The organism is Klebsiella sp. SWET4, from assembly GCF_024296565.1.
In the GTDB taxonomy this organism is placed as follows: Bacteria; Pseudomonadota; Gammaproteobacteria; order Enterobacterales; family Enterobacteriaceae; genus Klebsiella; species Klebsiella variicola.
Window position 1 is genome coordinate 955,319 of the sequence record NZ_JANCOB010000001.1, and the last position, 56,695, is coordinate 1,012,013.

General features: G+C 59.6%; 54 protein-coding genes and 1 pseudogene (1 of these 55 only partly in view). 21 read left to right on the forward strand and 34 right to left on the reverse strand.

The window, feature by feature from the left end; all coding sequences use genetic code 11:
• The 3 genes in view from NKJ21_RS04925 to NKJ21_RS04935 are tightly spaced (at most 9 nt apart) and all read left to right on the forward strand, a layout consistent with a single transcriptional unit that may run on beyond the window.
• A protein-coding gene (locus NKJ21_RS04925) for an ABC transporter ATP-binding protein (RefSeq protein ID WP_032730463.1) crosses the window boundary here: on the forward strand, positions 1-714 show its end. 903 nt of this gene lie to the left of the window's left edge; only the last 714 of its 1,617 coding nucleotides appear in the window; its start codon lies beyond the left edge, outside the window; it ends in the stop codon at positions 712-714.
• A complete protein-coding gene (locus NKJ21_RS04930; RefSeq protein WP_004891666.1) occupies positions 714-1,700 on the forward strand; it encodes a putative FMN-dependent luciferase-like monooxygenase in 987 nt (328 codons plus the stop codon). The genes NKJ21_RS04925 and NKJ21_RS04930 overlap by 1 nt, the downstream gene beginning before the upstream one ends.
• Before the next feature lie 9 nt (positions 1,701-1,709).
• Positions 1,710-2,801, forward strand: coding sequence for an alkylhydroperoxidase domain protein (locus tag NKJ21_RS04935; RefSeq protein ID WP_008804742.1), 1,092 nt, complete (start codon positions 1,710-1,712; stop codon positions 2,799-2,801).
• Positions 2,802-2,807: 6 nt separating this feature from the next.
• On the opposite strand, the gene araJ is transcribed toward NKJ21_RS04935, so the two are convergent.
• Entirely contained in the window at positions 2,808-3,962 is a 1,155-nt protein-coding gene (gene araJ / locus NKJ21_RS04940; protein WP_032733103.1) for an MFS transporter AraJ, read from the reverse strand.
• A gap of 277 nt (positions 3,963-4,239) precedes the next feature.
• Between araJ and NKJ21_RS04945 the strand changes: the two genes are divergently transcribed.
• From NKJ21_RS04945 to NKJ21_RS04960, 4 genes are all read left to right on the forward strand, one after another.
• Complete coding sequence (locus NKJ21_RS04945; RefSeq protein WP_032754489.1) at positions 4,240-4,677, forward strand: VOC family protein; 438 nt, start codon at positions 4,240-4,242, stop codon at positions 4,675-4,677.
• Between the two features lie 86 nt (positions 4,678-4,763).
• Positions 4,764-5,582: a polyphosphate kinase 2 gene (gene ppk2, locus NKJ21_RS04950; RefSeq protein ID WP_012541603.1), complete on the forward strand. Its 819-nt coding sequence runs from the start codon at positions 4,764-4,766 to the stop codon at positions 5,580-5,582.
• A gap of 178 nt (positions 5,583-5,760) precedes the next feature.
• Complete coding sequence (locus NKJ21_RS04955) at positions 5,761-5,946, forward strand: hypothetical protein (protein WP_025711567.1); 186 nt, start codon at positions 5,761-5,763, stop codon at positions 5,944-5,946.
• A complete protein-coding gene (locus tag NKJ21_RS04960; RefSeq protein ID WP_022065943.1) occupies positions 5,943-6,269 on the forward strand; it encodes a CcdB family protein in 327 nt (108 codons plus the stop codon). The genes NKJ21_RS04955 and NKJ21_RS04960 overlap by 4 nt, the downstream gene beginning before the upstream one ends.
• Positions 6,270-6,321: 52 nt before the next feature.
• On the opposite strand, the gene fdnI is transcribed toward NKJ21_RS04960, so the two are convergent.
• Genes fdnI through fdnG form a run of 3 tightly spaced genes read right to left on the reverse strand, consistent with a single transcriptional unit; the run spans position 6,322 to position 10,914 of the window.
• Positions 6,322-6,978, reverse strand: coding sequence for a formate dehydrogenase-N subunit gamma (gene fdnI / locus NKJ21_RS04965; RefSeq protein ID WP_022065942.1), 657 nt, complete (start codon positions 6,976-6,978; stop codon positions 6,322-6,324).
• Complete coding sequence (gene fdxH, locus NKJ21_RS04970) at positions 6,971-7,855, reverse strand: formate dehydrogenase subunit beta (RefSeq protein ID WP_023297691.1); 885 nt, start codon at positions 7,853-7,855, stop codon at positions 6,971-6,973. Before fdxH ends, fdnI begins: the two co-directional genes overlap by 8 nt.
• An 11-nt stretch (positions 7,856-7,866) precedes the next feature.
• Entirely contained in the window at positions 7,867-10,914 is a 3,048-nt protein-coding gene (gene fdnG, locus NKJ21_RS04975) for a formate dehydrogenase-N subunit alpha (RefSeq protein ID WP_089503837.1), read from the reverse strand.
• 225 nt (positions 10,915-11,139) lie between these two features.
• Between fdnG and yddG the strand changes: the two genes are divergently transcribed.
• Complete coding sequence (gene yddG / locus NKJ21_RS04980) at positions 11,140-12,018, forward strand: aromatic amino acid DMT transporter YddG (RefSeq protein WP_023322697.1); 879 nt, start codon at positions 11,140-11,142, stop codon at positions 12,016-12,018.
• Here the strand turns inward: yddG and NKJ21_RS04985 are convergent.
• The 7 genes from NKJ21_RS04985 to NKJ21_RS05015 all read right to left on the reverse strand — a co-directional run bounded on the left by NKJ21_RS04985 (position 12,015) and on the right by NKJ21_RS05015 (position 18,263).
• Entirely contained in the window at positions 12,015-12,788 is a 774-nt protein-coding gene (locus NKJ21_RS04985) for a 1,6-dihydroxycyclohexa-2,4-diene-1-carboxylate dehydrogenase (protein ID WP_023322698.1), read from the reverse strand. The genes yddG and NKJ21_RS04985 overlap by 4 nt on opposite strands.
• A gap of 9 nt (positions 12,789-12,797) precedes the next feature.
• On the reverse strand, positions 12,798-13,814 hold the full coding sequence (benC, locus tag NKJ21_RS04990) for a benzoate 1,2-dioxygenase electron transfer component BenC (protein WP_032733109.1): 1,017 nt from the start codon (positions 13,812-13,814) through the stop codon (positions 12,798-12,800).
• Between the two features lie 9 nt (positions 13,815-13,823).
• Positions 13,824-14,309 (reverse strand): benzoate 1,2-dioxygenase small subunit, encoded by a 486-nt coding sequence (benB, locus tag NKJ21_RS04995; protein WP_008804731.1) that lies wholly within the window; start codon positions 14,307-14,309, stop codon positions 13,824-13,826.
• Positions 14,309-15,691, reverse strand: coding sequence for a Rieske 2Fe-2S domain-containing protein (locus NKJ21_RS05000; protein ID WP_012968102.1), 1,383 nt, complete (start codon positions 15,689-15,691; stop codon positions 14,309-14,311). The genes benB and NKJ21_RS05000 overlap by 1 nt, the downstream gene beginning before the upstream one ends.
• Before the next feature lie 109 nt (positions 15,692-15,800).
• Positions 15,801-16,727 (reverse strand): catechol 1,2-dioxygenase, encoded by a 927-nt coding sequence (gene catA / locus NKJ21_RS05005; RefSeq protein ID WP_012541594.1) that lies wholly within the window; start codon positions 16,725-16,727, stop codon positions 15,801-15,803.
• Between the two features lie 69 nt (positions 16,728-16,796).
• Positions 16,797-17,087 (reverse strand): muconolactone Delta-isomerase, encoded by a 291-nt coding sequence (gene catC / locus NKJ21_RS05010; protein WP_012968100.1) that lies wholly within the window; start codon positions 17,085-17,087, stop codon positions 16,797-16,799.
• Between the two features lie 12 nt (positions 17,088-17,099).
• Entirely contained in the window at positions 17,100-18,263 is a 1,164-nt protein-coding gene (locus NKJ21_RS05015) for a muconate cycloisomerase family protein (RefSeq protein WP_162708822.1), read from the reverse strand.
• A gap of 171 nt (positions 18,264-18,434) precedes the next feature.
• Here NKJ21_RS05015 and NKJ21_RS05020 point away from each other — a divergent pair, with 171 nt between their 5' ends.
• Positions 18,435-19,271, forward strand: coding sequence for an IclR family transcriptional regulator C-terminal domain-containing protein (locus NKJ21_RS05020; RefSeq protein WP_162708821.1), 837 nt, complete (start codon positions 18,435-18,437; stop codon positions 19,269-19,271).
• Here the strand turns inward: NKJ21_RS05020 and kmrA are convergent.
• Positions 19,266-20,765 carry an efflux MFS transporter KmrA gene (gene kmrA / locus NKJ21_RS05025; RefSeq protein ID WP_012968097.1) on the reverse strand — a complete coding sequence of 500 codons (1,500 nt, stop codon included), beginning with the start codon at positions 20,763-20,765 and terminating at the stop codon, positions 19,266-19,268. The two genes, NKJ21_RS05020 and kmrA, sit on opposite strands and share 6 nt — an antisense overlap.
• 119 nt (positions 20,766-20,884) lie before the next feature.
• Between kmrA and NKJ21_RS05030 the strand changes: the two genes are divergently transcribed.
• Positions 20,885-21,460 carry a TetR family transcriptional regulator gene (locus NKJ21_RS05030; protein ID WP_032738859.1) on the forward strand — a complete coding sequence of 192 codons (576 nt, stop codon included), beginning with the start codon at positions 20,885-20,887 and terminating at the stop codon, positions 21,458-21,460.
• A gap of 188 nt (positions 21,461-21,648) precedes the next feature.
• Here NKJ21_RS05030 and nhoA read toward each other — a convergent pair whose 3' ends face one another.
• From nhoA to NKJ21_RS05050, 4 genes are all read right to left on the reverse strand, one after another.
• Positions 21,649-22,494: an N-hydroxyarylamine O-acetyltransferase gene (nhoA, locus tag NKJ21_RS05035; protein WP_016161153.1), complete on the reverse strand. Its 846-nt coding sequence runs from the start codon at positions 22,492-22,494 to the stop codon at positions 21,649-21,651.
• Positions 22,495-22,570: 76 nt separating this feature from the next.
• Entirely contained in the window at positions 22,571-24,226 is a 1,656-nt protein-coding gene (locus NKJ21_RS05040; RefSeq protein WP_032754498.1) for an iron ABC transporter permease, read from the reverse strand.
• A gap of 58 nt (positions 24,227-24,284) precedes the next feature.
• Entirely contained in the window at positions 24,285-25,253 is a 969-nt protein-coding gene (locus tag NKJ21_RS05045) for an ABC transporter substrate-binding protein (protein ID WP_008804721.1), read from the reverse strand.
• Complete coding sequence (locus NKJ21_RS05050) at positions 25,250-25,954, reverse strand: ABC transporter ATP-binding protein (protein ID WP_012541582.1); 705 nt, start codon at positions 25,952-25,954, stop codon at positions 25,250-25,252. Before NKJ21_RS05050 ends, NKJ21_RS05045 begins: the two co-directional genes overlap by 4 nt.
• A gap of 211 nt (positions 25,955-26,165) precedes the next feature.
• On the opposite strand from NKJ21_RS05050, the gene NKJ21_RS05055 reads away from it, so the two are divergent.
• Complete coding sequence (locus NKJ21_RS05055) at positions 26,166-26,747, forward strand: flavin reductase family protein (protein WP_004151228.1); 582 nt, start codon at positions 26,166-26,168, stop codon at positions 26,745-26,747.
• Between the two features lie 55 nt (positions 26,748-26,802).
• Here the strand turns inward: NKJ21_RS05055 and NKJ21_RS05060 are convergent, their stop codons facing one another.
• Positions 26,803-27,627 carry a helix-turn-helix domain-containing protein gene (locus tag NKJ21_RS05060; RefSeq protein ID WP_004202721.1) on the reverse strand — a complete coding sequence of 275 codons (825 nt, stop codon included), beginning with the start codon at positions 27,625-27,627 and terminating at the stop codon, positions 26,803-26,805.
• A 204-nt stretch (positions 27,628-27,831) separates the two neighbouring features.
• On the opposite strand from NKJ21_RS05060, the gene NKJ21_RS05065 reads away from it, so the two are divergent.
• The 3 genes from NKJ21_RS05065 to NKJ21_RS05075 are packed head-to-tail and all read left to right on the forward strand — an operon-like array spanning position 27,832 to position 32,459.
• Positions 27,832-29,400, forward strand: coding sequence for a sugar hydrolase (locus NKJ21_RS05065; RefSeq protein ID WP_208777871.1), 1,569 nt, complete (start codon positions 27,832-27,834; stop codon positions 29,398-29,400).
• A gap of 23 nt (positions 29,401-29,423) precedes the next feature.
• A complete protein-coding gene (locus NKJ21_RS05070; protein ID WP_044612884.1) occupies positions 29,424-30,806 on the forward strand; it encodes an MFS transporter in 1,383 nt (460 codons plus the stop codon).
• 42 nt (positions 30,807-30,848) lie between these two features.
• Positions 30,849-32,459 (forward strand): carbohydrate porin, encoded by a 1,611-nt coding sequence (locus NKJ21_RS05075; RefSeq protein ID WP_012968090.1) that lies wholly within the window; start codon positions 30,849-30,851, stop codon positions 32,457-32,459.
• A gap of 39 nt (positions 32,460-32,498) precedes the next feature.
• Here NKJ21_RS05075 and pptA read toward each other — a convergent pair whose 3' ends face one another.
• The 3 genes from pptA to NKJ21_RS05090 form a co-directional block, all read right to left on the reverse strand.
• Positions 32,499-32,726, reverse strand: a complete 228-nt coding sequence (gene pptA, locus NKJ21_RS05080) for a tautomerase PptA (RefSeq protein ID WP_002906690.1) — start codon at positions 32,724-32,726, stop codon at positions 32,499-32,501.
• A gap of 70 nt (positions 32,727-32,796) precedes the next feature.
• On the reverse strand, positions 32,797-33,414 hold the full coding sequence (locus tag NKJ21_RS05085) for a glutathione S-transferase family protein (RefSeq protein WP_239270411.1): 618 nt from the start codon (positions 33,412-33,414) through the stop codon (positions 32,797-32,799).
• Positions 33,415-33,497: 83 nt separating this feature from the next.
• A complete protein-coding gene (locus tag NKJ21_RS05090; protein WP_016161162.1) occupies positions 33,498-34,502 on the reverse strand; it encodes a LacI family DNA-binding transcriptional regulator in 1,005 nt (334 codons plus the stop codon).
• A gap of 304 nt (positions 34,503-34,806) precedes the next feature.
• On the opposite strand from NKJ21_RS05090, the gene NKJ21_RS05095 reads away from it, so the two are divergent.
• A complete protein-coding gene (locus tag NKJ21_RS05095) occupies positions 34,807-36,003 on the forward strand; it encodes an L-talarate/galactarate dehydratase (protein WP_131008153.1) in 1,197 nt (398 codons plus the stop codon).
• Between the two features lie 204 nt (positions 36,004-36,207).
• Positions 36,208-37,518: an MFS transporter gene (locus tag NKJ21_RS05100; protein WP_239270412.1), complete on the forward strand. Its 1,311-nt coding sequence runs from the start codon at positions 36,208-36,210 to the stop codon at positions 37,516-37,518.
• A 65-nt stretch (positions 37,519-37,583) separates the two neighbouring features.
• Here the strand turns inward: NKJ21_RS05100 and NKJ21_RS05105 are convergent, their stop codons facing one another.
• From NKJ21_RS05105 to NKJ21_RS05140, 8 genes and pseudogenes are all read right to left on the reverse strand, one after another.
• Positions 37,584-38,435 (reverse strand): transporter substrate-binding domain-containing protein, encoded by an 852-nt coding sequence (locus NKJ21_RS05105; RefSeq protein WP_162494483.1) that lies wholly within the window; start codon positions 38,433-38,435, stop codon positions 37,584-37,586.
• A gap of 38 nt (positions 38,436-38,473) precedes the next feature.
• Positions 38,474-39,253 (reverse strand): amino acid ABC transporter ATP-binding protein, encoded by a 780-nt coding sequence (locus tag NKJ21_RS05110; protein WP_254732747.1) that lies wholly within the window; start codon positions 39,251-39,253, stop codon positions 38,474-38,476.
• Complete coding sequence (locus tag NKJ21_RS05115; RefSeq protein WP_008804709.1) at positions 39,237-40,163, reverse strand: amino acid ABC transporter permease; 927 nt, start codon at positions 40,161-40,163, stop codon at positions 39,237-39,239. The genes NKJ21_RS05110 and NKJ21_RS05115 overlap by 17 nt, the downstream gene beginning before the upstream one ends.
• Positions 40,164-40,172: 9 nt before the next feature.
• Positions 40,173-40,682, reverse strand: a complete 510-nt coding sequence (locus tag NKJ21_RS05120; RefSeq protein WP_008804708.1) for a GNAT family N-acetyltransferase — start codon at positions 40,680-40,682, stop codon at positions 40,173-40,175.
• 11 nt (positions 40,683-40,693) lie between these two features.
• Positions 40,694-42,957, reverse strand: a pseudogene (locus tag NKJ21_RS05125) (NtaA/DmoA family FMN-dependent monooxygenase).
• A 24-nt stretch (positions 42,958-42,981) separates the two neighbouring features.
• Complete coding sequence (locus NKJ21_RS05130; RefSeq protein WP_254732749.1) at positions 42,982-44,103, reverse strand: M20 peptidase aminoacylase family protein; 1,122 nt, start codon at positions 44,101-44,103, stop codon at positions 42,982-42,984.
• Complete coding sequence (locus NKJ21_RS05135; protein ID WP_012541571.1) at positions 44,093-45,100, reverse strand: MsnO8 family LLM class oxidoreductase; 1,008 nt, start codon at positions 45,098-45,100, stop codon at positions 44,093-44,095. Before NKJ21_RS05135 ends, NKJ21_RS05130 begins: the two co-directional genes overlap by 11 nt.
• A 91-nt stretch (positions 45,101-45,191) precedes the next feature.
• Positions 45,192-45,743, reverse strand: coding sequence for a shikimate kinase (locus NKJ21_RS05140; protein ID WP_022065415.1), 552 nt, complete (start codon positions 45,741-45,743; stop codon positions 45,192-45,194).
• A 95-nt stretch (positions 45,744-45,838) separates the two neighbouring features.
• On the opposite strand from NKJ21_RS05140, the gene NKJ21_RS05145 reads away from it, so the two are divergent.
• Positions 45,839-46,534, forward strand: coding sequence for a class I SAM-dependent methyltransferase (locus tag NKJ21_RS05145; protein ID WP_012968081.1), 696 nt, complete (start codon positions 45,839-45,841; stop codon positions 46,532-46,534).
• Positions 46,535-46,557: 23 nt separating this feature from the next.
• On the opposite strand, the gene dapF is transcribed toward NKJ21_RS05145, so the two are convergent.
• Complete coding sequence (gene dapF, locus NKJ21_RS05150) at positions 46,558-47,424, reverse strand: diaminopimelate epimerase (RefSeq protein ID WP_023340238.1); 867 nt, start codon at positions 47,422-47,424, stop codon at positions 46,558-46,560.
• A 194-nt stretch (positions 47,425-47,618) separates the two neighbouring features.
• Between dapF and NKJ21_RS05155 the strand changes: the two genes are divergently transcribed.
• On the forward strand, positions 47,619-48,506 hold the full coding sequence (locus NKJ21_RS05155) for a LysR family transcriptional regulator (RefSeq protein WP_008804700.1): 888 nt from the start codon (positions 47,619-47,621) through the stop codon (positions 48,504-48,506).
• A gap of 189 nt (positions 48,507-48,695) precedes the next feature.
• On the forward strand, positions 48,696-50,150 hold the full coding sequence (gene ansP, locus NKJ21_RS05160) for an L-asparagine permease (protein WP_008804699.1): 1,455 nt from the start codon (positions 48,696-48,698) through the stop codon (positions 50,148-50,150).
• 50 nt (positions 50,151-50,200) lie between these two features.
• Here ansP and NKJ21_RS05165 read toward each other — a convergent pair whose 3' ends face one another.
• Positions 50,201-50,422 (reverse strand): YgdI/YgdR family lipoprotein, encoded by a 222-nt coding sequence (locus tag NKJ21_RS05165; protein WP_002906779.1) that lies wholly within the window; start codon positions 50,420-50,422, stop codon positions 50,201-50,203.
• A gap of 156 nt (positions 50,423-50,578) precedes the next feature.
• On the reverse strand, positions 50,579-51,640 hold the full coding sequence (locus tag NKJ21_RS05170; RefSeq protein ID WP_008804698.1) for a YncE family protein: 1,062 nt from the start codon (positions 51,638-51,640) through the stop codon (positions 50,579-50,581).
• Positions 51,641-51,899: 259 nt separating this feature from the next.
• Here NKJ21_RS05170 and pqqU point away from each other — a divergent pair, with 259 nt between their 5' ends.
• The gene (gene pqqU / locus NKJ21_RS05175; RefSeq protein ID WP_008804697.1) at positions 51,900-54,005 is read left to right on the forward strand and encodes a TonB-dependent receptor PqqU; all 2,106 of its coding nucleotides are present in this window, start codon (positions 51,900-51,902) and stop codon (positions 54,003-54,005) included.
• A gap of 72 nt (positions 54,006-54,077) precedes the next feature.
• On the opposite strand, the gene NKJ21_RS05180 is transcribed toward pqqU, so the two are convergent.
• Complete coding sequence (locus tag NKJ21_RS05180) at positions 54,078-54,377, reverse strand: DUF406 domain-containing protein (RefSeq protein WP_016161172.1); 300 nt, start codon at positions 54,375-54,377, stop codon at positions 54,078-54,080.
• An 89-nt stretch (positions 54,378-54,466) separates the two neighbouring features.
• The gene (locus NKJ21_RS05185; protein ID WP_046620343.1) at positions 54,467-54,697 is read right to left on the reverse strand and encodes a hypothetical protein; all 231 of its coding nucleotides are present in this window, start codon (positions 54,695-54,697) and stop codon (positions 54,467-54,469) included.
• Here NKJ21_RS05185 and rihA point away from each other — a divergent pair.
• Positions 54,659-55,594: a pyrimidine-specific ribonucleoside hydrolase RihA gene (gene rihA, locus NKJ21_RS05190; RefSeq protein WP_032730503.1), complete on the forward strand. Its 936-nt coding sequence runs from the start codon at positions 54,659-54,661 to the stop codon at positions 55,592-55,594. The two genes, NKJ21_RS05185 and rihA, sit on opposite strands and share 39 nt — an antisense overlap.
• A gap of 62 nt (positions 55,595-55,656) precedes the next feature.
• On the opposite strand, the gene NKJ21_RS05195 is transcribed toward rihA, so the two are convergent.
• Positions 55,657-56,694, reverse strand: coding sequence for an NADP-dependent oxidoreductase (locus NKJ21_RS05195; protein ID WP_044612806.1), 1,038 nt, complete (start codon positions 56,692-56,694; stop codon positions 55,657-55,659).
• Position 56,695 lies beyond the last annotated feature (1 nt).

Consider the following 56,695-nt stretch of genomic DNA (forward strand, 5'->3'; position numbering starts at 1 on the left):
GAGGTCAGACGCGGCACCACCCATGCGCTGGTGGGCGAATCCGGCTCCGGGAAAACTACCCTGGCGCGGATCCTGCTGGGCTTTGAGCGCGCCGATGCCGGACAGGTGACCATCGACGGTATCGACGCCGGGCATCTCAGCCGCGAGGCGCAGCGTCAGCTGCGGCGGAAAATCCAGTTTGTCTACCAGAACCCCTTCGCCTCGCTCGACCCGCGCCAGACGCTGTTTGCGATTATCGAAGAGCCGTTAAAGAACTTTGAGCGCCTCAGCGCGTCGGCGCGTCGCCTGCGCGTGGAGACCGTCGCCGCGCGGGTGGCGCTGGCCCCGGAGCTGCTGTCGCGTACGCCGCGGGAGCTCTCCGGCGGCCAGCGGCAGCGGGTGGCGATTGCCCGGGCGCTGATCCTCGAGCCGGCGATACTGGTCCTTGACGAAGCGACCTCGGCGCTCGACGTCACCGTTCAGGCGCAGATCCTCGCCCTGCTGCAGCAGTTACAGCAGCAGCTGGGTCTGAGCTACCTGTTCATTACCCACGATCTGGCGACGGTCAGGCGGATTGCCGACAGCGTCACGGTACTGCGCGCCGGCCAGGTGGTGGAGCATGGCGACGTTGACCGCCTGTTCGCCACTCCGCAGCAGGCCTACACTCGCGAACTGATCGCCGCCATTCCCCAGGTTTCACCCCGCTTAGCACAGGCCCACACGGAGAACGCATAATGCCTAAACGCCTCGGCTTTTTTACCCGTCTGCTCGATCAGGGCTCCGCGCAAACGCGCTACCGGCTGGCGGCCGAACAGATCCGCCACGCGGAGCGTTTGGGCTTCGACAGCGCATGGATTGCCCAGCACCATTTTCATGAACAGGAAGGCGGCCTGCCATCGCCGCTGGTGTTTCTCGCCCACGTGGCGGCACAGACCGACCGGATCCGTCTCGGCACGGCGATTATCACTCTGCCGATGGAAAATCCGCTGCGCGTCGCCGAAGACGCGGCGGTACTGGATTTACTCACCGACGGGCGTCTGGAGGTGGGGTTTGGTTCCGGCGGCACGCCAACGTCGTTTCTGCCCTTCGGCCTGACCAGCGAGCAGCGCGGGGCGGTGTTTGCCGACCATCTGCACCTGATCCATAGCGCCTGGCGCGGCGACACGCTGAGCCACCCGGACAACCGTCTCTATCCGCCCGCACCGCAGTTGGCGGAGCGTATCTGGATCGCCACCTTCTCGGCGGAGGGCGCCATCCGCGCCGGTCAGGCGGGACACGGGCTGATGCTGTCGCGCACCCAGCCACGGCCACCCGGCGAGCCACGTCTGCCGCTGGACGCCATTCAGAACCCGATCATCGACGCCTACCTGGCGGCGCTGCCGGACGGCGTTGCACCGCGGATCCTCGCCTCGCGCACCGCCTTCGTCGCCGACAGTCACGCCCACGCCCTGCAGGTCGCCGAGCCCGGTCTGCGCAAGCAGGCGACACAGCACCGGGCGGCGGGTCATACGATAGAAGGTGACAGCGTCACCGATTATCTACAACAGCTGGATGCCCACGTTGGCGATCCTGAGCATGTTATTGCCTCCCTGGCGCAGGACAGCGTGCTGGCCCGCGCCACCGATATTTCGTTTCAGGTGCACTCGGTGGAGCCTTCGCACCGGGATACGCTGCGTTCCATTGAGCTGATCGCTCAGCATATTGCCCCCCACATCAGATAAGGAGTCACCATGACGCTGAGTCAGGATATTCTGGCCGAACTGGCGGAGATTGCCCCCGGTTCCCCGCTCGACCAGGCGCGCGCCGTACGCGACGCCAGCACCCGTCACGCCCAGGGAAGTTATGAAGTGCTGTTCAGCCAGCAGGACGCTGACTTTCCTCTTGATGAACGCTTCGCGGTGGCCGCGAAGGTGGCGAAACTGCACCAGGCGGACGCGCTGGCGGCGCACTATGCCGGTTTCGGGCTCGCCGATCCAACCACCGATCGTCTGGTCCCGGCGCTGGCCTTTGCCCGCCTGCTCACCTTCACCCCCGTCGAAGCCACCCCCGGCGCGCTGCACACCTTAACCGGCGCGGGCTGGAGCCTGCGGGGCATCGTCACTCTGGCGCAACTGGTGGCCTTTGTCAGCTTCCAGAGCCGACTGCTGCTGGGCCTGCGGGCGCTCAACCATAAACCGATCGTCAGCGCCGATACGCCGCAGGTTGCCGGATACTGGCATACCACACCGCATACCCAGAGCGGCAAAGCGGCCCCGGTTCGCTTCACCCGCGATGAGCTGCACTGGGAACCCTGGCTGGCCGATAAACCGCTGGCGGAATTCAACGCTGAAGAACAGGCGATTCTGGCCAAATATGGCCATAGCGACTCCCCCTACTTTCGCCTGCTGGCGCGCAATCAGCCGGTGCTGGAGCAGCGGACCCTGACCGATAAAGGCATTTTCTATACCCCCGGGGGATTGCCGCGCGCCGAACGCGAGCTGGCCGCCACGGTGACCAGCAAAATCAACGGCTGTATCTACTGCGCCTCGGTGCATGCCCGTAAAGCGGCGCAGCTGGCGAAGGACGAGACCGCTGTCGACACGCTGCTGGCGGTGACGCCGGGGGAGAATTTGAGTGACGGCCAGTCGCCGCGCTGGCAGGCGGAAATCGACGCCGCCGCTGCGCTGTCGGTGACGCCGCCGGGGCTGAATGCCCGCCATCTGGCGGCGCTTGATGAGCAGGGTTTAGATACCCTGGCCCAGCTGGATCTGCTGCAGTCGGCGGCCTTTTTCGCCTGGGCCAACCGGCTGATGCTGACCCTTGGCGAACCCTGGCGTGAGTAAGCGTCGTTAGCAAGCTTGTCGGCGCTGATGGCAGCCATAGATGAGCAAGGCGCTCATCGCCAGAAACGACAGCGTGGCGGCAGGAAGCGCCACGCTGTTCCAGCCAAAGCCCTGGGCAATCATCATCCCGCCGCAGAAGGCGCCGATGGCGCTGCCGAGGTTGAAGGCAATCTGCCCTCCTGCCGCCCCCAGCATCTCGCCGCCTTTGGCGTTCTGCAGCAGCAGGATCTGCAGCGGCGCCGACAGGGCGAATAGTCCCGCGCAGCAGATAAACGCCAGAGTCAGCGAAGCGACTTTATGCTCACCGAAGGCAAAGATCAGCAGCAGCGTCACGGCAATGACCCCGTCGGTTATGGCCGCAATACGCAGCGGGCTGAAGCGTCCGGAAATTTTGCCGCTGAACAGATTACCGACCACCATTCCCAGCCCCGCCAGCATCATAATCAGCATCATCCTGCTTTCGGCAAAGCCGGAGACATTGAGCATAAAGGGCTTAATATAGCTGAACCAGGCAAACACACCGGCGTTGCCAAACATGGTGGCGGCAAAAATCAGCCACGGCGCCGGGGAGGCCAGAAAACGGAACTGCTCGCGCAGCCGGGTGCTGGTGCGATCATAGAGGGTGGGTACCCAGCAGAAAATAGTCATCAATACGGCGACGTTAAACACCGCGATTAGGGCAAAGGTATAGCGCCAGCTGAAGTGATGCCCAAGCCAGGTGCCGCCGGGGACGCCCACCAGATTAGCCACCGTCATCCCGCCAATCATCCCCGCCACCGCGGCGGTCACCTTCCCCGGCGGCGCGATTTTCGACAGGATAATCGCGCCGACGCCAAAGAACGCCCCGTGAGGAAAACCGGAAACCAGGCGGCCAAGCGCCAGCATGGCGTAGCTACTGGAGAGGGTAAACAGGGTATTGCCGAGAATACACAGGGCAGCGAGAAACAGCATCACCGATTTCAACGAAAACCGGCTGGAGAGCAGCGCCATGATCGGCGCACCGATCACCACACCGAAGGCATACCAGGCAATCATATTGCCGGCGGCGGGGATCGACATCCCGACATCGTGCGCCATATCCGGCAGCACGCCCATAATGCCAAATTCCGCCATGCCGAGTCCGAAGGTGCCCAGCGCCAGTGAAAAAATCGTTTTTTTCATACATCTTATAGGGGTATTGAGAGACGGCCGGCATTATTGACCATCCCGCCCCGACACACCAGCTAAAAACGCCCGACGGCAGTTTCCTCCATACAACGGCCTGATTCGTTCATGCTCGCCGCCGCGCGGCCGGCCATCATCGAGCCGGCGACGGCGTGGCTTAGCAATGACCCTCCCCTATTAAAATCAGTGGGCTCAAAGCGATAAACGCCCAATTGATCTCAACTTAACTTGAGGTTGTAAAGTCCTCCCATCATTCACCTCTGGAGAATCATCGATGCAAACTGTTGATGTCGGTTTTACCCATGTCGCCTTTACCGTCCGCTGTCTGGCCAGCAGCATTGATTTTTATACCCGCTATACCGCGATGACCGTCATTCACCAGCGCGAGCCCGGCTTGCCCTCAGCGCGTAAGGTGGCGTGGCTCAGCGATCGCACCCGGCCCTTCGCTCTGGTGCTGGTGCAGAGTGACGATCCGGCCGACACACCGCTGGGCCCGTTCGGCCATCTCGGCGTCGCCTGCGCCACCCAGGCGGAGATCGATGAGAAGGTCGCTCAGGCGCGGCGGGAAGGCGTTTTGCGGCGGGAACCGGAACAGCTGGGCGATCCGGTGGGATACTTCACCTTCTTTGCCGACCCGGACGGTAACACCCTGGAGCTGTCATGGGGGCAGCGGGTGGGGCTGGAAGTCATTGCGGCGGGGAACGCCAGCTAGCCCGTCCCCTCCGCGAATATTTTCCACCGCCTCGCCGGCGAAGGATTACACTTCAAAGGGATACCTCGGCAACACGGAGCATGGCGATGGGTAATAAGAAAAACGGTAATCCGGTCGACGCGGCGGTGAAGACCGCCCCGCTCGACAATAAAGCGTATGAGAAAGCGTTACGCAAACTCCATGTTGAGCTGGTGAAACTGCAGCGCTGGGTGGTGCATAAAGGGCTGAAGGTGTGCATCGTCTTTGAAGGCCGGGACGGCGCCGGCAAAGGCGGCACCATTAAGGCGATCACCGAGCGCGTCAGCCCGCGTATCTTCCGGGTCGTCGCCTTGCCCTCACCCACCGAGCGTGAGAAAAGCCAGCTCTATTTTCAGCGCTATATCAAGCACCTTCCGGCGGCTGGCGAGATTGTGATTTTCGATCGCAGCTGGTACAACCGCGCCGGCGTCGAACGGGTGATGGGCTTTTGCACCCCGGAGGAGGTGCAGAAGTTTCTCGACGGCGCGCCGATGGTGGAGCGCGGCATGGTCGAATCGGGCATTATTCTGCTCAAGTACTGGCTGGAGGTCTCTCCGCAGGAGCAGGAGCGCCGCCTGCGGGATCGCATCGACGATGGTCGTAAAATCTGGAAGCTCTCGCCGATGGACATAAAGTCTTTCAACCGCTGGGATGAATATACCGCCGCCCGCGACGCCATGTTCGCCGCCACCGATACCGCCTGGGCGCCGTGGTTCGTCGCCCGCTCGGAGGATAAAAAGCGCGTACGCCTGAATATCATCACCCATCTGCTGTCGCAGATCCCCTATGAAGCTTTACCGGTGGAGCATGTGACGCTGCCGAAGCGCAAAATTGGCAAAATGAAACAGACCAATTTCCCCTTCCGCTTTATTCCCGAGAAGTTCTGATTATTCTTCGCCGCGCTGGTTAATACCAGCGCCAGGTTTATTACCACAACCATGAATATTTCAGGCTATTACTTTCCTCTGGAAGCGGCCTCGCAAAATAAACATTAAAGTTGCTGCTGGGATTTATTTTTTAGTGAGTAAAGTGAATAATCACAGAACCAACCGCAAGGAGCCGATGATGAAAAGTAATACGCTACGTAAAAGACCCACTGACGTACCCGTCCAGAAGGCGTCAGCACAGCCAGGTAAGGATTTACGAGAAGCAGATAAACAGCGACAGCACAAGGAATTCATTGCCGCAATGAATGAATTTATTGCAAAAGGAGGCACTCTTACTGATGATGAATTTTTCAGGGTACTATGATGCTTGAACAATTCAATGTTTATCGAAATTGTTCTGCTCAGACAAATAAAACCCTGCCGTATTATATGAACGTGCAGAATGATTATTATGCAGACCTGGCCACGAGAGTCATTATTCCTTTAATGCGAACACAACAGTTACCACGCTGGCATCAGCATGTCGTACCAAGGATAAATATAGAATTTGACAGCTTTTTACTTTGTACGCCAATGATCAGTAACTTAAATAATAAACGGATCCAGCCACAGGATTTCGTCTGCAATCTGAGTCATGCGCGCCAGGGCGTTATCGATTCAATCGATACACTTATCACGAACTGCTGACTGCCGGGAACCCGCTCCGACATCTCCGGAGCGGGTTTTGCGCCGTGAAGGCTTACTTCATCCCTTCGCGACTCTCTTTGATCGCCTCCAGGCGTTCGACATCGCGATACCAGCGCGGGTGATGTTTCTTCGCCCAGCGGCGACTGACCTTACCCTCAATCATCCCATTAATCGACCCTTTGACCCAAAATGCCATATACATATGGATGAGGATCGCGTGGATCAGGATAATTGCCGAAGTGGCGTGTATCAGCAGGCTGTAACGGATAACCGGAATCGGGAAATATTCTGCAAAGTACGGGCGCCAGATAATCACCCCGGTCACCAGCAGCACAAAAATCATGCTCATAATGGTCCAGAACATCATCTTCTGCCCGGCGTTATATTTCCCGACGCGCGCGACCTTATGTTCGTTGCCTTTCAGCACCTCCACGATACCTTTCAGCCAGGGGATATCCTGTTTATCAGGGATATTGTGGTGGACAAAACGCACAAACATAAACATCAGCGCGACAAAAATCAGCACCCCAAAGAACGGGTGCAGGATACGCCCCATCTGCGGCGTGCCGAAGGTTTCCGTTAGCCACTGCAGCGTCGGGAAGAAAAACGATATTCCCGACAGTGCCACGAGGAAGAAACAGATAACCACCGTCCAGTGACAGGCACGATCGATAAACGTCGTGCGCATAATCATCTTCGATTTACTCATCATGCTCCTCCTCGTCGTCATCAACTTCCTTGTTCGGCCCGATACCGATGTAGTGGTAGATAAGCCCGGCGAAGGTGGCGATAAAGCCCGCCGCCGCCAGCGGTTTCAGCGCCCCCTTCCACAGACTGATACTGGTATCGATCTGCGGTTCCTTCGGCAGCTTGTGATACAGCTCCGGCTGGTCGGCATGATGCAGGACGTACATCACGTGGGTGCCGCCTACGCCCTGCGGGTTGTAGATCCCGGCGTTGGCATAACCGCGTTTTTTAAGCTTATCCACCCGCTCCTGCGCCACTTCCAGCATCTCTTTTTTCGTGCCGAAGTGGATCGCGCCGGTAGGACAGGTTTTCACGCAGGCCGGTTCCTGACCGACGCTGACCCTATCCACACACAGCGTGCATTTATAAACCCGGTTATCCTCTTTATTGAGGCGCGGAATATTAAACGGACACCCGGCAATGCAGTAGCCGCAACCAATGCAGTTTTCCTGCTGGAAATCGACGATGCCGTTGGCGTACTGAATAATCGCCCCGGCGGAGGGGCAGGCTTTCAGGCAACCCGGCTCCTCGCAGTGCATACAGCCATCCTTGCGGATAAGCCATTCCAGCTTGCCGTTCTGTTCGGTCTCGCTAAAGCGCATTACCGTCCAGGATTTAGCGCTAAGATCCGCCGGATTGTCGTACACGCCGACGCAGTGCCCCACTTCATCGCGAATGTCATTCCACTCGGAACAGGCCACCTGGCAGGCTTTACAGCCTACGCAGGAGGAGACATCGATAAGCTTGGCGACTTCGGCCTTATAGTCCCGCGCGCGTGGCGCGGGAGTTATCGGGTTGGTCGCGGAGCGTTTAATAATGTCTTGTGTTTCCATCGCCATTGAATCGCTCCTTACGCTTTCTCGATGTTGACCAGAAACGCCTTATACTCCGGCGTTTGCGAGTTGGAATCGCCGACGTTAGGCGTCAGGGTGTTGGCGATATAGCCTTTACGGGCCACGCCTTCAAAGCCCCAGTGCAGCGGGATCCCGACGGTTTCGACCTGCTGGCCGTTGACGTTCAACGTGCGCAGTCGGCGGGTCACCACGGCAACCGCGCGAATAAAGCCGCGTTTGCTGCTGACTTTCACCCAGTCGCCGTTGGCGATACCTTTGCTTTTCGCCAGCCCTTCGCTGATTTCGACAAACTGTTCCGGCTGCGCGATGGAATTGAGCAGCGCATGCTTGGTCCAGGTGTGGAAATGCTCGGTCAGACGATAGGTGGTGCCGACATACGGGAACTTATCCTTCTTACCCAGGCGGATGGCGTCCTCTTCATACAGACGCACCACCGGGCTGGAGACCACCTTCGGGTGCAGCGGGTTGGTGCCAAGCGGGGTTTCCATCGGCTCGTAGTGCTCCGGGAACGGCCCTTCCGCCAGTTTATCGAGCGCAAACAGGCGGCCAAGTCCCTCCTGCTGCATGATAAACGGCCCGGTGTTGCTCCCCGGCGGCGCAGTATTGAAGTCCGGAATATCATTTCCGACCCACTTGCTGCCGTTCCACTGGATCAGCATCCGCTTCGCATCCCACGGCTTGCCGTTAATATCAGCCGAAGCGCGGTTATACAGCACCCGACGATTGAGCGGCCACGCCCATGCCCATCCCAGCGTATTGCCCAGGCCCGAAGGATCGGCGTTATCACGATTCGCCATCTGGTTACCCTGCTCGGTCCAGCTGCCGGTATAGATCCAGCACGACGACGCGGTGCTGCCGTCATCGCGCAGCAGCGCGAAGCTATTGAGCAGTTGGCCTTTTTTCGCCAGCAGAGCGCCATTTTGATCGTAGAGATCCGCCAGCGCGTAGCCGTTGTTCTCTTTTGCCACTTCTGCCGATTCCGGATGGTCCGGCTGCTTGTAGCGCCAGCTCATCTTCAGCAGGGGTTCCGCGCCCTTCCCGCCTTCGGTGCGGTACAGTTCGCGCAGGCGATGGTAAATCCCGGCAAGGATTTCGCCATCGTTGCGCGCTTCACCTGGGGCATCCTGACCTTTCCAGTGCCATTGCAGCCAGCGACCGGAGTTGGCGATCGAGCCATCTTCTTCGGCAAAGCAGGTCGACGGCAGGCGGAAGACTTCGGTCTGAATCGCCGACGGGTCGACATCATTAGACTCGCCGTGGTTCTGCCAGAAGGTCGAGGTTTCGGTCACCAGCGGATCGATAACCACCAGATACCTCAGCTTGCTGAGGCTACGCACCACTTTGTTTTTGTCCGGGAAGGACGCTACCGGGTTGAAGCCCTGACAGATATAGCCAGTGACGTTGCCGTTATCCATCATATTGAAGTACTTGATAACGTCGTAAGCCTGATCCCATTTCGGCAACCAGTTGAAGCCCCAGTCATTCTCTTTCTGCGCCGCCTCGCCGTATAACGATTTCATCAGGCTGACGAAGAATTTCGGGTAGTTGCTCCAGTAGTTCACCTGCCCGGGGAGCGTCGCTTTCGGCGTGTTGGCGCTAAGATAACTTTGCAGATCGGTCTGTTTATCGGATGGCAGCGTCAAATAACCCGGCAGACTGGTCGACAACAGGCCCAAATCGGTCAGCCCCTGAATATTGGAGTGGCCGCGCAGCGCGTTGACGCCGCCGCCGGCCATGCCCATATTGCCGAGCAGCAACTGGATCATCGCCATGGTGCGGATGTTCTGCGCGCCGACGGTGTGCTGCGTCCAGCCCAGGGCATACAGGAAGGTGGTGGTGCGGTCCGCGGCGCTGGTTGACGCCAGCACGTCACACACTTTAAGGAAGTCCGCTTTCGGCGTACCGCAGATATTCTCCACCACTTCCGGCGTGTAGCGGGAAACGTGCTGCCTGAGCAGATTCCACACGCAGCGCGGATGGCTGAGCGTTTCATCGCGTTTGGCGTAGCCGTTTTCATCGAACTGGTAGTTCCAGGACGATTTATCGTACTGACGTTTTTCGGCATCGTAGCCGCTGAACAGGCCCTCTTCGAAGGCAAAATCATCCCGTACCAGCAGGCTGGCATTGGTGTAATGCTTCACGTACTCGGCATTGATCTTATTATTTTCGATCAGGTACAGCAGCACGCCCGACAGGAAGGTAATGTCGGTACCGGAACGAATCGGCGCATAGATATCGGCCACCGACGCGGTACGCGTAAAGCGCGGGTCGACGACGATAAGCGTGGCATCGTTATTGTTTTTCGCTTCCATCGCCCAGCGGAATCCCACCGGATGCGCTTCGGCGGCGTTGCCGCCCATCACCACCACGACGTTAGCGTTTTTGATATCAACCCAGTGGTTGGTCATCGCACCGCGACCAAATGTTGGAGCAAGACTTGCTACCGTTGGTCCGTGTCAGACGCGCGCCTGGTTGTCTACCGCCAGCATGCCGAGCGAACGCACAAATTTTTGCGTCAGCATGCCAGTCTCATTGCTTGCCGCCGAGGCGCACAGCATGCCGGTGGAAAGCCAGCGGTTAACCGTCACGCCCTGCTCGTTCTTTTCAATAAAGTTGGCGTCGCGGTCGGCTTTCATCAGTCTGGCGATGCGGTTAAAAGCGTCATCCCAGGAGATGCGCTGCCATTTATCCGAGCCCGGGGCGCGGTATTGCGGATAACGCAGGCGGTTTTCACTGTGGACATAGTCCAGCAGGCCTGCGCCTTTCGGGCACAGCGCGCCGCGGCTCACCGGATGGTCCGGGTCCCCTTCAATATGGTAAATCGCTTCTTTGGCGTTTTTCGCGCCGTCGCCGAGGCTATACATTAATAGCCCACAGCCCACGGAGCAGTAAGTGCAGGTGTTGCGGATCTCTTTCGCACGCAGCAATTTGAAATTGCGTGCCTGAGCCAGCGCCATTTTAGGGGCAAAGCCCAGGGCGGCGGCTGTGGTTCCGGCCATACCGCCTGCGCAGATCTTAAAGAACTTTCTGCGGCTGACGTCCATTGCATTCCTCCATGCAGGATGTTGATTCATCGCGCGGAGGAAACTAACAGCAATACCTTTGTTTTATTTGCGTCAAATCAAGGTCGAAAACGCTCGCCCCCTTAATAGTCAGCGGCGACGAGTTTGACTAATACCAAAGAGTTAACGCCGGCGGGAAATATCGACCATCGACCGGCAAAAGATGTTATAAATTCCGGCTGCGTTTGCGTCACTATCAGGTTAAATATGCAAAAAAAGAGAGCGACATCAATCGGCTTCGCCGCCATTATCTTATGGAGCACGATGGTCGGATTGATTCGCGGCGTCAGCGAAGGGTTAGGCCCGGTTGGCGGCGCGGCGATGATTTATAGCCTCAGCGGCCTGCTGCTCATTTTTACCGTTGGCTTTCCCAACCTGCACCAGATCCCGCGCCGCTATCTGCTGGCTGGCAGCGTGCTGTTTGTCAGCTATGAAATCTGCCTCGCCCTGTCGCTGGGGTTCGCCGCCACTCGCCAGCAGGCCATTGAAGTGGGGATGGTCAATTACCTGTGGCCCAGCCTGACGATTTTGTTCGCCATTCTCTTTAATGGCCAGAAAAGCAGCTGGCTGGTGATCCCCGGCTTATTGCTGGCGCTGTTCGGCGTGAGCTGGGTACTTGGCGGCGAGCACGGGCTCAACCCCGAGGAAATCATCAATAACGTGGTGTCCAGCCCGCTGAGCTACATTCTGGCATTTGTCGGGGCGTTTATCTGGGCGGCGTACTGCACGGTGACCGCGAAGTACGCCAAAGGTAAAAATGGCATTACCCTCTTTGTCCTGTTAACCGCCCTGACGCTATGGCTGAAATTTCTCGCCAGCGACCAGCCGCCGATGCTGTTTAGCTGGCCGGTAGTCATTAAGCTGATGACGGTCTCTGTGGCGCTGGGGCTGGCCTACGCGGCGTGGAACGTCGGGATCCTGCACGGCAACGTCAGCCTGCTGGCGGCGGCCTCGTACTTCACGCCGGTACTCTCTTCCGCGCTGGCGGCTGTCCTGCTTAGCGCTACACTGTCGTGGTCTTTCTGGCAGGGGGCCGGGATGGTGTGTCTCGGCTCCCTGCTCTGCTGGTACGCCACCCGCCGCTAGCCGAGATCGCCGCCCGCTACCGGTAGCGTCACGCCGGTGATATAGCTGGCCTCATCGCTGGCGAGAAACAGGATCGCATTCGCCTGTTCCGCCAGCGTGCCGTACCGGTGCAGCAGACTGCTCGCTACCGTCTGATCGACCACCTGCTGATACCACGCCGTTTCCTGCTCGCTCGGCTGCTCATCGTTGCGCGGCGTCAGACGTGGCGGCGCCTCCGTCCCGCCAGGCGCGACGGCGTTAATCCGAATACCGCTGCCGCTGTACTCCATGGCAATCGACCGGGTCAGCGCGTTAACGCCGCCTTTCGCCGCCGAATAAGGCACCCGGTTCACCCCCGCCGTCGCCACCGACGAGATATTGACGATGCTGCCTTTCCCCTGCTTCAGCATCCCGGGGAGCGCCGCGCGGCAGCCCCACAAGGTGGGGAACAGCGAGCGGCGGATCTCTTTCTCAATTTGTTCTGGCTGATACTCGGCAAAGGGTCGCGCCCAGATAGTCCCCCCGACGTTATTGATTAACACATCGAGGCGGCCAAAATGCGCGATCCCAGCGGCAAACGCCTGCTCGGTACTCTGCCACTGCTCAAGGTCAGCCTCCAGCGCCAGTACCTGACTTCCGGCCAGGGCTAGTACGGCAGCCAGTTCGTGTACGTAAGGCGAGCGGTCAATCAGCAACAGAGCAGCGCCTTCGGCTGCCGCCTGCTCCGCGGTCTGGCGGCCAATCCCCTGCGCCGCGCCGGTGATAGCGACGACTTTATCGGTAAAACGCATACTGCCTCCTTATGCCGCCGCGCTCTGGCTGGCGATAAATTTCTCATACCAGAAGCCTGCCGGGGAAATTCCTCTGTCGCGCAGCGTCGTGGCGACCGCGTTGACCATCGGCGGCGGCCCGCAAAGATAGATGTCAACGTCGCCGTTATTCAGCATCGCGTCATCGAGATGGTCGGTGACAAAACCGCGCTGCGGGCAGGTACTGTTTTCATCCGCCACCACCGGCAGCCAGCGATATCCCGTCAGTTGTTGGTTAAACGCATCCAGCGCGTCGGTTTTCACCAGATCGCAATCGCGGGTCACGCCGTACAGTAGCGTTACCGGGCGCTGACTGCCCTGTGTTTGCAGGGTGTGTAACATGGAGAGCAGCGGCGCCAGCCCGGTGCCGCCCGCCAGCATGAGCAGCGGGCGTTCGCCGCTGCGCAAATAGAAGCTGCCCATGGGGCCGCTGAGGGTCAGACGATCGTCGGGCCGCGCCTGCTGGGTTAACCACTGGCTCATCATGCCGCCAGGCACGTTACGAATAAGAAAGCGCCCTTCAAGAGAACCCGGCAGCGAGCTAAATGAGTAGGCGCGCACATGAGGCGTGCCCGGTACCTGAATGTTAATGTACTGTCCCGGCAGAAAAGCCAGCGGCTCATCCAGGGCGACCACCAGTTCGATGGCGGTATCGGACAGACAATTCACCTGCCGCACCTGCGCCCCGGTGTTGGTCAGCGCGGTTTTGCACTGGGCGGCGGCCACCGGCACGTCGATCACACAGTCGCTGGTCGGGACCATCTGGCAGGTCAGCACCTGGCGATTCTGCGCTTCGTCGTCGCTTAACGCCTCGTCGAGATAATCCTCCCCCAGATCGTATTCACCGCTAGCGCAGTGACATTTGCAGGTACCGCAAACGCCGTCCGAACAGTCCATCGGCAGATTCACCTTCTGGCGATAGGCGGCATCCAGCACCTTCTCCCCGGCATGGCATTGAATAAAGCGGGTAATGCCGTCCTCAAAATTAAGAGCAATATTGAAGGTCATAAGCGCCTCTTAAATGTGGTAAACGTCAATCACCTGACGGATATAATCGTTATTCAGGCGCACGGTTTTGCGCACGATCTGCGGTCTGCCGTCCTGCTCAATTAGCGTGCAACAGGTAGAGCCGAAATAGGCATCCGTGTGTTGATAGCGGTGGCTCCAGGTGACCCAGTTGTAGCGCACCTCCAGCCCCTCGTCGCTTTCGCCCATCAGTTCAACATTGCTGATGATGTGGGTGGTGCGCGGCTCCGGCGTACTGGCGCCGGAACGTTCGGTTTTAATGCGATAGACGCGATCTTCCAGGCCTTCACGGTTGGGATAATAGATAAGGGAAATCTCTTTTTGCGGGTCGCGCGTCAGCTGGTCATCGTCGCCCCACGCCGGCATCCAGTAGACCACCTGCGGGCTGTAACAGCTCAGCCATTCGTCCCACTGACGATCATCCAACAGGCGGGCTTCGTAATAGAGAAACTGGCGAACGTGTTCGAGATTCAACATCAGGCCACCTCCACGCGCTGGGTAATCGACTGGTCGTAACGCTGCTGTTCCTGTTCCAGCGCCGCCAGCATGACCGTTTGCCAGTGATGGTGATGGGCGATGTACAGCGCTTCATCTTCCGATTTCACCCCGCTGAGTCGTGGCGTGAAACCGGCATGTTTGGCGTGCTCATCCGGGCCGTCGACCCAGCGCAGCGCGCCGCGGCTCAGATCGCTCCATGGCAGATTTTCGCCGAGATAGCCGCGCTGACAGGCGCTGAACTCTTCCAGATCGTCCGGCGTCCCCATCCCGCTAACGTTAAAGAAATCTTCATACTGGCGGATGCGTAGCGCCCGCGCCTGGTCTGATTCACCTTTTGGCGCAAAACACCAAATGGTGACTTCGGTTTTATCGACCGCAATCGGGCGGATCACGCGGATCTGGGTAGAAAACTGATCCATCAGGTAGACGTTGGGGTACAGGCACAGGTTGCGGGTTTCGTTGACCATCTGGTCGGCGCGTCGTTCGCCAAATTCCGCCTGTAGACGCTCGCGGTGGGCATACACCGGGCGCACTTCCGGGTTCAGCGCCCGGGTCCACAGCAACATGTGGCCGTTGTCAAAACCGTAGCCGCCGCCGACGCTCTTTGACCAGCCGTTGGCGTCAACCGCATGCGTCCCTTCCGCTTCATAGTTGCGGCGTGACATGGTTGAGGCGTAGTTCCAGTGGACCACGCTGACGTGATAGCCATCGGCGCCGTTCTCCGCGCCCAGCTTCCAGTTGCCTTCGTATACATAGCTCGACGAGCCCTTCAGCACTTCCAGTCCTTCCGGCGCCTGATCGACGATCAGATCGATGATTTTGCGGGTTTCGCCGAGATAGGCCTCCAGCGACTGCACGTCCGCATTGAGGCTACCGAATAAGAAACCGCGGTAAGACTGAAAACGCGGCAGTTTTTGCAGATCGTGAGATCCTTCCTGTTTGAAGGTGTCAGGATAGGCGCCGGTGCTCTCATCTTTGGCTTTTAATAATTTGCCGTTATTGCTGAAGGTCCAGCCGTGGAACGGACAGGTAAACGAATTTTTATTCCCGGTTTTGCGTCGACATAACATGGCGCCGCGGTGGGCACAGCTATTAATTAATGCATGCAATTCATTCTTTTTATCGCGAGTAATAATAACCGGCTGCCGTCCCAGCGTCAGAGTATAATAATCTCCCGGCTCGGCAATCTGGCTTTCATGGGCGAGAAAAACCCAATTTCCTTCGAAGATATGTTTCATTTCAAAATCAAATAACTGCTGGTCGGTAAATATAGAGCGGTGGCAACGGTAAATATGATTTTCACGGTCGACAATTAACGCGTTGTTAATTTTGTCTTTAAGCGCTGAGAGCGTTTTTTGCATGAGTTAACTCCTCCTGCAGGATTCAGGATGAAAGAAACAGGGTGAATTTGTCGTTTTCGGGTGCAATGTCTGGCCCGGGCAGCGGCGTGCCCGGGGCCGATAATGCCGGTTACTCTTTGGCGCGCAGGCGGGTGCCGCGGTGCTCTTCGTCGGCGTTCAGGGCTTTACACAGGGTGAAATCAAAACAGACCTCGGTGTGCTCTCCCTCAAGATCGCGCTGCGCGATGGTCTCGCGGTCGGTCACTTTTACCGGGTCGGCAATCAGACCGTCGCGGGTAGCAAAGGCAAAATCATCCCACAGATATTTATCGCCGCTGAGGTTAATCTGGCTGGTCAGATGCTTATGGCCCGGGGCGGAGACGAAGAAGTGAATGTGCGCCGGACGGTTGCCGTGGCGGCCTAACTGATCCAGCAACTTCTGCGTCGGACCATCCGGCGGGCAGCCGTAGCCGGAAGGCATGATGCTGCGCACGCTGTAGCGGCCATCGGCGCCAGTGCGGATCCGGCGACGGAGGTTGTAGTCGCTCTGACTTTGATCGAAAAACGAGTAATTACCGAGGGTATTGGCGTGCCAGATATCAACAATGGCGTTAGCGATCGGCTGGCCCTGATTATCTTTAACCTGACCATGCAGCCACATTACTTCCCCGGCATCAGTGCCATCATCCATCCGGGCGTGGCTGTCGGCCAGCGGCGCATTGGCCACATACAGCGGCCCTTCGATGGTGCGCGGGGTACCGGTTTCCCGCCGCGCCGCCGCATCAATGGCGTCCTGACGCAGGTCGAGGAAATGCTCCAGTCCCAGCCCGGCCGCCAGCAGCGCCGCTTCCTGACGCCCACCCAGCTCGTGCAGATAGTTCACCGCGTGCCAGAACTCTTCTTCTGTGACGTTATAGTCATCGATCAGCGTGCAGATATTCTCCAGCAAACGGTGGACGATGGCTTTAAAACGTTCATTACCGCCAGGGACATTTAACCCCGCGCCTTCACGTAATAATTTCTGCACGGCTTCTTGTTGTACGAAAGCATTACTCATAATTATTCTCTCTTATCGTTGTAGGATATTTGCCGGGTGTTCCCGGCATGAGGTCAGATGTTATTATTATTAGCTATCGTCTTCACGAACAGACGAGGGATGACGGCACAGCGCCTCGACGCGAATATCCATAAAGGGATACAGCGGCAATCCCATTAAAATTTGATGTAACTCTTCGGCATCTCGAACATCGAAAATGCTGACATTGGCGTAAAGACCGGCGACGCGCCAGATATGTCGCCATTTGCCTTCACGTTGTAATTGCTGCGAATAGGCTTTCTCGCGTTGTTTAATTTCATCCGCTTCGGCGGCAGGAAAACCGAGCGGAATATTAACGGTCATCTCCACTTTAAATAGCATTATTTACTCCTGTTATGCTTTACGGGAATAGAAGCGCAGCTTGTCTTCATCCAGCTCCACGCCGAGCCCTGGCGTCTGCGGGAGCGCTACCTGACCATCGGCAAAGGTGAGTGGCACGCTGACAATATCGTCTTTGAGGAGCAGCGGGCCGAACATCTCAGTGCCCCACTGCAGCGGCAGCGTCGACCAGGCGTGCAGCGACGCGACGGTACCGACGGTCCCTTCCAGCATGGTGCCGCCATACAGGCCAACCCCCGCCGCCTGGGCGACGCGGGCCAGCGCCAGCACGCTGTTCGGTCCCCCGGCTTTGGCGATTTTCAGGGCATAAGCGCCGGTAAATCCCTGTTGCGCCAGTTGGTAACCATCGTAAGCGGTCGCGACCGCTTCATCCGCGAGGATCGCAGTTTCAATATGCTGGCTCAGGCGCACCAGTGCAGCATTGTCGTGGGCGCTGACCGGCTGTTCGATAAGATCGACCCCCATCGCCGCCAGCTCTCGACAGCCTTTCGCGCCGGTCGCGGCATCCCAAGCCTGGTTAACGTCGACGCGGATGCTGGCGCGATCGCCTAACGCTTCCACAATGGCCCGGGTATGACGCAGGTCGGTGGCTAATTCCCGCGCGCCAATTTTCAGCTTGAACGCCTGATGACGGCGCTCGGCTAACAGCTTTTCCCCTTCGGCGATATCTTTCGCGGTATCGCCGCTGGCTAACGTCCACAGCACCGGCAACGCCGTTTGCAGCGCGCCGCCGAGCAGCGCCGATACCGGTAGCCCTAAAGCTTTGCCCTGGGCATCAAGGAGTGCGGTTTCAATGGCAGACTTTGCGAAAGTATTGCCTCTAATGGCGCTGTTCATACGCGCCGTCAGCGCATTCAGGTTATCGGCCGGCAGCCCTTTCAACAGCGGCGTCAGATAATGGGTTATCGCCGACGAGATAGCCTCCGGGCTCTCGACGCCATAGCTCAAACCACCAATGGTGGTGGCTTCGCCGATGCCGCAGATGCCGTCGGAGCGGGTAAGCCGCACGATCACCAGCGTCTGGCAGCCCATGGTGGTCATCGATAACTTGTGTGGCCGGATGGTCGGGACATCCACTATCCAGCTCTCAATACGTTCTACGGTGGCGGTCATTTTCGGTTCCTGATGAGATGTATAACTTTTTGTACCCACATCCATAACGGGGAGGTGTGTGCCATTGACAATAGGGTTCAGCCTGGCGGCTGGTCAACGGCGATAATCGAAATGTTGTGCGATTATCGGCACGTTTGTTAAAAGGCAGTTAATAATGTGATCGCGGTGGTAAAACCGGCACAATTCAGGACGGTGCAGTTTGCGCACGGTATAGTGATGCCCCGTGAGCTTTGCATTGCAACGGAGAGGGAATCAATGCGTGACCATACCCCCACCACCTTGAGCGCCAGGCAGGCCGAGCACGACCCCAATTTTATGCTGTCTCTGGCCCGCGGGCTGGAGGTGCTCAATGCTTTTACTCCCCAGCGCCAGCGGCTGACCATTTCTCAGTTGAGCCAGAAAACCCAAATCTCCCGCGCGGCGGTACGCCGTTGCCTGTATACCCTCGCCGCGCTGGGCATGGTGCACAGTCCGGATGGCCGCAGCTATGAACTGCTGCCCCGGGTGCTGGCCGTCGGCCACGCCTATCTGGCCGGCACGCCGCTGGCGAAAGTCGCGCAGACGGCGCTGGATAGCCTTGGCAAAGCGCTCGGCGAATCCTGCTCAGCGGCGACGCTGGACGGCGACAACGTGCTCTATATCGCCCGCGCGGCGGTCAATAATTTACTGAGCATCGACCTGGGGCGCGGCAGTCGCCTGCCAGCATGGGCGACCTCTATGGGACGGGTATTGCTGAGCGCACTGCCGGAGGAACAGCTTGAAGTGACACTGTCACGAGCAGCGTTAATCCGCTACACCCCGCATACCCTGTGCGATATGGCCGGGCTACGCGCGGAGATCGCCCGGGTGCGCATGCAGGGCTATGCCCTCGCCGACCGGCAGATTGAGGTGGGGTTGTGTTCGCTGGCGGTGCCCGTGCTGTCACGCAATGGCCAGGTGGTGGCCGCCCTGAATGTCGGGGTTCCCGCCGCGACGACCAGCGCCGCGGCGTTAAAAGAGAAGGCCCTCGCCCCGCTACGACGCGCGGCGATGGACCTGTCGCTACAGCTATAGCGCTGACTGCGGTTTCGCCACGCTCGCCAGGCTGCGCCAGATGCCGGCCGCCAGCAGCAGAAGCAGTACGCCCGCCGTCGCCAGCACCAGGCTGTGAGCCTGGGTAAAGGCCGCCTTCGCCGCCGCCATCAGCGCCTCAGCCATCCCGGCGGGCAGCGCCTCGGTCAGACTGACCGCCTCGCCGATTGACGACGACGCCTGCTGCGCCATGGACTCACTCAGCCCGGACGGTAGCACAATGGTGGCGCTGTAGCTGCGGGTCAGGATCAGGCCAAACAGCGCAATACCGAGACCGGCGCCCAGCTCATAGGCCATGGTTTCGATGGCCCCGGCCGCCGCCGCTTTCTCCTTCGGCGCCGCCGCCATAATCGCGGAGCTGGAGGCCAGCAGCGCGCTGGCGACGCTGAAGCCCAGCAGCGTCATCAGCCCCCACGCCTGCCACGGCTGACTGCTGAAATCGGTCAGCGCGAGGCCCAAAAAGCTGAAGGCGCTGAGCAACATCCCGCCGGTCGCCACCTCGCGCAGCCCAAGCCGCGACACCAGCAGGCCGGCAATCGGGCCGCTGAAGCCGCTGGCGACCATCACCGGCAGCATAAACATCCCCGCCTCGAACGGCGTTTTCTGATGCACAAACTGCAGCTCCTGCGCCATCAGCAGCTCAAAACCGACCAAGGTAATCAGGGCCGTCATCGCCATCATCACCCCGCTTAAAATAATACGATGGGTGAACAGCCGCATATCCACCATCGGGCGGGTCGCCGACAGCTGCTTGCGGATAAACCAGGTGAGCATCGCCGCTCCGCCGATCGCCACCAGTGCGGTGAGCCACAGCGCCAGCTGGCCCTTCAGCGCCGATTTCGCGCTAAACACCAGCATCAGGATCGAGGCAATTAAAATGAGCGCCTGCAGCAGATTGAGCGGTTGTTCGCGGCGCGCAGGCTGGCGCGGCACCACCTTCGCATTAATGGCGATAACCACCAGCACGATCGGTACGTTGATCAGGAATACCGACCCCCAGTAGAAATGCTCCAGCAGCATGCCGCCCACCAGCGGGCCAAAAGCCGCGCCGCCGGAGCCCACCGCCGCCCACAGACCCAGCGCCATATTGCGCTGGCTGGCCTCGGCAAAGGTGCTGCGGATCCCGGCCAGCGTCGCCGGGACGATCATCGCCGCCCCCACCGCCAGCAAAGCGCGTGAGGCAATCAGCGTCAGGGCCGTCGGCGACAGCGCGGCGCACAGCGAGGCGACGCCAAAAATGGCGCTGCCGAGCAGCAGCAGGCGCTTGAAGCCGATTTTATCGCCGAGGGCGCCCATCGGCAGCACCATACCGGCCATGACTAAGGAGTAGATATCAATAATCCACAGCAGCTCATTGCCGCTGCTACCCAGCGCGACGCTGAGCGTCGGCGCGGCCACATGCAATACCGTGGCGTCAATCGCCACCGGAATATAAACCAGCAAAATCGCCATCAGCGTCATCCATTGCCGTGACATAGCTTGTACCTCAATGTTGGAAATTGGACACACGTCCAGGATGGCGATCCTGCCGGATTGTTGAACGCATGTCCAATTTTTTGTTACACTCGGCCAAAGCCAGATGACAGCGGGGTTCTATGCACTATTTACAGCGGGATGCACGACGGGAAGGGATTATGCAGGCCGCCATGCGGCTGGCGCTGCGCGGCGGCTTTGCCGCCATGACCGTGCGGCAGATCGCCCGCGAAGCCGAGGTGGCCGCCGGGCAGTTGCACCACCACTTCTCCTCCATCGGCGAGCTGAAATCACAGGTTTTCATCCGTCTGATCCGCGAGATGCTCGATATGCCGCTGGTGGCCGAAGACGCCAGCTGGCGCGAGCGGTTATTCTCGATGATCGGCAGCGAAGATGGCCGGCTGGAGCCCTATATCCGCCTGTGGCGCGAAGGCCAGGTGCTGGCCGACAGCGACCCGGACATCAAAGCGGCCTACCTGCTGACCATGAACATGTGGCATGAAGAGACCGTCGCCATCATCGAGCAGGGCCTCGCCTGCGGCGAATTTCATTCGTCTGAACCACCGGCAGATATCGCCTGGCGTTTTATCGCCCTGGTGTGCGGCCTCGACGGGATTTACGCCCTTGGCACCCAGGCCCTGGACGATGCAGCGTTTAGCCGTTATTTGAATAAGATGATTACCATGGAATTGTTTTAGCGGACGCTGCCAGAGCGTGGCAGGGATCCATCGCGGGCACTGACTGCTGGCGGAGGCCATTGACCCCGTTGCGCCGTTAGTTTGCCGGATGGCGGCTACGCCTTATCCGGCCTGCAAAACGCTTCTATCTTCATTCGATAGCTTTCCCTCAGGCCCGGTCAGCGCAGCGCCACCGGGTATCAGGAAATTTACTTCCCGGCTTCCGGATGGGTATCGAACGCCGCCATTACCGCCGCCAGCGCCGCTTCACTAAAGCCATGTTTAGGATCGTCCACGCCCAGCCCGAAGCGGGTCTGCAGCGCTTCATACAGCGCGGAGACATCGGCAAAATCGATCTTCTCCACCACGTGGTTATTCTCCCAGTGGGTAAAGTGGAAATTGGTGAGGGTCATTTTGCCGCCGTCCGGCAGATGACGGCACATCAGCAGATGGTGACGGAAGTGAGACTGTGGCCAGTGCGCCGACCAGAAGTTGCCCATCACATAATCAGACGCATACTGGCGGCCTAAATCGAAATGGTACATCGACTGCCAGTGCTCGTGATGGTTGAACTGCAGCGTCCACTCATCCCCTTCATGCACCAGACGATAGCTGCCATGCGGCGTTTGCTGGGGGATATCGGCCAGCAGTTTGATCGGCGCGGTCAGCGTCTGGCCGCCGAAGCCGACGTCGGCGATCCAGCGCTCGCCCGCCACTTCCACCAGCAATAAACGGTGAGTACGCGGCGGCATCTGCGGCGGATTGGCCAGCACCACGCGGCCAAGCAGGCTGCGGACGTTAAAGCCTATCTCGCGCAGCACGCGCTCAAGGAGACCATTTTGCTCAAAACAATACCCCCCGCGGCGGGCGGCGATCAGCTTCTCTTCCAGCGCCCGATCGTCAAGGTGGATCTCACGCGGCAGCAGGACGTCGAGGTTTTCAAAGGGGATGGCGCTGTTATGCTGCAGATGCAATTCCCGCAGGGTATCAATGGATACATCAGGCTCACCCGTCCAGCCCAGACGGGAAAAATAGGCGCGTAAAAAGGGACTCATCAAGGCCTCCAGCTGTAGGTGTCCGACATTTATAGCCTATTTTTCCGCGCCGACCGTCTTTTTTGTGCGCTTGTCGTTAACCGCGCGTGCTGCGCTGCATCAGCGCCAGCGCCGTCAGCATCAGGACCAGACCGGTCAACAGCGTCAGGCTGGCCATCGCCATGCCCTGACCGACGGAGCCCTGTTCGAACTGACGCCAGATAAACACCGCCACGGTTTGCGTACCGGCCGGAGAGAGCAGCAGCGAGGTCACCAGCTCCCGGGAGGCCACCGCGAACACCATCAGCATCGCCGCCAGCAGCGCCGGAAAGACCAGCGGCAGAACAATCAACCGCAGCGCCTGCAGTGGCGACGCCCCGTGCACCCGGGCGGCGGGCTCAAGATTGTGGCCCAGCTGGCGCAGCGCGCTGCCGACATAGCGCACCGGCCAGGGCAACAGCAGGCAGCAATAGGAGAGCAGCAACATCCACAGCGTGTTATAGGGCGAGCGCGGCCAGAAGGGCTGATTCCACAGCAGGATCAAACCGACGCCTACCACCACGCCCGGCAGCGCCGCCGGCATCAGTGACAGCGCGTCCACCATCCCGCGCCCTTTAATCTTCTGCACCATCACCAGCCAGGCGGCCAGCAGGCCCAGCGCGCCGACAATCAGCGCCGAGCCCAGGGCCAGCGACAGGCTGGTGCCGAGGGCCGACAGGGCATCCCCCTGCTGGTCAAACAGCGCCGCGAAGTGACGTAGCGTGACATTCTCAACACTCACGCCCCCTGAGAGCGTGCCCATCACGCTGGTGAGCATCATCGAGGCGGCGGGGACGCCGACCGCCAGGCCGCCGACGGCCGCCATTATCAGCACGGCGGGCAGCGTCATCACGCTCAGCGATGCCCCGCGGTTTTCTCCCGGCTTGCCGGTGACGCTGGTGACCTCTTTCTCCCCCACCAGCCGTATTTGCAGCCACCAGGCGAACAACGCCACCGCCATCAGCAGCAGCGACAGCAGCGCGGCGCCGGTAAGGTCCACCGGCCAGTCGGCCAGCTTTTTCTCAATACCGACCGTCAGCATCACCACTCCCGCCCGGCTGCCCAGCGCCGCCGGTACGCCAAACTCCTCGATGGCGAGGGTAAACGCCAGCAGCGTGCCCGCCGCCAGCGCCGGGGAGAGCATCGGCAGTGTCACGTGCCAGAAGGCGCGCCAGGCGCTGGCGCCATGGACGCGGGCGACCACCGCCAGCCGGGTCCCGCTCGCCAGCAGGCTGCGGGAGACGGCAAAGTACACCACCGGGAAAATATTAAAGGTCATCACCAGCACGATACCGCTGCGGCTGAACAGCAGATCGTTCAGTTGCCAGCCGGTCAGCTGCTGCAGATAGCCCTGGCTTTGCAGGGCCAGCATCCAGGAGAGCGCCGAGATATAGGGCGGCGTCAGAAAGGGGATCAAAAACAGGAGATCCCACAGTCGGGGCAGCGGCAGCGAAAACATACCGCGCAGGATGCCGAGCGGCAGGCCAATCATTACGCTGACCAGCGCCACGCCGGCGGCGATCCACAGCGTACCGCCGAGCATCGCCGGTAACTGGGGATCGGCCAGCAGCGCCGAGACGCCGCCAAAGGCGTCCCCGAGCGAACCGGCGCTAAAATGGGGAAAAATCGCCTGCAGCAGAATAAACACTAACGGCAACGCGACCAGCATCACCAGGGCAGCGAGGGTCGCGCCGGAAAGGAATGTTTGTTTCACAACCGGTTCCTGAAGCTGAGGGGTCCCCCGGCGGCCAGCGCCGGAGGAACCGAGTCAATTACTGCGCGTACAGCTGACTGAAGCGGGCGAGCACGGCGCCCCGCTCGCTGCTGCCTTCGCTGGTGGTGGGCAGCACCTTCAGCGCGTCCAGTAGCGGACGTTTGGCCGCCACGTCGCGGCGGGCGGGCATCAGCCAGGCATCGGCAACCCTCGCCTGACCTTCCGGCGACAGCACATAATCGATAAAGGCTTTGGCATCGTCGGCATGCTGGCTGGTTTTGAGGATCATCATCGGGCGCGGGGCAATCACTGTTCCGCTGGCCGGGAAGATCACCTTCAGCGACTCGCCCTGCTGAATATTGCCGTAGGAGACATAATCCACCGCGCCAAATACCGCCGCTTTCGCCCCCTGCATCACCGGCGTCACCGCCTGGGCGTTGGGTCCGCTGACCACCATGCCGTTCTTTTTCAGATCGTCAAACAGTTGCCAGGCCTGGTCGCCCATGCTGTTTTGCAGCCCGATCAGCAAATCCAGCGACGCACCGGAGAGCGCCGGGTCGGGGGTTGTCACCTTGTCTTTAAACGCCGGCTGGGTGAGATCCCGCCACTCTTTCGGTTCCGGGGTACCGCTTTTACTGTTCCAGACAATGCCCAGGGCGGAGACGCCCTGGGCGATATAGTCCGCCGATTTCAGGTTCGCCGGTACCTGGTCGGCATTGGCGCTCGCAAAAGGCAGCAACCAGCCCCGCTGGTGCAGATCTTCGGCGGTATCCCACGAGGCGGAGATCAGCACATCCGCCTGCGGGTTGGCCTGCTCGGCCTCCAGTCGGGCCATTACTTTGCCGGTGGTGGCCTGGAAAACCGTCACCTTCACCCCGGTCTGTTGTTCAAAACCGCTGGCCAGGCTTTTCGCCAGCGAGCCGGGTCCGGCGGTGTAAACGGTCAGCGCATGGGCGCTGGAGAGCATCATGGCGGAAAGAGCCATCGCGAGTACCACTCCTTTCTTAACGGTCATAACGGTGTTCATGCAACTTCCCCTGAGGTTGGCGTAACGGCGCGGACAGCGGCCACGCGGCCCGCGGATAAATAGACAATCTGGTCAGCTAACAGCTCGGCTTCACGTCGATCATGGGTGACATACACGGCGGTGATGCCGAGCTGTCGCAACAGGCGGCTCATTTCGCCGCACAGCGATTCGCGCAGTTCGCTATCCAGGTTGGAGAGCGGTTCATCAAACAGCAGCACCCGCGGCGCGGCGACGATCGCCCGCGCCAGCGCCACCCGCTGCTGCTGACCGCCAGAAAGACCAGAGGGTTTACGTTCGGCGAAACCGTTGAGGCCTACCCGCGCCAGCGCCTCGCTAACCCGGCGCTCGCGTTCGCTACGGGAGACGCCGCGCATGCGCAGCGGAAAGGCGACGTTCTGCGCCACGCTCATATGCGGCCAGAGGGCGTAATCCTGAAAAACCATGCCGATATCGCGCTGCTCCGGGGGCAATCCCCATCCTGCGCGGGCGACCAGCCTGTCGCCAAAGCGGATTTCGCCGCTGGCCGGCACGCTCAGCCCGGCCAGCAGACGCAGCAAAGTGCTTTTGCCGCAGCCGGACGGACCCAGTAGCGCCACGATGCGGCCGGGTTCGATATGCAACGAGAAACGGTCAAGAACGGGAGTCTCTGCGAAGGCAAAAGAGACCTCCTGCAGGGTGATAGGGGTCAGCGTGCGCATCATCGCCCTCCCTTTCGGGACAGCGAGACCTGCCCGGCGGCCGACATCCGACGGGGCACGCTCACCTGGGATAACATCAGGGGAGCCAACATATTGTGATCCTCTTTGGGACTTAGTGCTGGCGACTATAGTCAGACGAGATGACGTATTGATTACATTTTCATTGCGGCTTAACGTGTTACCTGCCAACCGACCCATTATTCAAGGAACGCCTATGAGCCGCTTTCGCCACGTTGAACTGCAGTACGCCAGCCGCCTGCTCAACCACGGCCCGACCATTTTGATCACCAGCTACGATGCCCCGTCTGACCGGCGCAACGTCATGGCCGCCGCCTGGTCAATGCCGGTGGAATTCGCCCCGCCGCGGGTGGCTATCGTGGTGGATAAAAGTACCTGGACGCGGGAGATCATCGAGCGCAACGGCACCTTCGGCATTGTGGTCCCCGGCGTCGCCGCCGCCAGCTGGACCTACGCCGTCGGCAGCGTCAGCGGCCGCGATGAGGACAAATTCAATGCCTGGGGGATCCCGGTAGTGACCGGCCCGGAGCTGGGGTTGCCGCTGATCGAGGAGAAGTGTCTGGCATGGATGGAGTGCCGACTGCTGCCGGCGACGGCGGCCCAGACCCAGTACGACACCCTGTTCGGGGAGGTGGTGTCTGCCGCCGCCGATGAACGCGCGTTCGTCACCGGACGCTGGCAGTTCGACGACGATAAGCTCAATACCCTGCATCATCTTGGCACCGGCAATTTTGTCGCCAGCGGTCGTCATGTGCGGGCAAACTCCCTCGACGAGTAAGCGTGACTTGCCGCAGGCGGCAGGTTTTTCCCCTGCCCAGCCTGCGGCCCCCCTTTTAACCCGGTGGGCGGCGGCGATCGGCGCTGGGGGTCAGGCCAAATACTTTTTTATACAGGGTGGTAAAGTGGTTGCTGTTGGCAAAGCCGCACAGATAAGCCACTTCGGTAATGGTCATCTCCGTTTCACGTAATTTGACCCGCGCGGAGACCAGTCGCAGACGTTTCAGATAATTATCCGGCGTTAAGCCCGTGGCCTCTTTAATATGGCGAAACGCGGTGCGGGTGGTGAGATGAAATTGCTCCGCCAGTTGCTGCCAGTTATGTTCTTCGAAACAGTGCTCCTGCAGCCAGGTGAGTAATTTATGCAGTTTATAGCGGGTGCTGCTATATTCGGCTTCCGACTCGGCTGTGAGAATGGTGGTCACCAGCTGGAAAAAGAGAGACTCCCGTTGCGGGGTATTATCCGCCGCCCTCAGCGCCGGGGAAAATATCTTTTCCACCAGTTCCCGACAATAGCTGCGGGTCTCCGGCGCCAGCCAGCCATAGCAGGCGGCACGCTGCGCCGATAATTGCTGCAGCAATCCCTCCATCTGCTGTAAATAGCGAAAGGCCACCGCCGGATTAATTAAGACATTAATCAACTTCAGCGTCCCCAGCTCATCATAATAGTGGACATCGCCCGGCTGGACGTAAAATACATCGCCCTGCTGGATATACAGCGGGCGGCCATTAATAACGTGTAATCCATGCCCCTCCTCGACGATCACCAGCTCGGCAAACTCGTGGCCATGCTCCTGGCTATTATCTTCCGGGTCGCTGGCGTACATACCGAGCTTATCCTGGGGATGGGTGAAATAATACTCAACGGTCAGTGTCATCATTACAGCAAATCCTGAACAGCCTGGTGCGCAGGGGCACGATAATCTATTCCGGCCTTCGCCACGCGCCCGATGTGCGGATTTGTGATCGCCAGCGCCCCCACCTCATTATTCCTGCCATTTTCACTGACGGTTTGGCATTGCCAGAGTGGTGGCGCCGCCAGACGACGGCCTATGCTGCGCCTAACCTAATGGAGAGGACGCAGTATGTCACAGGCAATTCAATACAATTCCAGTGTGGCGATGACCCGCCATCCGCATTTATTACAGCATGCGGCCGCCCTGACGCCCGCGCTACATCGTCAGCGCCAGGCGCCGCAGGCCATCGTCGAGGCCGTCGCCGATCCGGCGGCGCTGAACGGCTGGCGGGGACACACCGTCTGCACGCCTGAGCAGTTTTATCAGCAGCCGCTTCGCGTCGGCGACAGCATCATCATTGATTTTGGCAGCCATTTTGTTGGCTACCTGCAGTTCAGCTGCCGCAGCGTCGGCAGCCCGCCGGATGCCCCGGCCCATCTGCACTTCACCTTCGGCGAAACGCTGAGCGAAGTCTGCGAGCCGTTCAGCGAGTACCAGGGGTGGCTGAGCAGTAGCTGGTTGCAGCAACAGGATCTGTGGCTCGACGTCCTGCCCGCCCGGGTTGACCTGCCGCGTCGCTACTGCCTGCGCTACCTGAAGGTGGAGGTCAAAGCGCTGTCGCGCAAATTTCGTCTGCAGTTCGATGAGATAGCCCTGGAAACCGTTACCTCAGCCGGCAGCCCGCAGCCGGCGGTCATCGCCGATCCGCAGTTGAAAGCCATTGATAGCGTCGCGGTTCGCACCCTGCAAAACTGCATGCAGGAGGTATTTGAGGATGGGCCGAAACGTGACCGTCGGCTGTGGCTCGGCGACCTGCGCCTGCAGGCGTTGGTCAATGACGTGACCTTCGGCCACCACGATCTGGTCCGCCGCTGCCTGTACCTGTTTGCCGGCCATACCCGGGAAGACGGCATGGTCTCCGCCAATGTCTTTGTCCAGCCTGATGTGCGCGCCGATGACACCTTTCTCTTTGATTATTCATTATTTTTTATCGACGTACTTTATAACTATCTGCAAAGCACCGGCGACACGGAAACCGTCGGTGAGCTGTGGCCCACGGCGCGGCGGCAAATCGAGCTGGCGCTGACCCGCTGCGATCCCCACGGTCTGGTGCGCGACAGCGATGACTGGTGGGCATTTATCGACTGGCAGGCAGAGCTGAATAAACAGTCGTCGGCGCAGGGGGTGCTTATCTACTGCCTGCAGCGTGCCCTCTGGCTGGCGCAGCGTGTTGAACCGCAGCGGGTAGCCGACTACACCGCTACGCTCGCGCAGCTGAAAGAGGCCGCCCTCCGCCACCTGTGGGACAGCGAGCGGCAGGTGTTTATCAGCGGCGCCGCGCGCCAGGTCTCATGGGCGTCGCAGATCTGGCTGGTACTGGCGGAGGTTGGCACCGCCGGGCAGCGGCAAGCGCTGATGCGCCGCCTGCAGCAACAGCCGCCCACCATTGCCATGAATACCCCGTACTTGCGCCATCATCATATTGTCGCCCTGCTGCAGTGCGGCCTGCGCGAGGAGGCGGTGGCGGAGATCAAAGCCTACTGGGGGGCGATGGTTGACTACGGCGCCGACACCTTCTGGGAAATTTTCGACCCGCAGCATCCTGACTTTTCCCCGTATGGCAGTAAGCTCATTAACAGTTACTGCCATGCGTGGAGCTGTACCCCGGCCTGGTTTATTCGCCAGTACGGACTTTAACAACAACGATAAGCGAGTGATTTATGGCAGAAACAACGTTTACCCTGTGGCGGCAGCGCCTTGGCTATGGCATTGCCGATCTCTCCTGCAACCTTGTGTGGCAGATGATCTCTCTGTATCTGATGTTCTTTTACACCGACGTGATGGGTCTCCCGGCCTATTACGTCGGGCTGATGTTCCTGGTTACCCGGCTGGTGGACGGCGTGGCCGACGTGCTGATGGGGCTGGTAATCGACAATACTGCCACCCGCTGGGGGCGCTGCCGTCCCTGGCTGCTGATTGGTGCCCTGCCTTTTGGTCTGCTGTGTATTCTGGCCTTCTATGTGCCGGATTTCGGCACCACCGGCAAACTGCTGTACGCCTTTATCACCTATCTGTGTCTGTCGTTCCTCTACACCCTGGTGAACATTCCGTTCTGCGCCATGCTGCCGTTTTTAACCAGTGATTCCGCAGAGCGCACCACGCTGTCGGCGGTACGTATTCTGCTGGGATCCCTCGGGGCCACCATCGTCGCCGTGGCCACCCTGCCGCTGGTCGGCATGCTGGGCAAAGGCGACCAGCAGCAGGGGTTCCTCTATACCGCGGTGATTTTTGGCGTACTGGCGGCCTTTTTCCTGCTGGTGAGCTTTCGCAACGTCGAAGAAAAGATTACCCTCACCGGGGAGCGCATGACCCTGAAACGCGCCTGGATTAGCCTGCGCGCCAATCGTCCGTGGTGGATCTTCGCCAGCAATATATTTCTGATGTGGGGGGCATTCTTCTTTCAGACCGGAGCGCTGGTGTACTTCTTCCACTATTACGTCGGGAATAGCGAGCTGACGGCGGTTATCGCCGGGATCTCCACCTTCGTTCCCCTGCTCGGCACCCTCACCGTCCCGCTGCTGGCCCGACGCATGAAAAAACGTCATGTCTATCTGGTGGCCAGCGCGGTCAATCTGCTCGGGATGGGGATGATGATGCTGTCTGGCACCTACGCGCTGGGGCTGATCGTCGGGGCGGTGATCCTCTCCCTTGGCGCCGGTCAGCGCACGGCTATCTATTTCTCGATGCAGGCCGACCCGGTGGATTACGGCGTGTGGAAAACCGGCATTAATACCGCGGGTATCCTGACCTCGATAAACGGCTTTCTCGGCAAGGTGGCGATGGCCGGCGCCGGGGCGATCACCGGGGCACTGCTCTCCTCCGGCGGCTATATCGCCAACCAGGCGCAAAGCGACAGCGCCCTGTTGGCCATCAAGGCCTGCTATCTGTACATTCCGGCGCTGTTGATCCTCGCCTCGATGCTGTGGATGGGCCGCTTCTACCGCCTCGACGATCACTATGAGCAGATCCGTGCCGACCTCGATGCCGGACGCGGCGCCTCGCCAGCCCCGGCCCCGACCACCGGAGAATCCCCCGCCATGTAAGGCGCCCCGCTGCTTTAACCTCTGGATAAATTAAGGACTTTTATGCGTATCTCTGTGATTAGCGCAGCGGTTTGCTGCGCCCTTTTTCCACTCACCAGCGCCGCCGGGTTGAGCGTCGAACAACGGCTGGCGCAACTTGAAGCGCGCCTCAATCTCGCCGAACAGCAGGCCAGCGAAGCCAGCCGCCGCGCGCAGCGGGCAGAACAGCAAACCGCCGCCGCCGAACAGCGCGCGGCGGCAGCGGAGCAGCAGGTGCAGGCGCTCAGCCAACAGACCACGGCTCGCGAACAAAAACAGCAGGCCACCAATCAGCAACTGAGCGAACAGCTGGCGAAGCGCGCCCCGGACGATGGCTTTACCTTTAACGCCTACGCCCGTTCCGGAATGTTAGTCAACAGCCACGGCAAAGGCGCCCGCGGCGGGCCAGGCATCTCCCCGGCCAGTTCGCTCAACGGCGATGCCCACGTCGGTCGTCTCGGCAACGAAAAAGATAATTACGCTGAGCTGAGCTTTGGCAAAAAGCTCACCTTCAACGATGGCTCATGGGCGCGCTTCAAGACCATGCTCGCCGACGGGGCCACCAACCCGGATCCGTGGGTTCAGGACAACGACAGCCACCATCTGAACATTCGTCAGCTGTACGTCGAGATGGGCGACTTCGCCGAGTTCACCGGGCCGTTAAAACGCGCCTCGATCTGGGCCGGCAAGCGCTTCGATCGGGATAACTTCGATATCCACTTTACCGATAGCGACATTATGTTCCTCGGTGGCACCGGCGGCGGGATCAATGATGTCGACTGGGGAAGCGGCCTGCGCGGCGATTATTCGGTGTATGCGCGTAACTTCGGCGACCTTGGCAGCGATAATTACGCGGATAATGACATCCAGAATCTGCTGTTCACCGCCAACCATTTTTACGGCAACTGGCAGCTGATGACCACGGTGATGACCGCCCAGGGTAACGATGACCTGAAAGATAATACCTCGACCACCGGGAGCTATGCCCTGCGCAGCGATAACACCGCCAAAAACGGCTACTACGCGATGCTGGCCCTTCACGACAAACAGCAGTTCTACGGCCTGGCGCCAGGGGTGTCGGAAAGCGCCCTGCAGTACGGCGTCGGGCTGGGCGCCGAAGCGCGTCAGCCGGGGAGCGATGGCGACCTGACCGAGAACGCGGCCTCCCTGCGCTTTGCGTCGTACGGGATCCTGCCGCTGGGGAAAAACTGGCAGCTGGCGCCGTCGGTGATAGCCCAGCACAGCGAAGACCGCTATCGCGACGGCGACCGCTACGACTGGGCGACGTTTAACCTGCGGGTATCGCAAGGGATCTCCGCTCACTTCGCCCTGCTGTATGAGGCCTCGTGGCAGTATATGGATCTCAATCCGAACGGGCGCAGCTATCGCTATAATGACAACGTTTATCAGTATCAGGCGGTCCGCGGTGATTTCTACAAGCTGACCTTCGCCCCCACCTTTAAAGTGGGCGATGTGTTTGATATCAAAGCGCGGCCGGAGATACGTTTCTTTGTCACGTGGATGAACTGGGATAAAGACCTGGATCGTTATGCGATCAACGATGATTTCGGCAGCAAAGGCTTTACCGCTGGCGGGACATGGAACTTCGGCGTGCAGACGGAGATTTGGTTCTGACCGAGCTTCACTGGCGGGCATCATGCCCGCCAGTGGCAACTACATGCTATAACCCGGCTTCTTTATCAGCTGCGCCATCTGCGGGGCGATCTCACTGTCCCACACCGCCTGCCACGCGTCCGGCTCAACCTGAGTCAGCGCGACGCTGACGGCGCTCTCTTTGCTGTTCAGATGGCGGATCAGCACCTCTGTGATGTCGGCGGCCAGCGCGGTTTTTTGTTCGTCAGTCAGTTCACGGGGAAAACATTTAATATCTACATGCGGCATAGCAAAGACTCCTTGTGGTCAGAGCCATAACGCTACCACAGAATGGCCGTTCTGGTTGCCATCGCGTGCGTTAAATCAGCTTGTTACGGCGTAGCGCCACGGCCAGCTCCGGTCGCTGACAGACCGCCCGGGCGATGGCGGCGAATTTTGGCGCGTGGTCGTCAAACCACGCCTGTCGCGGCCCCCAGCTGTACATCGCCGCGATATAGCAATCCAGCAACGTTACCGACGCGCCCAGCGCCCACGGCCCGGCAGCCAGCTGCTGTTCGAACCAGAGATAGAGATTTTTCCGGTACTGGCGACAATTCTCCACCAGCTGCTCCGCGGCGGCGGGCGCCCAGCGTTCCGGATAATCGGCATAGGTAAAGGTAGGATAGACGTTGGCCACCAGCCAGACCAGCAGACGCTGGAACTGTTGACGCTGCGGCGTCCCCGGCGTGGGGGCCAGATCGGGACGCTGATCGAGGATCATCAGCGCGATGGCGGCGGTTTCGGTCATGATGCTCCCGTCGGCCAGCCTCAGGGTGGGCACCTGGCACAGCGGATTAATCTGCCGCAGACGCTCGCGCGCCGGACCGGGCTGGTCAAAGCCCTCCACGTCAACCACCTCGTAGGGAATATCGGCCAGGGAGAGCATCAGCTCGCTAATCGTCGAGCCCCATCCCGGCACGCCATAAACGGTAATCATGGTCTGCCTCCAGGGTAAAGCCTAAGTGTAGGCAGAAATTCGCCGCTCACCCACCCGGCACACCATGCCCTGAAAAGGCAGGCCTACGCCGATTCTCGTGCCACCAGCTGAAAGCCGATATCTATAATCACCCCGCTGTCCTCTCCCCCTTCGATGCGGTCAGCCAGCAGCGTAGCGGCCCGTTCACCGATGGCATGACGGTCGACGCTGACGGTAGTGATAGCCGGACGATTGCTGGCGGCGAAATCCAGATCGCCAAAACCGATCACCGCCAGATCCTGCGGTACGCGTAGCCCCCGGCTTTCGGCTTCCATAATCGCCCCCTGGGCGAGGGTGTCTGAGCTGCAGATGATCACATCAAACTCGCTGGCGGCGAGCAGCTCCGCCAGACCGCGCCGCCCCAGCGCCAGCGACGCCGGGAGCGGCACTTCAACCTGAGGCGCATCGTCCAGCCCTTTTTTAGCCAGTCGGGCACAGAGCCCCTGCTTACGCAACATCGCGCGCGCATCGCCCGCCCACAGCAGGCCTGGTCGCTGGTAGCCTTTCTCCAGCACATACTCGCCAATGGTTTCGCCCACTTTTTCATGGGAAAAACCGACCAGCATATCCAGCGGCGTCGGGGTGAGATCCCAGATTTCCACCACCGGCGTGGCGGCGTTAAGAATCGTTTTCTTTAACAGCGGCGCATGCTGGATGCCGGTTAACACCACGCCATCAGGGCGCCGCGAAAGCAAGGTAGAGACCAGCTCGGCCTCGGTCTGCCGGTCATAGCCCGCCACGCACAGCAGCATATGGTAGCCGCGCGCCGCCAGGGTATCGCTCAGCGCCTGGATGGTATCGACAAACATATTGTTATTGATTTGCGGTACCACGACCGCCACCAGCTTGCTGCGCCTGGAGGCGAGGCCGCCGGCCAGCGCATTGGGGATATAGCCCGTCGCCTGCACAGCCTGCATCACTTTCTCTACCGTTTTTGGCCTGACCAGCTGGGGCGTATTCAGCGCCCGACTGACCGTCATCGGCGACAACCCGGCGCTGCGAGCCACATCCTCCAGCGTCGGCGCCCGCGTCGGTTTTTTGCTTTTCACGGCTAAGCCCCTGTGTTAAGTCGTTTCCTGTGGGCATTATTGATGATGCCCCACGCAATTGCCAGCGCCCGCCGCGTCTCCCCTAACAGAATCAACGACCTGCAATACAAAATGTTATCGCTATCATTATGACTTGTCACTTTTCACAAACTGTTTTGGGTTGTGACCTGCACAGCAAATTTTTCGCCTTTATAACGGCCAATTGTGATCGTTTGTACAAATTAAAACCACTACCGTAGCGTCAAAATCATTTCACCATTACAAATGATAGCGCAATCATTTTATTATCAAAAAGGACACCAGTATGACCTCAAGCGCCAATTCCGAGTCCGTAACCTACGCCAAAGCTTTCGGCGTCAAAACCGCCGCTGAAACCGGTGACCGCATTGACCACGTTAAACTGTCGCTGGCTTTTCTGCCGCTGGCCACCCCCGTCAGCGATGCCAAAGTGCTGACCGGTCGCCAAAAACCGCTGACCGAAGTGGCGATTATCATCGCGGAAATTCACTCCCGGGATGGATTCACCGGCGTCGGCTTTAGCTACTCGAAACGTGCGGGCGGCCAGGGTATTTACGCTCACGCCAAAGAGATAGCCGATAATCTGCTTGGCGAAGATCCGAACGACATCGACAAGATCTACACCAAACTGCAGTGGGCCGGGGCTTCCGTCGGCCGGAGCGGCATGGCGGTACAAGCTATCTCCCCTATCGATATTGCCCTGTGGGATATGAAAGCCAAACGCGCCGGTCTACCGCTGGCCAAACTGCTGGGTTCACATCGTGATTCCGTGCAGTGCTACAACACTTCCGGCGGCTTCCTGCATACCCCCCTGGATCAGGTGTTGAAAAACGTGGCTATCTCCCGTGAAAACGGCATCGGCGGGATTAAACTAAAAGTCGGTCAGCCTAATACTGCCGAGGATATCCGTCGTCTGACGGCGGTGCGCGAAGTGCTGGGTGATGACTTCCCGCTGATGGTCGATGCCAACCAGCAGTGGGATCGCGAAACCGCCATTCGCATGGGGCGCAAAATGGAGCCGTTCAATCTGATCTGGATTGAGGAGCCGCTGGATGCCTATGACGTCGAAGGCCACGCGCAGCTGGCCGCCGCGCTGGATACGCCGATTGCCACCGGCGAGATGCTGACCAGCTTCCGCGAACATGAGCAGTTGATCCTCGGCAACGCCAGCGACTTCGTGCAACCGGATGCCCCGCGCGTCGGTGGGATCTCCCCGTTCCTGAAAATAATGGATCTGGCCGCGAAGCACGGTCGCAAGCTGGCTCCGCACTTTGCCATGGAGGTGCACCTGCATCTCGCCGCCGCCTACCCGCTGGAGCCATGGCTGGAGCACTTCGAGTGGCTGAACCCGCTGTTTAACGAGCAGCTAGAACTGCGCGATGGCCGGATGTGGGTTTCCGAACGCCATGGTCTGGGCTTCACCCTCAGCGAGCAGGCTCGCCGCTGGACCCAGCAAAGCTGCGAGTTTGGAAAACGCCCGTAATGACTTCTCCCGGATGACGGCGTCCACGCCTTATCCGGGCTACCGGTCCGCAGACCACTGAGAACCCGTAGCCCCGGTAAGCGCAGCGTCACCGGGAATAAACCTCTGACCCGCTGTACTCGCAATACACGAAATCCGTCAGCAAGCATCAAAGCGGCCTGAAAGATGACGTGTCTTCACAACCCTGCAAAGGAGTTGAATAACATGCAACAGCAAATAAAACGCAGCAACGTGCGTTACGGTATATTGGTTTTTTTATTTCTCGCGACCGTATTTAATTATGCTGACCGGGCCACCCTGTCCGTTGTCGCGCCGATGATGAGTAAAGAGTTAGGTTTTGACCCTGAAGCAATGGGCCTGGCCTTTTCGGTGTTTGGTATTTCCTACGTCATTATGCAAATCCCCGGCGGCTGGCTGCTGGATAAATATGGTTCGCGGTTGGTCTACGGCTGCGCGCTGATTGGCTGGTCGGTCGTCACTATGTTTCAGGGCACTGTTTATCTGTTTGCCAGTCCGCTGGTGGTGCTGGTGCTCCTGCGTCTGATGATGGGGGCCATTGAAGCACCCGCTTTTCCGGCCAACAGTCGCCTGAGCGTCCAGTGGTTCCCCAATAAAGAGCGTGGATTTGTCACCTCGGTCTATCAGGCCGCGCAGTATATTTCGCTGGGCATTATTACGCCGCTGATGACCATCATTCTGCATAATTTAAGCTGGCACTATGTCTTTTATTATATTGGCGCTATCGGGGTGGTGCTGGGAATATTCTGGCTGGTAAAAGTGAAGGATCCTTCACATCATCCTAAAATTAACCCGCAGGAGCTCGATTATATTCGTGAAGGCGGCGGCGTACCGGCATTAGGTAGCCAAAAAACGCCGCAAAAATTAACTCTCGCGCAGATTAAAAGCGTCTGCGTCAATCGCATGATGATCGGGGTTTATATCGGCCAGTTCTGCGTCACATCGATTACCTGGTTCTTCCTCACCTGGTTTCCGACTTACCTCTACCAGGCCAAAGGCATGTCAATCCTCAAGGTCGGGTTTGTCGCCAGTATCCCGGCCATAGCTGGATTTATCGGCGGCCTGCTGGGCGGCGTATTTTCGGACTGGCTGCTGAAACGCGGTTACAGTCTGACCACCGCCCGTAAGCTCCCGGTGATCTGCGGCATGCTGCTCTCCTGCGTCATTGTCGTCGCCAACTACACCTCTTCGGAAGTGGTGGTGATCGCCGCCATGAGTCTGGCGTTCTTTGCCAAAGGTTTCGGGAACCTCGGCTGGTGCGTGCTGAGCGACACCTCGCCGAAAGAGATGCTCGGTATTGCCGGTGGCGTGTTCAATATGTGCGGCAACCTGGCGAGCATCATTACCCCGCTGGTCATCGGGGTGATCCTCGCCAACACCCACTCGTTTGATTACGCCATCCTCTACGTCGGTTCCATGGGCGTGCTGGGCCTGTTCTCCTATCTGTTTATCGTTGGGCCGCTGGATCGCTTGACGCTCACTCCGCGCACCGTTTGATTGAAGACCCTGGCGAGCATTCGCCTCCGCTGTTTCGCGTCGTACTCCGGCGAAACAGCGGTTTTTTAGTAGGTTATCCCCGGCGGGTTGACCACCGACTGCGCCACCGCCTCGCCCTGCTCTCCCCAGCGCGCCAGCACCTGCTGATATTCACCGCGGGCAATCGCCCCGTCGAGGGCTGCCTGCAGGGCAAAGACCAGGCCGTTGCCTTTTTTGGTGGTTGTCGCCACCCACGCTTTTTTCGGCCCCAGGCCCACCACCCGGGTCTGGCCGTTAAGGGCGGCCTTATAGGCTGCCACCGACTGCGGGCCGAAAAAGATATCCGCTCGCCCGGACTGGATATAGAGGTTGCCGGAGGCATCATCGGTCAGGTAGACCGGCTGGGCCTGCGGCCGTCCGGCGGCACGGTTGTCCTCATTCCAGCCCAGCAGGATCCGCTCCTGATTGGTGCCGGACCCGACGATCACTTTGCGCCCGGCGAGGTCAGCGGGTCCGTTTACCGCGGCGATGTCGCTGGTGGATTTCACCGAGAAGGCCAGGGAGTCCACCCGGTAAGTCGCAAAATCGAACTTCTCTTTGCGCTTCTCGGTTACCGCGATATTGATCAGCGCCACATCGTAGCGGCCGGAGGCGATGCCCAGCGGCCAGTCCTCCCACGCGGTGGGCACCAGCCTGAGTTTCAGGCCAAGGCTTCCGGCCAGCAGGCGGGCCATATCCGGGTCGCTGCCGATCCGCGTGCGGTTGTCGCTGGCCAGCAGCGCCAGCGGCGGCGAATTGAGCGCCGAGATCGCCACCGTCAGCGTCCCCGGCTCGACGAAGCGATAGCCCGGCGGAATTTTCGCTATCGCCTGCGGGTCGCGGGTGACCGGCAATGGCTGCTCATTGGCACGCAGATCCAGCGCCGCGTGAGCGCTCATGGCAAAAGCGCTGAGAACAAGGGTCATTAGCGCTCTGTTCATGACGGCAGTACCCTGGATAAAAACTGTCGGGTACGCGGATGCTGCGGATGGTTGAGCACCTCGTAGCTGCTGCCCTGCTCGACGATCCTGCCGTCGACCATAAACACCACCTGGTCGGCCACCTCGCGGGCAAAGCCTACCTCGTGGGTCACCACCACCAGGGTGGTACCGGAGCGCGCCAGCTTCTTGATGACATCCAGTACCTCGCCCACCAGCTCGGGATCCAGCGCCGAGGTGGGCTCATCAAACAGGATCACCCGCGGGTCCAGTGCCAGCGCCCGGGCAATCGCGATACGCTGCTGCTGCCCGCCTGAGAGATGCCGCGACCAGGCGTCGGCTTTATTGCGCAGTCCGACAACGTCCAGCAGTTCATAAGCGCGGGCAATGGCCTCTTTGCGCGTGACCTGCTTGTGGGCGATCGGCGCCTCAATCAGGTTCTCCAGCACCGTCAGGTGCGGAAACAGGTTAAAGTTCTGGAACACGTAGCCGACGTTGATCCGCTGGCGAAGAATTTCCTTTTCTTTCATCTCATACAGCTTGTCGCCTTTGCGGCGATAACCAATATAGTCGCCGTCAATCTGAATAAATCCCTCATCGACACGTTCGAGGTGATTGATGGTGCGCAGCAGCGTCGACTTGCCCGAGCCGGAAGGGCCGAGGATCACCGTCACCGTGCCCGGAGGGATCTCCAGCGACACATCGTCCAGCGCCTTGTGGCGGCCATAGTATTTGCTGACCCCGGTGATAGAGATATGGCCATTATGAGAGCTGGGCATGAACGGCCTCCTGCGGCTGTGGTTGACGTGCGGGTTGATTCAGACGACTGCTGCGGGCGCTGTTTACCGCCGAGCGGCGCTCGCTGCGCGCCAGGGCGCGTTCCACCAGATACTGAATGGCGGAGAGGACGCTGGTGATCGCCAGATACCAGGCGGCGCCAACCATCAACAGCGGGATCACCTCCTGGGTACGGTTGTAGATCATCTGGATGGTGTAGAACAGTTCCGGCATCGCCAGGACGTACACCATCGCCGTTCCCTTGGCCAGACTGATGATCTCATTGAAGCCGGAGGGCAGGATGGTGCGCAGCGCCTGCGGCAGAATAATGCGCAGCGTACGTCGCCAGGCGGGAAGCCCCAGTGCAGCGGCGGCTTCATACTGCCCATGGTCGACCCCCAAAAAGCCACCGCGAATGATCTCCGCGGTATAGGCGCTCTGCACCAGCGTCAGGCCCACCACCGCCGTGGAGAATTGCCCCAGCACGTTAATGGTCTGATAGCTGGCCCAGGTGACGCCGGTAAACGGGATCCCCAGCGACAGGGTGTCGTAGAGATAGGAAAAGTTGTACAGAATAATCAGCACCACAATCAGCGGCAGCGAGCGAAACAACCAGATATAGCCCCAGGCGAGGCTGCTGAGCAGCCACGATGAGGACAAACGGGCCAGCGCCAGCAGGCCGCCGAAGATCACGCTCAGCACCGTGCCGAGCAGGGTCAGGAGCAGGGTTTGCCCCAGCCCCTCGAGGATCACCGGGTCGAAGAACCAGCGGGCGAAGACGCCCCACTCCCAGCGCGGGTTAAAGGCCACCGACTGGATCACCACCGCCAGCACCAGCAGGGCGACCAGGGCCCCGACCACCCGCAGCGGATAGCGCGCCGGCACCACTTTTATTGTTTCAGATGAATGCATCATGCCTCCTCAAGCGCTGTGACTGAAGGCGCTCACCGCCAGCGCTTTAGTGAACCGCAGCCGGCCATCGTACGGCGGCTGACTGTACTCTTCCGGGTCTCGCGTGAGGTCAAACTGCGCCTCATACCCCTGGCTGAGATAGAGCTTTACCGCCTCCGGCTGACGGAAGCCGGTGGTCAGGTAGATATGGCTGTACCCGGCCAGCACCGCCCGCCGTTCCAGCTCCTGGACCACCTTCGCCGCCAGCCCCTGCTGGCGCAGACGGCGGTGCGTCCAGATACGTTTGATCTCCGCGGTGTGGCGATCTTTCGGTTTATAAGCGCCGGTGGCGATAATTTCTCCCTCACGCTCAAGGACGATAAACAGCCCCTGCGGCGGCAAATACCACTCAGTCAACTCCACTTCCGCATCGCGGGAAAAATAGTCGCCGTAGCGGGCGGCATATTCGGCAAACAGCCCGCTAATAATCGGCTGCAGCTCCGGTGCGTCCGGAGAAATATCGCGGAATGCTTCGCTCATCGCGCCTCCTGTCAGTCGCCCAGTCCGGGTGGGTTGATTTCTGATTGCGGAATACTCTCCACCCCTTCGCCCCAGCGGTTAAGCACTTTGGCGTAATCACCGCTGGCGATAGCGCCGTTCAGCGCCGCCTGGACGGCATTCACCAGCCCGCTGTCTTTTTTCAGCGTCACCGCGATATGCGCCGCTTTCGGCCAGCCGCCATCGACGCTGCCCACCAGTTTGGTTTTGCCGGTCAGCGCCGCCTTCCATGCGCCAATCACGTTGGGGCCGAAAAAGGCGTCGGCGCGCCCGGTCTGCAGGGCCAGCGTCTGGGCGGCGTCATCCTTGGTGTAGACCGGGGTAAACGGCTTCAGCCCCTTCTTGACGTTCTCCGCGTTCCACGCCAGCAGGATCGCCTCCTGGTTAGTACCGGAGCCGACGATAATCTTCAGCCCGGCGATGTCCTCCGCCTTGTCAATTTTGTTCAGCGGACTGGTGCTTTTGACGTAGAAGCCCAGCGAGTCTTTACGGTAGGTGGCGAAATCGAACTTCTCTTTGCGCTCTTTGGTGACGGTAATATTGCTGATCGCGGCATCATATTTGCCGGAGGTAACCCCCAGCGGCCAGTCTTCCCATGAAGTAGGAACCACGTTCACTTCCAGTCCAAGGCTCTCCGCCACCAGCCGGGCGATATCCGTCTCGCTGCCGAGCAGGGTTTTGTTGTCATCGGCGAAGACCGTCAGCGGCGGTGAGTTCAGGGCTGCCACCGCGACGGTGAATTTCCCCGGCACCGCCAGATGCAGATCTTTCGGCAACAGCGCAATGGCCTGTGGATTTTTCGCTGTGTGAATCGGCGTTTTGTTGGCCTCCAGGCTCACCCCGGTGCCATTGATCTTGACGTCCTGGGCCCACGACGAGGCGCTAAATGCCAACGCGACGGCCAGCAAGAGTGTTGTTTTCTGCATAGCGTGATTCTCTTTTATTATTTTTGGAATTGATTAGCAGGTAGCGCCAGACCCAGACTTTCCCGCAGGGTGGTGCCCGGATAGTCGCGACGGAACAGGCCGCGCGCCTGTAACAGCGGAACCACCTCATCCACAAAGCGCGGGAAGGTTTCCGGCGTGCCGCCCTGAATAATGAAACCGTCCGCCGCGTGCTGTTCGAACCACAATTGCAGGCCATCGGCGACATCGCTGGCGGTGCCGGTAAAACGCGGACGCGGACTCGCTGCCTCCAGGGCCACCTGGCGCAGGGTTAATCCCCGCTCGCGGGCGTGACGTTTAATCTCGTCGGTGGTGCTGCGGAAGCTGTTTTGTCCGAGGTCGCCAATATCCGGGAACGGTTCATCAAGCGGATACTGCGAAAAATCATGATGTTCGAAATACCGCCCCAGATAATTCAGCGCATCCTCGATGGAAACCAGCGCCGCGGTAGTCTGGTACTGACGTTCCGCATCCTCGGCGTCATCCCCGACGATGACGCTGACGCCCTGGAAGATATGCAGTTGGTCCGGGGTGCGCTGATATGCGCTGAGTTGGCTTTTAACATCCTGATAAAATGCCTGCGCCTCGGCCAGCGATTCCTGATGGGTAAAAATGGCATCGGCGTGGCGTGCGGCTAATTTCTTGCCGTCGTCCGACGCGCCGGCCTGGAAAATAATCGGCCGTCCCTGTGGCGTTCGGGCAATATTTAGCGGCCCGGCCACTTTAAAGAAATCGCCATGGTGATCGAGCGTATGCAGTTTATTTTTATCAAAGAACTGGCCAGTCTCCTTATTGCGCACAAAGGCGTCCTCTTCCCATGAATCCCATAAGCCTTTCACAACCTGCAGATATTCATCGGCAATGCGATAGCGCAGCGCATGATCCGGATGCTGGGCCCGGGAGAAGTTTTTCGCCGACCCTTCCAGCGGCGAAGTGACGACATTCCACCCCGCCCGTCCCTGGCTTAAATGGTCAAGGCTGGCGAACTGGCGGGCGGTAGTAAACGGCTCGCTGTACGAAGTGGATAAGGTCCCCACCAGTCCCAGACGCCGGGTGACCGCGGCCAGCGCGGAAAGTACCGTTAAAGGTTCGAAGCGATTTAAAAAATGGGGAATCGATTTTTCATTGATATATAACCCGTCGGCGACAAAAATAAAATCCAGCTTCCCCTCTTCCGCTTTTAACGCCGTCTGCGTGACAAAGTTAAAATTAATACTGGCGTCCGCCTGCGCCGCCGGATGACGCCAGGCGGACATATTTCCCGATGCGCCATGTAATATCGTTCCCAGACGCAATTGTCGATTTTCAGACATAGTTCCCCCTTCCCCTGTCATCCATTAAATATGTTGTAATGCCTGTTCCGCCAGCTGGGCGAAATAGTGCGCTGCGGGCGCAATAAGCCGTTCGTCCGGATTAAATGCCGGATGGTGCAGACCATATTCGCTGGCGCTGCCGATGCTGACGAACGCCCCGGGAATATGCTGAAGATAGACCGCAAAATCTTCGCCACCGAGATGCAGATCGGCGTGATGGGTGCGGTACCCGGCCTGGGCCGCCACGTCGCTGGCGAAGTCGGCCCAGCGGGCGTCATTGACCAGCGCCGTCGGGCCGGCATACCAGAAGACGTCAATCTGTGCGCCAAAGGCGCTGGCGAAACCGGCCGCGATCTCGCTGACCCGGGCCTTGACCCGCTGCTGCACTTCACTGCTGTGAGTGCGCAGCGTCCCTTCCAGCTCGACGCTCTCCGGCAGCACGTTCCAGGTATTGCCTCCCTGGATCCGCGTCACGCTGAGCACCACCGAGTCGAGGGTGTTCACTTCCCGACTGGCCACGCTCTGCAGCACCGTCACCAGTTGGCTGGCCAGCAGGATCGCATCCTTTCCTTCATGTGGGCGGGCGGCATGCGCCCCCTTCCCGGCCACTTTGAAGACGAAGCGGTCGACGTTGGCGTAGAACGCGCCGCCGCGGGTGGCAAATTCGCCCACCGGCAGGCCGGGCTCATTGTGCATGCCAAAGATCGCCGACACGTCCTCCAGCGCCCCGGCGCGGATCAGGGTTTTCGCGCCGCCAAAATTTTCCTCCGCCGGCTGAAACAGGATCCGCACCCGCCCCGGGAGTTCCGCTTCCCGCTCCTTCAGCAGCAGCGCCGCCCCCAGCATCACGCTGGTGTGAATATCATGGCCGCAGGCATGCATCACCCCTTCATTTTGCGAGCGGTAAGGCAGACCGGTCGCCTCCTCGATGGGCAACGCGTCGATGTCCGCCCGCAGGGCAATCACCTTGTCGCCGCTGCCGACTTCGGCGACCAGCCCGGTTTTCAGATCGAAGGGCAGCAGAGTCAGCCCGCCGCTCTGCAGCCAGTCGCGGATCCGCGCGGTGGTGGCTACCTCCTGCAGGGAGAGCTCCGGGTTCTGGTGCAGCTTGCGCCGCCAGCTAATCAGTTGTTGTTCAAAGGACATTCAGCACCTCCTTGCCGTAGTGAGCCTGCGCCAGCAGGCGCAGGGAGTGCAGGCGCGCTGGCCCGTCGCTAATGGGGGTATCAATGATTAATTCATCCAGCTGATCTTCCGCCTGCAGCGCGTCAAGCCGGGCTTTAACCTGTTCGGGAGTACCGGAGATCAGTGAAGATTCGCGGCGGTGGATGCGTGTCGGCCGGCTGCCAGCCTGGCGGGCAAAGGCGACGGCCTGAGCCTCACTGCCGACGGTCACCCGCTGGCCGTTCTCCAGCTCGACGCCCCACACCTCGACCTGCTGCGCCAGCGCGGCGGCGGTGGCCGGATCGTCAGCCACCACCACCTGCACGGCGACGATCGCCTCACGCGGGCTGAGCTCGCGCCAGCGGTTGATCACCGTGCGGCGTAGCGCGCTGTCGCCATTGAGATGGGCCGCAAACACGAAGTTCCAGTCAAGACGGGCGGCCAGTTCCGCACTCTCCAGGCTGGCGCCGAGCAGAAATCCGTCGGCCCGGCGCGGCGGGATCGGCGTGGCGCGCAGGCTCTCCTCTCCCCCTGGCTCAGTCAGTGACAGCCAGTTATCCAGCTGCGCCAGCTGATCGGCAAAGGTCCCTTTCTCCTCCTGATGCAGGCCCTGCTGCAGGGCGCGGGTGGAGAGCGGCAGGCCGCCAGGCGCCTTGCCCACCCCGAGATCGATGCGACCCGGCGCGAGGGCAGCCAGCAGGTTAAAGTTTTCCGCGACTTTATAGGGGCTGTAGTGCTGGAGCATGACGCCGCCGGACCCAAGACGAATGCGCCGGGTGTGGCCCAGCAGCCAGGCGATAACCAGCTCCGGCGAGGGGCTCGCCAGCTGATCGGTATTGTGGTGTTCGGCGACCCAGAAGCGGTGATAACCCCAGGCTTCGGCGTGTTGCGCCAGCGTTAATGTACGCGCCAGCGCCTGCGCGGCGGTTTCCCCGGCGGCAAGCGGACTTTTATCCAGGATACTGATTCGATAAGACATTTCGCAGGCTCATATGAAAGTACGTGCCTGCATTATTAAAATCTCAGCTAACTATTGAGAAACAATTAATTCACATGTGTACTGCTGAAAATTAGATATGCCCGCCTGGCCGCTGCGCTTCCAGCTCGCGGAGCAGCGCCTCAGCCTGCCGCGGACTGCGCACCCGGACGAAGCGAATATGACGATATTGCGGATCCTGCATGTCGGCCAGATAGCGTCGGCGATTCTGCCGCCAGGTTTTCAGCGTCCAGAGGATAATGGATTCCCGGCTGCAGAACGAACGGCGAAAGCTCTCGCGGTTGCCCGTGCCCGGCCACAGCTCCTGATGCCGCCACGCCCGGCTCGTCGCCCGCCACACCGCCTGGCGCAGCGTGCGCCAGAGGCTATAGTCGACCCAGATCACCAGATCCACCTCGCGCCATTTGACGCTGCGGCTGCGATTGTAATTGCCATCCAGCACCCAGCCCGGCGAGGCCGTAGCGGCGGCAATAGCGGCGAAAAACGCCTCATCCGGTGTGCCCTGCCAGTTCGGCCGCCAGTACAGGCGATCGAGCTCGATCCAGGGTAGTCCCAGCCTGTGCGCCAGGCGCCGGGCCAGAGTGGATTTGCCTGAGCCGCTGGTGCCGACCACGTTGATGTTCATCTCTGTTTCTCCCTGGTAGCCAAACGAATACTTATTTCAATGTTAAATGGCGTATATAGTAGTGATGTTTATCAATGATAAAAGGTGTTTTCAGGATGAACCCCTATGAAGCACGCTACAGACAACTGTTAGCCAACGGAGCCAGCGCCTGGGCGGGTGATGGTTTTGCCCGGGCAAAGATACAACAGGAAAAAACATTTCATTGGCTGGATGCCCATGGCTATTTACCCGCTCCCGGCGCGCCGGTACTTGAACTGGGATGTGGCAATGGTGCCATGGCAGCCCAGTATCTGGCGGAAAGAGGCTATGCCGTATCGGGTGTTGATGTGTCCGAAACGGCGATCCGCTGGGCAGAAGACCGCTTTCAGCAAGCAGGTCTGGACGCCACATTTTTCGTCGGCAACGTCTGTCATCTTTCTCAATGTGAGGATGCCCAGTTTGCCTTAATCATTGATGGCAGCTGTTTACATTGTCTGCTGGAAGATGAGCGTCGCCGTTTTTTCGCCGAGGCGAGAAGATTGCTGAAACCCGCAGGCCGGCTGGTGATCGGCTCGATGTGCGGGCTTCCTCGTTATGCTGAAGACCTCGCCACTTACGATCCTGTCAAGCATCATCTCCTGAAAGAGGGGCAGCCCTGGCGTACGCTTAAACCCCTCCCGGCTTTACTGAATGAGATACAACAGGCGCAATTTACCGTCCTTGCCACCGATGTTAAGCACAATGCCTGGTGGGACCATGCCACCATCGTTTGTTCGGCAAACGGGCCGTCGGCTGATCCTCAGAAGAGTTAATTTCAGGCTGACCGCGCCACCTGTTATGCAGCGCCAGTGAAGATGGCGCTGCCGCCAACAAAGCAGTCTTTATCCAGCGTCAGGCTGGCGATTTTATGCACCGGGCCACGCATACGGACCTGAAAATCCGCGTCGAAGGTGATGTGCAGCTGACCACCAGGCATGTTGACATCCACCCGATCGTCCACCATCCCTAACCGGCGCATCGCGCTGGCAGCCGCGCAACTGCTGCTCCCGGAGGCCATCGTGAACCCCGCGCCCCGCTCCCAGATACCAATCTTTAGCGTATGGCGATCGATAACTTCCACGAACTGGACATTGGTGCGTTTGGGGAACAAGGAATGGTTTTCGATTTGCGGCCCTAAACGATGAACCTGCGCCAGGTCGAGCTTATCGACGAGGACAACGCAGTGGGGATTGCCCATGGAGACCAGCACGACGGACAGGGTTTCATCCGCCAGCGGCAAAGGATAATTCACCGCCTCAGGCAAATTCACTAAGGCGGGCAGCGCCGCCGGATTGAAATTCGCCCGCCCCATGTCGACGCTAATCTGATGAACATCGCCATGCACAGTGCAATAAACGTCACCGCCCGCCGTATGTACCAGAAAGGGCTCATGGCCGACGCGACCGATATCAAAAAGATAACGCGCATAGATCCGTAGCCCGTTACCGCTTTTCTCCGCTTCGGAGCCGTCCGGATTGATAATACGCAGTGTGGGATTGATCTGATCGCCGCTGTCGATCAGCAGACCATCCGATCCCACGCCATAGTGGCGATGGCACAGCATTTGAATATGCTCGTTGCTCAACTGTTCGGCAACGTCGCGATGGCATACCAGGTAATCATTACCCAGCCCGTGATATTTATGAAAGTGTAAGGGTGTCATTGTGTGGGTTCGCCTGGCGCTGCAGTTTTTTGGACATCTTACATTACATTCACCGTCTTGATGAATTAAACCCTGCGTTGTTAACCGTGGTGGTCATTCTGCTCCACTGCGTCCGGCTATCAGACTGGCGCCTCCCCTCCGTCGGGCTTACACTCTGCGTACCTGTGAGCGGTATTCATCAATCCGGAAAGATTATGCTAAAAGAGAACGTAAACGATCTGCTCTCCTTTATGGTGGTAGCGCGTGAGCGCAGCTTTACCCGCGCAGCGGCCCAGCTCGGCGTGTCACAGTCGGCGCTCAGCCATGCCATGCGCCATCTCGAAGCGCGTCTCGATGTGCGGCTGCTGACCCGCACCACCCGCAGCGTGGTACCGACCGAGGCGGGTGAGCGACTCATTCAGCGCCTCGGTCCGCATCTGGAGGAGATGGAGCGGGCGCTGACCGCGCTGCGCGATACGCGCGAACGCCCGGCGGGCAACCTGCGCATCACCGCCGGGGAGCATGCCACCAGCACCGTACTCTGGCCGGCGCTAAAGCCATTTATGCTGCAATATCCGGATATTAACATCGAAATCACTGTTGATAATGGCCTCACGGATATCGTGGATGGCCGGTTTGACGCCGGGGTGCGACTCGGCGAACAGGTGGCGAAAGAGATGATTGCCGTGCGCATTGCCCCGGATATGCGGATGGCGGTAGTAGGTTCGCCAGCCTATCTGCAGCAGGCCGGTACGCCGCAGACGCCCTGGGATCTTGCGCAGCATCGCTGCATCAATCTGCGCCTGCCGACACGAGGTGGACTTTACGCCTGGGAGTTTGCCCGCGACGGCCGGGATATCCAGGTGCGGGTGGAGGGGCAAGTGATCCTCAACAGCCTGCCGCAGCGCATCGATGCGGCGGAGGCGGGCCTCGGTCTGGCCTACGTTCCGGATGACTGCGTGGCGGAGGCCTTAGCCAGTGGCCGGCTGGTGCAAGTGCTGGCGGACTGGACCCCCACCTTCCCCGGCTACCATCTCTACTACCCCAGTCGACGCCAGCATACCAGCGCTTTCACTCTGTTGCTGGAAACTCTGCGACGCTGATCTCATTGATAAATCTGTCAAATGCTATCGGTAAATGTTTTAGGTGCGTAACTATTACGTTACGTGTAGGATTCAGCGCCATGTCTGAGCTTATCTCCTACGTCAGAATGATGAGAAAGCCAGCATAATGTGCCAGCCGTCATCCACTCCGGCTGCAAACATGGGCATTGACAGGAAACTGATACATCAATGAATACGAAACACGACACTGCAGCGGAGCACCATGCTGCGAAACGCCACTGGCTCAACTCACATGAAGCGGGTTATCACAAAGCGATGGGCAACCGTCAGGTACAGATGATCGCCATCGGCGGCGCTATCGGTACCGGTTTGTTCCTCGGCGCCGGGGCACGTTTACAAATGGCAGGGCCAGCGCTCGCCCTGGTCTATCTGGTCTGCGGCATCTTCTCCTTCTTTATTCTTCGCGCCCTCGGCGAACTGGTTCTCCACCGACCCTCGAGCGGCAGCTTCGTCTCCTATGCCAGGGAATTCCTCGGTGAAAAGGCCGCTTACGTGGCCGGCTGGATGTACTTCGTTAACTGGGCCATGACCGGGATCGTCGATATCACCGCCGTGGCGCTGTATATGCACTACTGGGGCGCGTTTGGCGATGTGCCACAGTGGGTCTTCGCCCTCGGCGCGCTTGCGATCGTCGGTACCATGAACATGATCGGCGTAAAATGGTTCGCCGAGATGGAGTTCTGGTTCGCGCTGGTCAAAGTGCTGGCGATCGTTGCGTTCCTCGTGGTCGGCACCATTTTCCTCGGCTCCGGTAAGCCGCTGGACGGCAATGCCACCGGCTTCCATCTGATCACCGATAACGGTGGCTTCTTCCCTCACGGCCTTCTGCCGGCGCTGGTGCTGGTGCAGGGTGTGGTCTTTGCCTTCGCCTCCATTGAACTGGTGGGCACCGCGGCCGGTGAGTGTAAAGATCCGGAGTCGATGGTACCGAAGGCCATCAACAGCGTGATCTGGCGTATCGGCCTGTTCTACGTCGGTTCGGTGGTGCTGCTGGTGCTGCTCCTGCCGTGGACCGCCTACCAGGCAGGACAGAGCCCGTTCGTCACCTTCTTCTCCAAACTGGGCGTACCGTATATCGGCAGCGTAATGAACATCGTGGTGTTAACCGCCGCCCTCTCCAGCCTCAACTCCGGCCTCTACAGCACCGGACGTATCCTGCGTTCCATGTCGATGGGGGGCTCCGCGCCGAAGTTTATGTCGAAGATGAGCCGTCACCACGTCCCTTACGCCGGGATCCTGGCGACGCTGGCGGTGTATGTGGTGGGGGTGTTCCTCAACTATCTGGTGCCGTCGCAGGTGTTTGAGATCGTGCTGAACGTCGCGTCGCTGGGGATCATTGCTTCCTGGGGCTTTATCGTGGTGTGTCAGATGCGTCTGCGCAAAGCGATCAAGGAAGGAAAAGCGGCGAAGGTGAGCTTCAGAATGCCGGGGGCGCCATTCACCTCCTGGCTGACGCTGCTGTTCCTGTTCAGTGTGCTGGTGCTGATGGCCTTCGATTATCCGAACGGCACTTACACCATTGGCTCAATTCCATTACTGGCGGTGCTGCTGGTAGCTGGCTGGTTTGGCGTGCGTAAACGCGTGCATGCGATCCACAGTACGGCGCCGACGCTCAGGAAGTAACTGGCAGGACTCCCGGTTTGCCCGCGACGGACAAACCGGGAGGTCAGGATTTAGTTATCCTCAACCAGCTGCGACACGTCGCTACTGTTAATTTCCCGCTTATTACCCGACTCATCGATATAGCTGGTCATCCCCGTTTCTTTATCCAGCTGCGGCTTGCCGTGGGTGACGATCGTCTGACCGCTTTTGGTGGTCATAACGTAGTTGGACGAACAGCCTGCCAGCAGCGCCAGCATCGCACCGGCGCAAATCACCATAAATGGCTTTTTCATTTTATCTCCACTGATTACCACTGCCCGCGCAAGGCGGGAAAGCGTTAAGTGTATAACCATCTGGTTTATCAGGCCAATACGGGTTTGTAACAGAGGGTGAGGTGCCGGGCGGCATGCGGGGCGCGACATTGACCGAACGTCGTCGCCCCGGGCATTTTACAGCGCGATGCGGATCACGTCGTCCGGCGCGGTGGCCTCTTTCTCACGGCTGGAAGCCTGTTTCACGCTGACGTACAGCGTTTTGCCGTCATCAGAGAGCGCCAGGCTGTTGGGGTGAGTCGGCGTTTTAAAGGTCTTCACGATCTTGTAGCGCTTACCGTCGATAACGCTGACTTCGCCGGCCTTACGGTGCGTCACATAGGCTTCATTACGCGTCGGGTTAAACAGCACCGCCAGCGATTCCGGCGCGGCGATTTTCTCCAGCACCTTACCATCGCGGGTATCGACCACCAGCACTTCCGGCTGCTTGCTGTCGGTAATAAAGGCGCGGTGACCGGCGGTATCAAGGCTCAGGTTTAAGTAGAAGTGTGCTTTGCCATCGTCCTGCAATTTCTTGCGCGAAACAATGGTGTTGCTCTCGCTGTCGATGGTCAGCAGTTCGCCGTCGGCATTGGTGGTATAGAGGCGTTTCGCCTGCGGATCGATCGCCAGACCCGTCGCCATTGCCCCGGTGCCGGTAATAGTGGTTTTCAGCTTCAGGGTCGCGCCATCTACCACCCAAATCACGCTCTCTTTGCCCAGACCAGTAATGTAGACCGTGTTGGTCTGCTCATTGACCGCCAGCTCGCGCGGTTGCAGTGGGCGTACGGTTTCACTGCGCTGACGCTCGTCCAGCACCAGACGCCCTTTCACGGCGCCGGTTTTGGCGTCAATGGCGGTGACGGTGCTGTCAACGGTATTGCCAAACCACAGCGTGCCGGTGGCATGGTTGATAGCAGCGCCGAACGGCTTCAGATCGTTGTGAATAATCTGCGTCACGTCCAGGGTGGTGGGGTCAAGACGATAAACAATACCGCCCTTGTCCAGTGAGCGACTCTGCGACGTGGCGACCCATAACGCGTTCTCCTGCTGGCTGTAGGCCATTTCGTAGGCCCCTTTTCCGACGGCCTTACGCAGCATCTCATCCGCAGCGTGGGCGCTAAAGCTACCTGCCAGCAGCAGAGAGGTGAATAACAGTGAATGGCGCAGACGCGGCGCGGCAAAATGACGTAGTGACATGACGACTCCCTTTGATAAACCAGTATGTGCTGACCCGACATCGCTTCCGGCGGTAAAGTCCTGGCTTTACCCTTATTTTTGAATGCGAATAGTAATCATTATTTATCTCAAAGTGGAGCGCTAATTGTTGTTGTTCGGTAAATTCATCAGCAAGAAGCACTATCCGTTAACCAACGGCGGTTAATAATTTTCAAATGTTTTACAAACGGGGTAACATATCTACATATGTTCCATTTGGTTCGTCTCCCGAGTACTATCGATGAAAATCCTGTCCGTGCGTCACGCCGCCCTGCCGGCGCTGCTGCTACCGCTGATTGCCGCGGCCCAGACCGCTGATGAACAAACCATGGTGGTGACCGCCGCGCCAACCACTGTTTCTGAACTGGATACCCCCGCCGCCGTCAGCGTGGTCAATGGGGATGAAATGCGCCAGGCCGCCCCGCGCGTCAATCTCTCTGAATCACTGGGCGCCGTACCGGGCCTGCAGGTGCAGAACCGGCAAAACTATGCCCAGGATCTGCAACTGTCGATTCGTGGTTTTGGCTCTCGCTCCACCTATGGCGTGCGCGGGCTACGCATCTATGTCGATGGTATTCCGGCGACCATGCCAGACGGCCAGGGGCAGACCTCGAATATCGATATTGGCAGCGTCGACACCATTGAGGTGCTGCGCGGCCCCTTCTCTGCCCTGTACGGTAACTCGTCCGGCGGGGTGATCAACGTCACCAGCCAGACCGGCACCCAGCCGCCCACCGTGGAAGCCAGCAGCTACTATGGCAGCTTCGGTACCTGGCACTACGGGATGAAGGCCACTGGCGCCGTTGGCGACGGCAGCCATGCAGGCGATGTGGATTACACGGTCTCGACCAACCGCTTCACCACTCATGGCTATCGCGATCACAGCGGCGCACGCAAGAATCTGGCGAACGCCCGACTGGGAGTGCGCATCAACGATGTCAGTAAGCTGACGCTGCTGCTGAACAGCGTCGATATCAAAGCCAATGACGCCGGCGGCTTAACCGCCGACGAATGGCGCGATAACCCGCGCCAGTCGCCGCGCGGCGACCAGTATAATACCCGCAAGAATACCCGGCAGACCCAGGCCGGCCTGCGCTATGAGCGCCAGCTGAGCGCCCAGGACGATCTCAGCGTGATGATGTACGCCGGTGAACGTGAAACCACGCAGTTCCAGTCGATCCCGCGCGCGCCGCAGCTGAAACCGAGCCATGCCGGCGGGGTGATCGACCTCACCCGTCACTACCAGGGAATCGATACCCGCCTGACCCATCGCGGAGAGCTGCTGGTGCCCGTCACCCTGACCGCCGGTCTCGATTACGAGAACATGAGCGAGCGCCGTAAAGGGTATGAAAACTTTGTGATGGTCAACGGCGCGCCGCAGTATGGCGAACAGGGTGCGCTGCGCCGTAACGAACGCAACCTGATGTGGAACGTCGACCCCTACCTGCAGACCCAGTGGCAGTTAACGGACAAACTCTCGCTCGATGCCGGGGTTCGCTACAGCTCAGTATGGTTCGACTCGAATGACTACTACATCACCCCAGGCAATGGCGATGACAGCGGTGATGCCAGCTATCACAAGTGGCTGCCCGCAGGCTCGCTGAAGTATGCTCTGACCGACGCGTGGAACGTCTACCTCTCCGCTGGCCGCGGCTTCGAGACGCCGACCATTAACGAACTGTCATACCGCTCCGATAACCAGAGCGGCCTTAATTTCGGCCTGAAGCCCTCCACCAATGACACAGTGGAGATCGGCAGTAAGACGCGGCTCGGCAATGGGCTGCTCACCGCCGCCCTGTTCCAGACCAATACCGATAATGAGATCGTAGTCGACAGCAGCAGCGGCGGGCGCACCAGCTATAAAAACGCCGGCAAGACCCGTCGTCAGGGGATGGAGCTGGGGCTGGATCAGCAGTTTGGCGAGAGCTGGCGTCTGAAGGCGGCCTGGACCTGGCTGGACGCGACCTATCGCACCAACGTCTGCGACGACGCCAGCTGCAACGGCAACCGCATTCCGGGGATCGCGCGCAATATGGGCTACGCCTCCTTTGGCTATCAGCCGGAGCAGGGCTGGTACGCCGGCAGCGATATTCGCTACATGAGCGACATCATGGCCAATGACGAAAACACGGCTAAAGCGCCTTCCTGGACGGTGGTTGGCCTGACGACCGGCTATAAATGGAGCTACGGCAGGATGGACATGGATCTGTTCGGCCGCGTCGACAACCTGTTCGACCGGGAGTACGTCGGGTCCGTTATCGTTAATGAGTCCAACGGGCGCTACTACGAGCCTGCTCCCGGACGCAACTACGGCATAGGCCTGAACCTCGCCTGGCGCTTCGAATAACACGCCCCTTCCCCGCCGGCGGTGATTGGCGGGGAAGGCTTAACGATGTGGCGTTTTCCCCACGGACGCGGGTTAAAGCAGATTTCGCAGGGATAACTCGAAAATGATCTTTTCCGCCTGGCAGGAGAAAGCGATGGCGAGATCGAGTTTAACCTCGTCGCCAACGGCGGCGATGGTGTAATCGACCTGCGGCGGTTCACTGGCCGGCGCCGCGGCGGCAGCACGTTCGCGCACGGCGGCTACGGTGGATTCCGCTTCTTCGCGGCTCGGGAACATTTTCTCAGCCCGGTAGACGCAGTCCTCGTTATCAATGATGGTACCGACATCAATGGCGCAGCCTTTGGTGCTGCATTTATCTACTACATCTTTCATCGTAATAACCTCTCGAGTTTTCTTAAGGATAAGAATCCGCTCACCGAAAAGCAAACCATTAATATCCGTAAGGATTAGCAATTTTTCTATTATATCGCGCCGCGGCGGGCGCCAGCTTGCGCCATCGCAAGGTGAGGCAATATGACTGCCGACGATCGCCTGACGATACGCGATGCCATCGCAGCAATCGTGGCCTCCATCACACTATTCTGTACACCATCTCGTCTGCCTCGCCTCACAGCGTTAGTCTGGTCACAGAACAACGCCAATAAGGAGCTGCTATGGCACTGCCGATGATGATTGATTGCGATCCGGGACATGATGACGCGATCGCCCTGGTCCTCGCCCTCGCCTCGCCGGAGCTGGAGGTGAAAGCCGTCACCGCTTCCGCGGGCAACCAGACCCCGGAGAAGACCCTGCGCAACGTGCTGCGTATGCTGACGCTGCTGAACCGGCCGGATATCCCGGTGGCCGGCGGCGCGTGGAAGCCGTTGATGCGCGATCTGATCATCGCCGATAACGTGCACGGCGAGAGCGGACTGGATGGCCCAAGCCTGCCGGAACCAACCTTTGCCCCGCAGAACTGCACCGCCGTCGAGCTGATGGCCAGGGTGCTGCGGGAAAGCCAGGAGCCGGTGACTCTGGTGGCCACCGGGCCGCAGACTAACGTGGCGTTGCTGCTCGCCAGCCACCCGGAGCTGCACGCGAAAATCGCCCGCATCGTGATCATGGGGGGCGCAATGGGGCTGGGCAACTGGCAGCCGGCGGCGGAGTTTAATATTTTCGTCGATCCGCAGGCGGCGGAAATGGTCTTTCAGTCCGGGATCCCGGTGGTGATGGCGGGCCTTGACGTCACCCATAAGGCGCAAATCCTTCCCGCCGATATCGAGCGATTCCGCCAGATTGGCAATCCGGTGTCGACCATTGTCGCCGAGCTGCTCGACTTCTTTATGGCCTACCACAAGGATGAAAAGTGGGGCTTCGACGGCGCGCCGCTGCACGATCCCTGCACCATCGCCTGGCTCCTCAAGCCGGAGATCTTCACCACTATCGAACGCTGGGTCGGCGTGGAAACGGAAGGAAAATATACCCAGGGGATGACGGTGGTCGATTACTACCATCTGACCGGCAATCGGCCCAATACTACCCTGATGCTGGATGTCGACCGTGAAGCCTTTGTCGATCTGCTCGCCCAGCGGTTAACCTTTTACGCCTGACACGCCTCCCATGCCCCTTTTCCCTCACGGGAAAAGGGGCAGAGTAAGTTGGATCCGCCGGACTAGTCGTCCGCCGCGACGCGGATCACCACTTTACCGAAGTTCTCACCTTTCAACAGGCCGATCAGCGCCTGCGGCGCCTGCTCCAGACCGTCGATCAGCTGTTCGCGATATTTAATTTTCCCCTCTTGCACCCAGCGCCCCATCTGCTGCTGGAATTCCGCGATCCGATGCCCGTAATCCTGGCCGATAATAAAGCCCTGCATCCGGATGCGCTTCTTGAGGATGGTCGCCATCAGCAGCGGCAGACGATCCGGTCCGTCTGGCAAACCGGTGGCGTTATAGCCGCTTACCAGCCCGCAGACCGGTACCCGCGCTGCGGTATTCAGCAGCGGCAGCACCGCGTCAAAAACCTTGCCGCCGACGTTTTCGTAGTAAACGTCAATGCCCTGCGGGCAGGCCTGGGCCAGCTGTTCGGCAAAATCATCCGCACGATGGTCAAGGCAGACATCAAAGCCTAACGTCTCAACCGCATACCGACACTTCTCCTCGCCGCCAGCGATGCCGACGGTGCGGCAGCCCTTAATTTTGCCGATCTGTCCGACCGTGGCGCCAACCGGCCCGGTCGCCGCAGCGACCACCAGCGTTTCGCCCGCCTTCGGCTGGCCGATGTCCAGCAATCCCATGTAGGCGGTGAAGCCCGGCATCCCCAGAACTCCCAGCGACCAGGACGGGTGTTGCGGGTCGTCACCCAGCTTCACCAGTCCGTTGCCGTCGGAGAGTTCATAATCCTGCCAGCCGCTGTAGCCCAGCACCCAGTCGCCGGGTTGATAATCGGCATGATTTGAGCTGACCACGCGACTCACGGTCCCTCCTACCATCACCGCGCCAATGGCCACCGGTGGCGAATAAGAAGGCGCGTCGCTCATGCGCCCGCGCATATAGGGATCGAGCGATAAAAAAACGGTACGCAGCAGAACCTGCCCCGGCCCCGGCGTCGGCACCTCGCTCTCTTCCAGGCGGAAATTCTCTGCCGTCGGTTCACCATGGGGGCGGGAAGCCAGTACCCAGCGGCGATGGCGTTGCGGTTGATCTGTCATA

Coding starts and splice junctions, on each gene's coding strand:
- NKJ21_RS05030 (WP_032738859.1), top strand. CDS start 20,885: ATGCACTATTTACAGCGGGATGCACGACGGGAAGGGATTATGCAGGCC.
- NKJ21_RS05060 (WP_004202721.1), bottom strand. CDS start 27,627: ATGATGACACTGACCGTTGAGTATTATTTCACCCATCCCCAGGATAAG.
- NKJ21_RS04945 (WP_032754489.1), top strand. CDS start 4,240: ATGCAAACTGTTGATGTCGGTTTTACCCATGTCGCCTTTACCGTCCGC.
- NKJ21_RS05185 (WP_046620343.1), bottom strand. CDS start 54,697: ATGTCCCGGATCGCAATCAATCATCATCGGCAGTGCCATAGCAGCTCC.
- NKJ21_RS04955 (WP_025711567.1), top strand. CDS start 5,761: ATGAAAAGTAATACGCTACGTAAAAGACCCACTGACGTACCCGTCCAG.
- NKJ21_RS05015 (WP_162708822.1), bottom strand. CDS start 18,263: ATGGATGTGGGTACAAAAAGTTATACATCTCATCAGGAACCGAAAATG.
- NKJ21_RS05180 (WP_016161172.1), bottom strand. CDS start 54,377: ATGAAAGATGTAGTAGATAAATGCAGCACCAAAGGCTGCGCCATTGAT.
- fdnI (WP_022065942.1), bottom strand. CDS start 6,978: ATGAGTAAATCGAAGATGATTATGCGCACGACGTTTATCGATCGTGCC.
- NKJ21_RS04935 (WP_008804742.1), top strand. CDS start 1,710: ATGACGCTGAGTCAGGATATTCTGGCCGAACTGGCGGAGATTGCCCCC.
- NKJ21_RS05195 (WP_044612806.1), bottom strand. CDS start 56,694: ATGACAGATCAACCGCAACGCCATCGCCGCTGGGTACTGGCTTCCCGC.
- NKJ21_RS05130 (WP_254732749.1), bottom strand. CDS start 44,103: ATGTCCTTTGAACAACAACTGATTAGCTGGCGGCGCAAGCTGCACCAG.
- NKJ21_RS05045 (WP_008804721.1), bottom strand. CDS start 25,253: ATGAACACCGTTATGACCGTTAAGAAAGGAGTGGTACTCGCGATGGCT.
- NKJ21_RS05075 (WP_012968090.1), top strand. CDS start 30,849: ATGCGTATCTCTGTGATTAGCGCAGCGGTTTGCTGCGCCCTTTTTCCA.
- NKJ21_RS04985 (WP_023322698.1), bottom strand. CDS start 12,788: ATGCGTTTTACCGATAAAGTCGTCGCTATCACCGGCGCGGCGCAGGGG.
- rihA (WP_032730503.1), top strand. CDS start 54,659: ATGGCACTGCCGATGATGATTGATTGCGATCCGGGACATGATGACGCG.
- NKJ21_RS05140 (WP_022065415.1), bottom strand. CDS start 45,743: ATGAACATCAACGTGGTCGGCACCAGCGGCTCAGGCAAATCCACTCTG.
- NKJ21_RS05135 (WP_012541571.1), bottom strand. CDS start 45,100: ATGTCTTATCGAATCAGTATCCTGGATAAAAGTCCGCTTGCCGCCGGG.
- dapF (WP_023340238.1), bottom strand. CDS start 47,424: ATGACACCCTTACACTTTCATAAATATCACGGGCTGGGTAATGATTAC.
- benB (WP_008804731.1), bottom strand. CDS start 14,309: ATGTTGAATCTCGAACACGTTCGCCAGTTTCTCTATTACGAAGCCCGC.
- NKJ21_RS05115 (WP_008804709.1), bottom strand. CDS start 40,163: ATGCATTCATCTGAAACAATAAAAGTGGTGCCGGCGCGCTATCCGCTG.
- NKJ21_RS05000 (WP_012968102.1), bottom strand. CDS start 15,691: ATGCAAAAAACGCTCTCAGCGCTTAAAGACAAAATTAACAACGCGTTA.
- NKJ21_RS05155 (WP_008804700.1), top strand. CDS start 47,619: ATGCTAAAAGAGAACGTAAACGATCTGCTCTCCTTTATGGTGGTAGCG.
- ppk2 (WP_012541603.1), top strand. CDS start 4,764: ATGGGTAATAAGAAAAACGGTAATCCGGTCGACGCGGCGGTGAAGACC.
- NKJ21_RS05085 (WP_239270411.1), bottom strand. CDS start 33,414: ATGATTACCGTTTATGGCGTGCCGGGATGGGGCTCGACGATTAGCGAG.
- NKJ21_RS05095 (WP_131008153.1), top strand. CDS start 34,807: ATGACCTCAAGCGCCAATTCCGAGTCCGTAACCTACGCCAAAGCTTTC.
- catC (WP_012968100.1), bottom strand. CDS start 17,087: ATGCTATTTAAAGTGGAGATGACCGTTAATATTCCGCTCGGTTTTCCT.
- NKJ21_RS05110 (WP_254732747.1), bottom strand. CDS start 39,253: ATGCCCAGCTCTCATAATGGCCATATCTCTATCACCGGGGTCAGCAAA.
- NKJ21_RS05070 (WP_044612884.1), top strand. CDS start 29,424: ATGGCAGAAACAACGTTTACCCTGTGGCGGCAGCGCCTTGGCTATGGC.
- nhoA (WP_016161153.1), bottom strand. CDS start 22,494: ATGAGTCCCTTTTTACGCGCCTATTTTTCCCGTCTGGGCTGGACGGGT.
- kmrA (WP_012968097.1), bottom strand. CDS start 20,765: ATGTCACGGCAATGGATGACGCTGATGGCGATTTTGCTGGTTTATATT.
- NKJ21_RS05120 (WP_008804708.1), bottom strand. CDS start 40,682: ATGAGCGAAGCATTCCGCGATATTTCTCCGGACGCACCGGAGCTGCAG.
- catA (WP_012541594.1), bottom strand. CDS start 16,727: ATGAGTAATGCTTTCGTACAACAAGAAGCCGTGCAGAAATTATTACGT.
- pqqU (WP_008804697.1), top strand. CDS start 51,900: ATGAAAATCCTGTCCGTGCGTCACGCCGCCCTGCCGGCGCTGCTGCTA.
- NKJ21_RS05145 (WP_012968081.1), top strand. CDS start 45,839: ATGAACCCCTATGAAGCACGCTACAGACAACTGTTAGCCAACGGAGCC.
- fdxH (WP_023297691.1), bottom strand. CDS start 7,855: ATGGCGATGGAAACACAAGACATTATTAAACGCTCCGCGACCAACCCG.
- NKJ21_RS05100 (WP_239270412.1), top strand. CDS start 36,208: ATGCAACAGCAAATAAAACGCAGCAACGTGCGTTACGGTATATTGGTT.
- pptA (WP_002906690.1), bottom strand. CDS start 32,726: ATGCCGCATGTAGATATTAAATGTTTTCCCCGTGAACTGACTGACGAA.
- NKJ21_RS05020 (WP_162708821.1), top strand. CDS start 18,435: ATGCCCCGTGAGCTTTGCATTGCAACGGAGAGGGAATCAATGCGTGAC.
- NKJ21_RS05105 (WP_162494483.1), bottom strand. CDS start 38,435: ATGAGCGCTCACGCGGCGCTGGATCTGCGTGCCAATGAGCAGCCATTG.
- araJ (WP_032733103.1), bottom strand. CDS start 3,962: ATGAAAAAAACGATTTTTTCACTGGCGCTGGGCACCTTCGGACTCGGC.
- NKJ21_RS05055 (WP_004151228.1), top strand. CDS start 26,166: ATGAGCCGCTTTCGCCACGTTGAACTGCAGTACGCCAGCCGCCTGCTC.
- NKJ21_RS05170 (WP_008804698.1), bottom strand. CDS start 51,640: ATGTCACTACGTCATTTTGCCGCGCCGCGTCTGCGCCATTCACTGTTA.
- benC (WP_032733109.1), bottom strand. CDS start 13,814: ATGACCTTCAATATTGCTCTTAATTTTGAGGACGGCATTACCCGCTTT.
- yddG (WP_023322697.1), top strand. CDS start 11,140: ATGCAAAAAAAGAGAGCGACATCAATCGGCTTCGCCGCCATTATCTTA.
- NKJ21_RS05065 (WP_208777871.1), top strand. CDS start 27,832: ATGTCACAGGCAATTCAATACAATTCCAGTGTGGCGATGACCCGCCAT.
- NKJ21_RS04930 (WP_004891666.1), top strand. CDS start 714: ATGCCTAAACGCCTCGGCTTTTTTACCCGTCTGCTCGATCAGGGCTCC.
- NKJ21_RS05050 (WP_012541582.1), bottom strand. CDS start 25,954: ATGATGCGCACGCTGACCCCTATCACCCTGCAGGAGGTCTCTTTTGCC.
- ansP (WP_008804699.1), top strand. CDS start 48,696: ATGAATACGAAACACGACACTGCAGCGGAGCACCATGCTGCGAAACGC.
- NKJ21_RS04960 (WP_022065943.1), top strand. CDS start 5,943: ATGATGCTTGAACAATTCAATGTTTATCGAAATTGTTCTGCTCAGACA.
- NKJ21_RS05165 (WP_002906779.1), bottom strand. CDS start 50,422: ATGAAAAAGCCATTTATGGTGATTTGCGCCGGTGCGATGCTGGCGCTG.